Source organism: Rufibacter sediminis, assembly GCF_014269285.1.
Taxonomy (GTDB): Bacteria; Bacteroidota; Bacteroidia; order Cytophagales; family Hymenobacteraceae; genus Nibribacter; species Nibribacter sediminis.
The window spans coordinates 1-57671 of sequence record NZ_JACOAF010000018.1; the positions used below are offsets into that span (position 1 = coordinate 1).

Annotated in this window: 42 protein-coding genes (1 of these 42 running past the window's edge); 14 read left to right on the forward strand and 28 right to left on the reverse strand. The window is 52.4% G+C overall.

The annotated features are described in order from the left end of the window. A partial coding sequence (locus H7U12_RS06215; RefSeq protein WP_206683888.1) for a hypothetical protein occupies positions 1-1232 on the forward strand: 1232 nt, incomplete at its 5' end. 290 nt (positions 1233-1522) lie between these two features. Here H7U12_RS06215 and H7U12_RS06220 read toward each other — a convergent pair. The 12 genes from H7U12_RS06220 to H7U12_RS06275 form a co-directional block, all read right to left on the reverse strand. Further along, positions 1523-2596: a glycosyltransferase gene (locus H7U12_RS06220; RefSeq protein ID WP_186634619.1), complete on the reverse strand. Its 1074-nt coding sequence runs from the start codon at positions 2594-2596 to the stop codon at positions 1523-1525. After that, the gene (locus H7U12_RS06225) at positions 2593-3576 is read right to left on the reverse strand and encodes a glycosyltransferase family 2 protein (RefSeq protein ID WP_241749187.1); all 984 of its coding nucleotides are present in this window, start codon (positions 3574-3576) and stop codon (positions 2593-2595) included. The genes H7U12_RS06220 and H7U12_RS06225 overlap by 4 nt, the downstream gene beginning before the upstream one ends. A gap of 168 nt (positions 3577-3744) precedes the next feature. After that, positions 3745-4908, reverse strand: coding sequence for an acyltransferase family protein (locus H7U12_RS06230; protein WP_255897502.1), 1164 nt, complete (start codon positions 4906-4908; stop codon positions 3745-3747). A gap of 387 nt (positions 4909-5295) precedes the next feature. Next, positions 5296-6300: a glycosyltransferase family 2 protein gene (locus H7U12_RS06235; protein ID WP_186634625.1), complete on the reverse strand. Its 1005-nt coding sequence runs from the start codon at positions 6298-6300 to the stop codon at positions 5296-5298. A 29-nt stretch (positions 6301-6329) separates the two neighbouring features. Next, on the reverse strand, positions 6330-7226 hold the full coding sequence (locus tag H7U12_RS06240; RefSeq protein ID WP_186634628.1) for a glycosyltransferase family 2 protein: 897 nt from the start codon (positions 7224-7226) through the stop codon (positions 6330-6332). A 21-nt stretch (positions 7227-7247) separates the two neighbouring features. Beyond that, on the reverse strand, positions 7248-8249 hold the full coding sequence (locus H7U12_RS06245) for a polysaccharide deacetylase family protein (RefSeq protein WP_186634630.1): 1002 nt from the start codon (positions 8247-8249) through the stop codon (positions 7248-7250). Between the two features lie 4 nt (positions 8250-8253). Continuing rightward, positions 8254-9912, reverse strand: a complete 1659-nt coding sequence (locus H7U12_RS22585; RefSeq protein WP_241749188.1) for a glycosyltransferase — start codon at positions 9910-9912, stop codon at positions 8254-8256. A gap of 22 nt (positions 9913-9934) precedes the next feature. Beyond that, positions 9935-11263, reverse strand: coding sequence for a glycosyltransferase family 2 protein (locus H7U12_RS06255; protein WP_186634633.1), 1329 nt, complete (start codon positions 11261-11263; stop codon positions 9935-9937). 13 nt (positions 11264-11276) lie between these two features. After that, positions 11277-12569: an ABC transporter ATP-binding protein gene (locus H7U12_RS06260; protein WP_186634636.1), complete on the reverse strand. Its 1293-nt coding sequence runs from the start codon at positions 12567-12569 to the stop codon at positions 11277-11279. 1 nt (position 12570) lies between these two features. Further along, on the reverse strand, positions 12571-13434 hold the full coding sequence (locus H7U12_RS06265; RefSeq protein ID WP_194362508.1) for an ABC transporter permease: 864 nt from the start codon (positions 13432-13434) through the stop codon (positions 12571-12573). A 686-nt stretch (positions 13435-14120) separates the two neighbouring features. Further along, positions 14121-14678 carry a response regulator gene (locus H7U12_RS06270; protein WP_186634653.1) on the reverse strand — a complete coding sequence of 186 codons (558 nt, stop codon included), beginning with the start codon at positions 14676-14678 and terminating at the stop codon, positions 14121-14123. A 914-nt stretch (positions 14679-15592) separates the two neighbouring features. Next, on the reverse strand, positions 15593-16102 hold the full coding sequence (locus tag H7U12_RS06275; protein WP_186634656.1) for a DUF2628 domain-containing protein: 510 nt from the start codon (positions 16100-16102) through the stop codon (positions 15593-15595). Between the two features lie 359 nt (positions 16103-16461). Between H7U12_RS06275 and H7U12_RS06280 the strand changes: the two genes are divergently transcribed. The 3 genes from H7U12_RS06280 (at position 16462) to H7U12_RS06290 (ending at position 20149) form a co-directional block, all read left to right on the forward strand. Beyond that, on the forward strand, positions 16462-18102 hold the full coding sequence (locus H7U12_RS06280; protein ID WP_186634659.1) for an AsmA family protein: 1641 nt from the start codon (positions 16462-16464) through the stop codon (positions 18100-18102). 116 nt (positions 18103-18218) lie between these two features. Continuing rightward, complete coding sequence (locus H7U12_RS06285; protein ID WP_186634662.1) at positions 18219-19139, forward strand: serine hydrolase; 921 nt, start codon at positions 18219-18221, stop codon at positions 19137-19139. Between the two features lie 17 nt (positions 19140-19156). Continuing rightward, positions 19157-20149, forward strand: coding sequence for an N-acetylmuramoyl-L-alanine amidase family protein (locus H7U12_RS06290; protein WP_206683889.1), 993 nt, complete (start codon positions 19157-19159; stop codon positions 20147-20149). A gap of 484 nt (positions 20150-20633) precedes the next feature. Here H7U12_RS06290 and H7U12_RS06295 read toward each other — a convergent pair whose 3' ends face one another. Together H7U12_RS06295 and H7U12_RS06300 are read right to left on the reverse strand one after the other, a co-directional pair. Beyond that, on the reverse strand, positions 20634-22730 hold the full coding sequence (locus H7U12_RS06295) for a M3 family metallopeptidase (protein WP_206683890.1): 2097 nt from the start codon (positions 22728-22730) through the stop codon (positions 20634-20636). Positions 22731-23026: 296 nt separating this feature from the next. Beyond that, a complete protein-coding gene (locus tag H7U12_RS06300) occupies positions 23027-23440 on the reverse strand; it encodes a DUF6157 family protein (protein WP_186634668.1) in 414 nt (137 codons plus the stop codon). Positions 23441-23649: 209 nt separating this feature from the next. Here H7U12_RS06300 and H7U12_RS06305 point away from each other — a divergent pair, with 209 nt between their 5' ends. Next, the gene (locus H7U12_RS06305) at positions 23650-23817 is read left to right on the forward strand and encodes a hypothetical protein (RefSeq protein WP_186634671.1); all 168 of its coding nucleotides are present in this window, start codon (positions 23650-23652) and stop codon (positions 23815-23817) included. Positions 23818-23980: 163 nt separating this feature from the next. Here H7U12_RS06305 and H7U12_RS06310 read toward each other — a convergent pair whose 3' ends face one another. The 3 genes from H7U12_RS06310 to H7U12_RS06320 form a co-directional block, all read right to left on the reverse strand. After that, the gene (locus tag H7U12_RS06310) at positions 23981-25300 is read right to left on the reverse strand and encodes an ABC1 kinase family protein (RefSeq protein WP_186634673.1); all 1320 of its coding nucleotides are present in this window, start codon (positions 25298-25300) and stop codon (positions 23981-23983) included. Positions 25301-25306: 6 nt separating this feature from the next. Further along, positions 25307-25972: a TetR/AcrR family transcriptional regulator gene (locus H7U12_RS06315; RefSeq protein WP_186634676.1), complete on the reverse strand. Its 666-nt coding sequence runs from the start codon at positions 25970-25972 to the stop codon at positions 25307-25309. A 137-nt stretch (positions 25973-26109) separates the two neighbouring features. After that, the gene (locus tag H7U12_RS06320; protein ID WP_186634679.1) at positions 26110-26952 is read right to left on the reverse strand and encodes a glutaminyl-peptide cyclotransferase; all 843 of its coding nucleotides are present in this window, start codon (positions 26950-26952) and stop codon (positions 26110-26112) included. A gap of 509 nt (positions 26953-27461) precedes the next feature. Here H7U12_RS06320 and H7U12_RS06325 point away from each other — a divergent pair. Beyond that, a complete protein-coding gene (locus tag H7U12_RS06325; RefSeq protein WP_186634682.1) occupies positions 27462-29018 on the forward strand; it encodes a glycoside hydrolase family 10 protein in 1557 nt (518 codons plus the stop codon). Positions 29019-29175: 157 nt separating this feature from the next. Here H7U12_RS06325 and H7U12_RS06330 read toward each other — a convergent pair whose 3' ends face one another. Together H7U12_RS06330 and H7U12_RS06335 are read right to left on the reverse strand one after the other, a co-directional pair. Beyond that, positions 29176-30744, reverse strand: coding sequence for a serine hydrolase (locus H7U12_RS06330; protein ID WP_186634685.1), 1569 nt, complete (start codon positions 30742-30744; stop codon positions 29176-29178). Positions 30745-30816: 72 nt separating this feature from the next. Beyond that, positions 30817-33147: an nSTAND3 domain-containing NTPase gene (locus tag H7U12_RS06335; protein ID WP_186634688.1), complete on the reverse strand. Its 2331-nt coding sequence runs from the start codon at positions 33145-33147 to the stop codon at positions 30817-30819. 282 nt (positions 33148-33429) lie between these two features. Between H7U12_RS06335 and H7U12_RS06340 the strand changes: the two genes are divergently transcribed. Then, positions 33430-34677 (forward strand): DEAD/DEAH box helicase, encoded by a 1248-nt coding sequence (locus H7U12_RS06340; RefSeq protein WP_186634691.1) that lies wholly within the window; start codon positions 33430-33432, stop codon positions 34675-34677. Positions 34678-35086: 409 nt separating this feature from the next. Here H7U12_RS06340 and H7U12_RS06345 read toward each other — a convergent pair whose 3' ends face one another. Further along, complete coding sequence (locus H7U12_RS06345; protein WP_186634694.1) at positions 35087-35461, reverse strand: endonuclease domain-containing protein; 375 nt, start codon at positions 35459-35461, stop codon at positions 35087-35089. 343 nt (positions 35462-35804) lie between these two features. On the opposite strand from H7U12_RS06345, the gene H7U12_RS22790 reads away from it, so the two are divergent. Continuing rightward, positions 35805-38066 (forward strand): TonB-dependent receptor, encoded by a 2262-nt coding sequence (locus H7U12_RS22790; RefSeq protein ID WP_186634697.1) that lies wholly within the window; start codon positions 35805-35807, stop codon positions 38064-38066. Positions 38067-38555: 489 nt separating this feature from the next. Here the strand turns inward: H7U12_RS22790 and H7U12_RS06355 are convergent, their stop codons facing one another. Next, positions 38556-40199, reverse strand: a complete 1644-nt coding sequence (locus H7U12_RS06355) for an FAD-dependent oxidoreductase (protein ID WP_186634700.1) — start codon at positions 40197-40199, stop codon at positions 38556-38558. 171 nt (positions 40200-40370) lie between these two features. Between H7U12_RS06355 and H7U12_RS06360 the strand changes: the two genes are divergently transcribed. Further along, positions 40371-41153, forward strand: a complete 783-nt coding sequence (locus H7U12_RS06360; RefSeq protein ID WP_186634703.1) for an SDR family NAD(P)-dependent oxidoreductase — start codon at positions 40371-40373, stop codon at positions 41151-41153. Positions 41154-41290: 137 nt separating this feature from the next. Then, positions 41291-41932, forward strand: coding sequence for a DsbA family protein (locus H7U12_RS06365; protein ID WP_186634706.1), 642 nt, complete (start codon positions 41291-41293; stop codon positions 41930-41932). A 384-nt stretch (positions 41933-42316) separates the two neighbouring features. On the opposite strand, the gene H7U12_RS06370 is transcribed toward H7U12_RS06365, so the two are convergent. Continuing rightward, entirely contained in the window at positions 42317-45550 is a 3234-nt protein-coding gene (locus H7U12_RS06370; protein ID WP_186634709.1) for a DUF3098 domain-containing protein, read from the reverse strand. A gap of 129 nt (positions 45551-45679) precedes the next feature. Between H7U12_RS06370 and H7U12_RS06375 the strand changes: the two genes are divergently transcribed. Then, complete coding sequence (locus tag H7U12_RS06375; protein WP_186634712.1) at positions 45680-46960, forward strand: sensor histidine kinase; 1281 nt, start codon at positions 45680-45682, stop codon at positions 46958-46960. Here H7U12_RS06375 and H7U12_RS06380 read toward each other — a convergent pair. After that, positions 46957-47307, reverse strand: coding sequence for a hypothetical protein (locus H7U12_RS06380; protein WP_186634715.1), 351 nt, complete (start codon positions 47305-47307; stop codon positions 46957-46959). The genes H7U12_RS06375 and H7U12_RS06380 overlap by 4 nt on opposite strands. A gap of 375 nt (positions 47308-47682) precedes the next feature. Here H7U12_RS06380 and H7U12_RS06385 point away from each other — a divergent pair, with 375 nt between their 5' ends. From H7U12_RS06385 to H7U12_RS06395, 3 genes are all read left to right on the forward strand, one after another. Next, complete coding sequence (locus H7U12_RS06385) at positions 47683-48882, forward strand: alpha/beta hydrolase family protein (RefSeq protein WP_186634718.1); 1200 nt, start codon at positions 47683-47685, stop codon at positions 48880-48882. A gap of 139 nt (positions 48883-49021) precedes the next feature. Beyond that, the gene (locus H7U12_RS06390) at positions 49022-50128 is read left to right on the forward strand and encodes a DNA alkylation repair protein (RefSeq protein WP_186634721.1); all 1107 of its coding nucleotides are present in this window, start codon (positions 49022-49024) and stop codon (positions 50126-50128) included. A 4-nt stretch (positions 50129-50132) separates the two neighbouring features. After that, a complete protein-coding gene (locus tag H7U12_RS06395; protein WP_186634725.1) occupies positions 50133-50840 on the forward strand; it encodes a response regulator transcription factor in 708 nt (235 codons plus the stop codon). Between the two features lie 115 nt (positions 50841-50955). Here H7U12_RS06395 and H7U12_RS06400 read toward each other — a convergent pair whose 3' ends face one another. The 5 genes from H7U12_RS06400 to H7U12_RS06420 all read right to left on the reverse strand — a co-directional run. After that, positions 50956-53601, reverse strand: a complete 2646-nt coding sequence (locus H7U12_RS06400; RefSeq protein WP_186634728.1) for a SusC/RagA family TonB-linked outer membrane protein — start codon at positions 53599-53601, stop codon at positions 50956-50958. A 120-nt stretch (positions 53602-53721) separates the two neighbouring features. Beyond that, entirely contained in the window at positions 53722-54675 is a 954-nt protein-coding gene (locus tag H7U12_RS06405) for a hypothetical protein (protein WP_186634731.1), read from the reverse strand. Positions 54676-54965: 290 nt separating this feature from the next. Then, a complete protein-coding gene (locus tag H7U12_RS06410; protein WP_186634735.1) occupies positions 54966-55877 on the reverse strand; it encodes a helix-turn-helix domain-containing protein in 912 nt (303 codons plus the stop codon). 445 nt (positions 55878-56322) lie between these two features. Further along, positions 56323-57228 (reverse strand): alpha/beta hydrolase, encoded by a 906-nt coding sequence (locus H7U12_RS06415; protein WP_186634738.1) that lies wholly within the window; start codon positions 57226-57228, stop codon positions 56323-56325. Positions 57229-57509: 281 nt separating this feature from the next. Beyond that, positions 57510-57671: the final stretch of a cupin domain-containing protein gene (locus tag H7U12_RS06420; RefSeq protein WP_186634741.1), read on the reverse strand. 162 nt of this gene lie beyond the right edge of the window; 162 of the gene's 324 nt are visible here — the last part of the coding sequence; its start codon lies beyond the right edge, outside the window — the gene reads right to left on this strand; it ends in the stop codon at positions 57510-57512.

The following is a 57671-nucleotide window of genomic DNA, read 5'->3' on the forward strand; positions in this document are numbered from 1 at the left end:
CCTCGCCGGCGGTCTACCACGCCGTGGAGGCCAAGCAGTACAGCACCGAGCTGCTGGCCTCGGTGCTGGCGCTGCTGCTCTACGTTCGCCTGCCCGCCCGGCCGGGGGCAAGGGCGCTCTTGGGCTGGGGGCTGGCCGGGGCGCTGCTGCTGTGGTTCTCCTACTCGGCGGTGTTCGCGCTGGCCGGCACGGGGCTGGCCGCGGGCCTGGGGGCGCTGCGGCGGGGCGGCTGGCGGCGGTCCCTGCCCTACGCGCTGCCCGCCGCCCTGTGGCTGTGCTCCTTCGCCGCCGTCTACGCCCTGTTCCTGGGACGCTACCAGGACTCCCGGTGGCTGACCGTCTTCTTCGAGAAAGTGTATAGCGCCTATATGCCCTTGCCACCATCATCGGCCGAGGACCTTACCTGGTTTCTGCATAAAGTAAATGCCTTGATAAAGCACCCGCTGGGGCAGAAGATGAGGTTTACCGGATCGCTTTCCTTTCTATTCGTTCAATTCAGGCTTATGTCTTTGTTGCTTCTGGGTACAGGGCTGGTGTTCATGCCCAGGAAAGATTTTCAAAAGTACCTGGTGCTGGTCTTTCCCATCCTGCTGACGCTCCTTGCCTCCGGTCTCCAACTCTATCCTTTCCATGAACGGTTTGTGCTGTTCCTGGCTCCTATGTTTCTTTTGTTGATCGGGTATGGGGCACAGGTGCTGCAGGAGGTTTTCCCGGAGAAGCTGCCGGTCAAGCTGGCGGTGAGTTTGCTGCTGTTGGCCGCTCCCGTTTGGAATGCAATCAGTGAAATCAGGAATACAGATAATTTCTATAAAAAGGAAGCCAACCGGGAAGCGCTCCTGTATATCAATGAGCAATTCAAGGCGGGCGATGTGGTGTACGTCTACTGGAACATGTGGCACGCCTATGAATACTACAAAGAAGCCTATAAATTGAAGTTTACGGCGGTAGAGGGCAAAGACCTGAAAGAAAGCTCCGGTAATCAGCATGAATACCTGCAGAATCTCTCACCGGCTTTCAACCAATTCCAGGGGAAGAAACGGCTCTGGTTTCTGTACCATACCCACGTGCGGAATAACATCGGTGGATTTGTGGGACAACCCGCCTGGTACTTTGACAAAGCCTTTGTCCCGGGACTAACTTTAGAGGCTACTTTTTCAAAAATGGGCGCAAAGCAGCAGGAGCAATTTGAGGAAAAAGAAACGGTGGTGTCCTTGTTTCAGCTGAACCCTTAGAACTGGATGGGTCGCTAACGCGAAATTATTACTCTGTTTAAAGAAAGGCTACTTACCGATGAGACGTCAGAATGACTCTATTGGTAAGTAGCCTTTCTCTTAAAATAGCGGTAGACTCACCTCGTTCCGTACAAAGTAGCTTTGAACTGGTCGCATATTCAAAGAAAGAAGCATCCCTGCGCTAGGTTAAAAAGCTACTCCTACTTCAATTGGCATTGAGCGAACCCCAAGTTGGAGAGGTGGCAAAATGAAAGGCGGTCGGCAGAACCTACGCTCTGCCGATCAGAAGTTTATAGTACCTTGTGGCTTAATTTCTGCGCTGAAAAAAACGAATCCTCCTTGGGGTTCACCTTAGGCACCAGCTTCTCATTCTTGAAATGGAGTAACTGCACAAAGTTCTCCTTCACCTTGAAATACTTTCTGTACCCAAGCAGCCTGGTTTTATAGCCTAAGAAGAGCAACGTATTGATCTTGCCTTCCTCTGAGGAAGGATCTAGCGTGGCTTTCTTCAAGGTGACACGCGAGATTTCCTGCAGGTAATACAAGAATCCCTTTAAAAAGCGGTAGTTGAACGTGAGCACAGACCGGCTGCCCTGGTTGATCAGGATGTTATACGCATCCAGCACCTCAAAGCAGGAAGAGCTTTCCTTTAGGTAGCGAAGGTAGTACTCCCAGGTTTGCCGCTCCTTGACCATATAATGTTGGAACGTAAGCCGCTCATCATACCAGATGTCATACCCCAGCAGCGCCAGGGCATAGCAAATCTCATAATCTCCCCCAGAACTCAACGCCGAAGCCAGTCGGTCAGTTAAAATGGGTTTATACCCCATCCGGAAAAGATGGTCGTACGCTGATTTCCGTAGCACGCAGCCTGCTCCGTAAACAGTATTTTTGGCAACTTTCCCTGAGCCAGGGGCCTGGTGGCCGTTGGCGAAAAGCCGCAGTTGCGTGGCAAAGAAAGGCGGCTCTTCTTCGTAGACCAGATCGCCGTAGCCGCCCAGAACTCCAATGTTGGGGTTCTCTTCCATGACATCGAAAGCCAGATTGACATAGTTGGGGCTAAGCCAATTGTCATCGTCGCAGAGCAAAATGTAATCATACTGCGCATGCGCATACCCCAGCTCGCGGGCGAAGGTGAGCCCGGGTTTAGGTTGGTGCAGTAAGGAGAAACGGACCGGATTTTGGTGCTTCTGCCATTCCTCCTTCACCACACGGGCGGTTGCATCAGTAGAAGCGTTGTCTACCACAATGACCTCCCAGGGTACATCCGCCCGAACCTGTTGCAGGGCGATGTGCCGCAACGTTTCCGGAAGGAGCTTAGCGCCGTTGTAGGTGCAGATGACGATGGAAACTCCGACTTTCATGTGATATTAAGCGCAACTTTAACATAAACTTTAGCAATTCCCCACAGGAGGGGGGCGTCCAGGTGCATTCCCAGGGCATACCTGATCTGCGCCTTGACACCTTCTTTGTGGCGAGCCGAATGCCAGACCTGGTTCGCGACCCTGATGCCGTAATGGGCATAGAATTTCTTTGATTTCTGCAGCACCTCTTTGCGGTGTTCGGGAGGCAATAAGGCCTGAATCATCTCCATGACCTGCAGCATGTCTCCTGAATTCTGGCCCGTTAAGAATTTGCTGCTTGAAATGGAACTGAAGTGCTTGCGGTAATCGGCCAGTAGCTCGGGGGTGTACGCGACGGGGTAATGTTTCGCAATTCGGGCCCACATCTCCCAGTCCTCGCCGTAGGTCAAGCCATAGAAGCCGCCTAGTTTTTCGTAGACTTCCCGCTTCACCACCGTGGCGGCGTATTGCGAAGGGTTCCGGACGGCGGCCCTGAGCAGCCAGTTGTCAAGAACTCCGTCCTGTGGCATTTCAAGGGTTTGATCATACAGCCATCGGCCCGCCTCGTTCACGTACCGGAACCGGCACAGCGCGGCCCCTGCCGTGGGGTACTTCTGGAAGAGGTTCCCCATCTTCTGGTAAAAGCCCGGCAGAACCCGGTCATCGCCGTGGAGCAGGTGTACCAAGGTGCCTGTCGCGCGGTTAAGGCAGGTTTCAAAGTTGCGGAGACTGCCCACGTTCTGCGGCTGGCGGTAGTAGGTGACTCTTCCCTGGCCCATGCGTCGTACCAGATCGGCTATATCAGCATCGGTGCTGGCATCGTCAATGACTTCTATTTGCATCTCCGCCGCAGAAAATCCCTGATTTAAGACGCTCTCCAACGTTTCGGGCAGGTAAGCGGCGCAGTTATATACCGGTATCATGACCGACCACAACGGTCTGGCCACATCCGCGGGAACGGGACGTATGGCTGGCGGCGAAGAGGGAATTCTTGTAAGCATGACTAAAACTTTATTTGAACCGAAGCCGGTTGTCCTTTCTTTGGCGACCTCCCTTTCCTTTGAGGGAGATAGCGCGTTTTTAAGCCATTTTCATGAAAACGAGCTTAAAACCTGTTTCTGGTTCCTTCCTTACAGCACATTTGCAGGTGCCCTACTGTTGGCACCAATCTATTTCCTGGCACTAAACACCGGGAATGTAAACAGCGCAAAAGGCAACCATCTGGGGTTGTCTTTCAGCTTTAAGAAATGTTTTTCAATGCCGTGCCAACTGGCATAGGCTGCTACTACGGTGAAAGCGAATGACACCAGAAATAAACTCCCGGGCGTTAACTGCCCACCGGCAAATAGCATGACCAATTGCTGAATGGGCCACGCGTATAAATAAGTACCGTATGAGAAATCGCCGTAGCGGGTAAAGTTCTGCAGTTGGATATGGGGGAGATAGGCGATGTAGAAAAGCAGATAAGTGAGCGAAAAGGGCGCTACCAAATCAAACCCGCCAAACCAAACCATGGAAGTAATCAGGCTGCTGAGCGCTAGCAAGGCCAGCAGGTGATTGCGCTGTAGTCTCCGTCTGAAGAGATAGACGCAGCATCCGGCAAAGAAATAGGTGAAGAACCTGGGAAAATAAACCGGGTTGCTGATGAGCTTGCCCTGGTACCCTTCCCAAAGGAATAGCTGGGAGGAAGCTTGCAGCACCAGCAGCAGATACGCTGCCGTAAAAACAAGGACCGCCACCCATTTCCGCCGGAAAACCTTGAAAAATGCGATAAATGGCACCGTGAGGTAACAGATGAACTCATACTGAATGGTCCACAAAGACTCATTGAGTTGGTTGGGCAGCGGGGACGGCTGGAAACACAAAACCGCCGAAGGGGCCTGCAAGGTGAACAGGTTCAGCAGGAGCAGCTTTTTTCTGAGGAATTCGAAGTATTGCGCCACGTTTCCCTGCGGATGCGCCTGATCAAAGGTGCCCAAAGGACCCAAGACCAGCATACTGATCAGGAAAGCGACGATAAACCCAGGGTAGATTCTGAGGATTCTTTTCTTGAGAAACTCAAGGGTAGACTTACTGTGCCGGTAACTGGAGACAATTAAAAAGCCACTGATGATAAAAAAGCCATTGACGGCAATACCGCCCAGATCTGTCTGGTTTTGGGAAAAGAGCATGAAAGGCTCTGTGTCTCGTACTGCCCCATAGTAAATAACATAGCAGTGGCTGTAGATAACCGCTACGGCGAGCAGAAATCTAAGCAAATCAAAGTTATTTGCTTTTAGATCAGGGTGTATGAGTAATTTCTGTTCCAACCGTTTTGCCGTGTTTAAAAGCACCAATGAAATTTCCTCTGGTGAGCAGGGGCTTGTCTAACTATCTGTTTTGAGGCCGTTTTTAGCTTTTGGGGCCTAAAACGCCAGGTCGCTGATGCTGGGAGATGATGTAGATCAGTGACTTGGATAAACCCAAAGCGGTCCCTGCGTGGTCAGCGCTTCTCGGGAGCAGGGCTAGAAAGCGTTCAGAATGCGTTCGTTTCTTTGACGCAACAGATAGGCGCTCCCAAGATGAACCTCAGATACTTTTATAAAAAAATTAATATTTAGTCTGTTCTGAAAGGCTAACTCCTTTTCACCGGCAGGCAGTCTTCTCCCGCGAAAGCCCATTTGTTTTGTTAGTTAAATTTACGGCTTTTATTTAATAATACTGATAAAAAATATAATATTTTATACGCGCCTGAGCAGGTGTGAGGTAATCAGATGCGTCAAGAACTTGATCTTCCCCAGTCGGAGTAGAAACAAAATGGCTTTGCCTCTGGGTAAGCGTCTGGCCAGAGTTGAAATAATGAACTTCTTTTTGATGCGGGCCGCTTCCTGCATGTCATGGACATCACGGTTGACGTTCTCTTTGCCAATGATCTGGTGGTTCAGAAAGTCCAGGGCCTGGAGGCATTCTAAGAGGCTGCCAATTTTCTGTTCCTGGAGCAAAAAGGTAAAATCGTGCTGAAAACACGCCAGGTACTTTTCTGGAAGCGTGTAGTGTTCGCCCGCGTAGTAGCGAAAGTTTCTGAGAAGCTGCTCTTTCTGTGCCTGATCGTATTCCTGCTTTTTCAGCACCTGGTGTAAGCTTTGGCCAGTAACCCGGTAATCCAGTAACACCTCAGGCAGGTTATGGATTTTGTGGTTGCGGGCCAGTTGCCAGAACAGTTCAAAGTCTTCTGAATAGGCGGCCGTGTACATTCCTACTTCCTGCACGGCTTGCCGGCGGTACAGCACCGTAGGATGGTAAATCCAGCAGATGAAGTTAAGATTGTAGTAGAGAAAACGGCTTTCAAACCGGTCATGCCGCACGGTCTCGCCCGTTTCGGAGATAACCCGCACTAGCGAGGAGACCATGGCGCAGTCGGGGTGGGCCTGCATGTACTCGAACTGCCGTTGCAGCCGGGTGGGGTAGCAGAGGTCATCCGCATCCATGCGGGCGATGAGGTCGGCCTTGGCCAGGTGGATGCCTTTGTTCAGGGTAGGCGAAATGCCCAGGTTCTGCTCGTTCTGGTAAAAACTGATTCTGGGATCGGTATAGGACTGGATGATCTCCACGCTGCGATCCGTGGAACCGTCATCGATGATCAGAAACTCGAAATCCCGAAAGGTCTGCTGCAGGATGCTGTCCATGGCTTCCCGCAAGAACTTCTCAGAATTATACACGGGCATCAAAACGGTGATCTTTGGCATACGAGGTTCGGCTACTCCATCGCGTAACACTAGAAACTTTTGATTTTACTCAGAACTTTGTTGGAAAGCGAATACAAACGCGGGAACTCATAGCGGAAGAGCGCTTTCTGCATCAGGGAACGCACGGTTTTATCCTGGATATTCTCCTTCTGCAGATATTCCTGAAACCAGAGCAGGAAAAACTTCCGGACGGCATGGTACTTCCCGTCGGCGTGGACACTGGAGACGATGGATTCTGGCCGTTGCCGGTAGCGGTTGTTACAGGCCGAGGAGACGTACACGTTCTCTCTCAGGTACACTTTGCTTAAAAAAGCCTGGTCTTCATACAACCCGAATTCTTTTCGGAAAGAGTCTTCAAAGCCGCCTAATCTTCTGAAGGCAGTTTTCTCCAGAATCAACCCACTGGGTACCGGGGCGGCCCCGGTACCCAGTGGATACAGATGTTTGAGCAAAGCGGGTGGTGAGTAGGCCTGGTCCTGCGGGGCCCCAACCGGTATGATGACATTCTCCTTGTGTAAATTTTCCCAGTTATACCAGTAATCAGACGCCTCCGCGATCATGGTTACCTCCGGGTGCCGTTGAAAAATAGCCATCTGGTGAGACAGTTTACCGGGTAGCCAAACATCATCGGCGTCCAGAATAGCGATGTACTGGCCTCTGGCTTTGGCAAGTCCGTGGTTGCGGCTTGCGCTTAAACCTTTGTTGGCGTGGCCTGCATGCTCCAGGTAGATAACCTTACCCGGGAAGTGGGTGGCGTATTCCTGGGCGATCTGGGTGCTGCGGTCCGTAGAGCCATCGTCTACCAAAAGAAGTTCCCACGACGCGTACTCCTGCTGGAGAACGCTTTCAATGGCCTCCGGCAGAAAGCGTTCCTCGTTCAGAAAAGCAATGATAACGGAAACGAGTGGGAAGGAAACAGTGCTCATCTTGCATCAATTTAAAATTCGTTACCAACGGCTGAGCGCCTGACTGAACTCTTGGGCCGGCAAATTCTTGACCTGAAATCTGCCCAGCCGGTGTGGGTGGGCTTGTGTGTTAATCGTCCGTTCCTCGGTGGTGAAGGCGGCCTTGAACTGGAGGCTGGCCACGGTTGCCAGGGTATCGGTGTTGTAATTGCCATAAGGGTAAGCTACCAGATCAACTCCCTGGCCGGTTGCTTGCCGCAGGAACTCCCGGTTTTCAGCCAGTTCCCTTTTCTGGTAAGGGGCCTCGTGAAACGCGAGAGCCGGATGAGACACCGTGTGGGCCCCAATCTCAAAAAGGTGGTTCCGCCCCAGCTCTTGCAGTTGGGCCAATGACATGCTTTTCAGCTCGGGCAGGGTTTCACCGGAAGGGTTGGCCCACTCGCGGATCAGTTGCATCTTTTCCTGCTGCACGGCATGGGAAAGCGGCTTGAGTTCCTGCCACAGACTGTAATACAACTGCGCCCGGCTTGTGGGAGGTGCTTCGTCACACGCGCGCCAGGAGGTGTGTTTCAACCGCAAGTCCTCGGTGAGGTAGTTCTCATCTTTTAAATCAGCCTGGCTTTGAAACTGACCGAGGCGGAACGTGGCGGGTAATTGCTGAGTGAACAAAATCAGCTGCTCCAGTTCATCCCACCAGAAAGGCGTTTCCTGGCCAATATTACCAGAAGAGATAAAAAACGTGGCGGGCAGTTCGTACTTCTCCAGCAGCGGTTTGGCCTGGAGGTAGTTGTCAACGTATCCATCGTCAAACGTGAGGGCAACGCTGTTTCGCCTGATCTTTTTATTCGCCACGCTATCGGCCATCTCCTGCAAAGAAATGACCTGGTACTTTTTCTTCAGGAAAGCCAGCTGCTGCTCAAAGTTGGCGGGGCTCACCGCAATCTCCCAGATATCGGAGCTCGGGGCAGCGATGCGGTGGTACATGAGTACGGCCGCCCGAGGCTCGAAGAGTTTGGTATAAAGATGGCGCAGCTGGGCTCTCAAGGACTTAGGCTTTTACGGCTTTCACGGTGTTGATCACCTGGTACTGGGGATCATATTTGTCTAGTTCTGCCTGGGAGATCTCAGACCGGCCCATGCCGTACAGAAAAGCGGAGGCGGTGAGCACGTTGCCGTAAGAACCCACTTCCACTTGACCGCCGGGGAAGGATTCTGCCATGATCAGGCGTAAGACTTTGTCCGTAAAGGCCCAGTACCAGGTAGCGCCCCACTCGTCTTTGTCAATGGACGTGATGTAAGGAACCGTGAGCAGCAGGGTGCCGCCGGGTTTCAGGATTCGGTGACAGGTGGCCAGCGCCGCTTTGAAATCATAGATTAGGTGCAGCGTCTGGGTTAGTACAATGCAGTCAAAACTGTTGTCAGGGATCTGCGGGGCATTGCTGATGTCACCGATGATGGTGGCCATGGGGTTGTTTTCGTTCACGTGGAGGATCTCGCTTTTGGTGACCCTTTTGCCACCGAAGGTGAGGGTGTACTCATTGTCACCAATCTCCAGAACTCTTCCGGCAATGGAGGAGGACTCTTTCTTCAGGAAGTCTTCAATATAATAGCGGTCTACCGGGCCACCCCGGTCATAGCCAAATTCCCGGCTGAGGGGGGAAGTCCGCCGGAAGTCGCCTAAACTGACTTTGCCCACCGCCGGTAAATGGTTTTGGTACAGCCCCACTCTGTTCAGCCATCTCAGCCCGAAGGCCGGTGTCGTTTTCTTGATCAATGATTTAAGCATATTCCCTTTTCTTAAATAATACTTTATAAACAGCCAGGGCTGATGTTTCAGGAGCGTGAGCAGATGGTCGGGCGAGGGGGAACCGGTTTCAGTAATAGCTTTCGCGTACAGCAGGCGGCAGTAATACTCTTTCCAGATCTGTTGTCCTCTGGCGAACGCCGCCCGCTCCGCCGCCGATTCCAGGTTCTGGTGTTGCCGTCTCAAGACCAGCAATACAGAATACAACATCCGCGGAATGTTCCCCGACATATTAGAGGTGTGGAGCCGATAGGCCGCGATCTTCTGGGTGTGGTGGGCCACCGGATGCTTTCGGGCAATCCGGAGGTACAAATCATAATCCTCGCAGCTGCGCAGGGCAGGGTCATACCGCACTTCCTCAAACACCCACCGCCGGTACATGACGGTGGCGTGCATGCCAATGTAGTTGCCCTGCAGCAGGTGCTGGTAGTGCGCACAGGGAACTTCCCATATCTCTTCCTGGGTGATTCCTTCCTGTTCAAAGACCTTGTCGTGCGCCCCGGAGACAAACGCCAGTTTTGGGTTCTTTTGCAGAAAAGAGGCGTTAATCGAGAGGGCGTCTGGGAGCAGCCAGTCGTCGGCATCCAGGAAAAGCAGCAGCTCGCCGTTGGAGTGTGCAATGCCGGTGTTTCTGGCCGCCGAGAGTCCCTGGTTCTCCTGGTACACGTACCGGACATCGTCCAGGCTTTCGGCTACTTGCCGGGTGTTGTCTACGGAGCCATCATCTACCACGATGATCTCAACAGCGGGGTACGCCTGGTTCTGGATACTCCTGATCGCCTCCCGCAGGTACTGGCCATGGTTATAACACGGAATCACCACCGAAACCAACGGCATCGCCTGCTGAGACGGCTGTTCGGCGCTCAGGGATGTAGGGGCTTGGGTGGGTACGATTAAAGTCATGGCTATAAGGGTGATTCCGCTTCTAGGGTAATGGGGTGAGCACTTTTTCTGCCTTCGGTTTGCTTTTAGAGGGGCTTATACCATTGGGAGAAACCGAGGAGTTCTGCCAGTTCTTCCGGTAATACCGATAGCCGGAGAGAATTCCCTTCATCTCGGCCCAGAGGGTGCTGGTGCGGTTCCGGTAAAACGGAAAGCCTCGCAGGGCCAGGAATAGGTAGTATTTGGGGAAAACGCGCCCTAAACGCCTTTTGTAATTGGCCCGTGGCTGCTGCTGCTGCTGAAGTAAGGCGGCTGCGGTGAAGCCCCGCATGTAAAAGAAAATCTGCTTCTTCAGGCCGCTGAGTTCCCTCCGGTGCTCATGGTGGACAATGGCTCTGGGGTTGTAGTGAACGGTTAATCCGTGGGCCAAAATCCGGAACCACATCTCAGAGTCACCGTTGCAGCCAGCGGCGCCCACGTCCAGAATCTCGTCAAAGTAGCCTACCTGCTCAAACACCGCTTTCCGGAATGCCATATTGGCCCCAGCCCCAATTTCCCAGACCGGCGGACCCAGGGTCAGGTTGGAGTTGAAAAAGGCGTCGTCATACCATTTGTCCTGATATCCTCGGTTAAAGCTCCAGTGTTGCTCAAATATATATTGCGCCTCCGAGGCCAGTTCTGAGGCAATCACCAATCCGGTCATGGCGGCGGTGCAGGGGTTCTGGAAGGTTTCCCATACCCGGTACACCCACAACGGATGCACCACCACATCATCGTCCACAAACGCCACCAGGGGAGTACTGGCATTTTTTACCCCGGTGTTCCGGGCGAAATCCAGGCCCGGGCGCGGTTCTTTCACGTAGGTGACTTCCTCAAATTTCTGTGCCACCTGTTGGGTGCTGGAATCGGAAGGAGCGTTATCCACCACAATCACTTCCCGGGGAAGACACTTTAAGTCCCGTAACATGGCCAGGCACCGTTCCAGCTGCGGAGCCCGGTTGCGGGTACAGATCACCACCGATACTTTTACTTGGGCCGGAACGGAAGCCGGAAGCTGAGGAGCAATAATTTTCTCTAGCCAGGAAACCCATTGCTGCGGCTCTTCCGGCTTGAATTTGTGTATCCAGTCGGCCGGCGCGCCAATTGAAGTAGCGTAGTGGTCTATGGCTGGTTGGATGGCTTTCAGGACTAAGGCAGGGTACGTTTCCGGGCTTATTTCTGAATTCGGGGCCAGAAACAGGTGGCCTAACGCCAGCTGATCCCACCAGAACACGAGGTAGTTTCCCTGTTCCTGGGTAGTGAGGTGGGGCAGGGTAAACCCTTGGTTCTCCAGAGCGAGGTGCGTGATTTGGTAGGGAGCATGCGCTTTCATGGCCGGTACGGTTTTATTGCTCTATTACCAATTCTTGTTGCGCTATCCGGAACGGGAAAGAAGGGCGCACGGCCCCCATCCACTTGCCAAACCATTTGATGTCGCCCCGGTAATCCTCCACTTCAAACGACAGGCACTCTTCGTAGTAGAAAAGATTCACGGAGGTGTCTTTCACCACAATCAGGGAAATGTAGTAAGAACCATCGTTGAGGAAATCGCCGGGGATGGTGCATTCGCCCTCCACCAGGCCTTTCTGGCACGGGAGGCTGGGAGAAGGCACATCAAAAATGCACTCCCCGCCATAGGAGAATAGGTGCAACCCTACGCTCAGTTCCTGTCCATCTACCAAATTCCAGAACTGGAACTTGACGGTGAGCGGCGTTCTGATATCTAAAGGCGCCTCTGCACTGCTGTACTGCGGCACTAACCGGATGCTCTTGAACCGGATCAGGTCATTTCCCGGGGCTTCCACTAAGTTGTTCCAGGAGTGGTGCAGTTGGAATTTCTTTACTCCCTTAATGTAGTTATTGATGACGGTAGAGGCTTTGCCGGTTTCCATGAGTTTCCCTTTCTGGAGCCACAGGCCGTGGTCACATAAGCTTGCTACCGCCTGCATGCTGTGGCTCACAAAAAGAATGGTGCGTCCTTCGCTTTTGGAAACGTCCCGCACCTTGCCCAGGCATTTTTTCTGGAACTCGGCATCGCCAACGGCCAGTACTTCGTCAATGATGAGAATGTCAGGCTCCAGGTGAGCGGCCACCGCAAAGGCCAACCGGACGTACATGCCCGAGGAGTAGCGCTTCACGGGGGTATCCAGAAACTTCTCTATTCCTGAAAAGTCAACGATCTCGTCAAACTTTGCTTTGATCTCGGGTTTAGACATGCCCAGAATATAGCCGCTCAGGAAAATGTTTTCGCGGCCGGTCAGTTCTTGGTTAAAGCCGGTGCCCACCTCCAGAAGGCTGCTGATCTTTCCTTTGCCGCGCACCACGCCTTTGGTGGGTTTCACAATGCGGGAGATGATTTTCAGCAACGTGGATTTCCCCGCGCCATTGTTCCCGATGATGCCCCAGACTTCGCCTTGCCGGATCTCGAAAGAGAGTTCCCGCAGCGCCCAGAAGGCTTTCTGCCGTCCGTCCGAAGCTTCGGTTTCCTCAGACGAAGTGGGATGGTAAAAGGAGTCTTCCTTTTTAAGCACCGAGGTGGTCCACCAGCGGGAAAGGTCCTGCTTCAAAGACCCCGTCCCGATGGTACCCAACTGGTAGACCTTGGAAAGATTCTCTACTTGAATGACAACTTCTCCCATGTTATACAACGTCTATAAGTTTGTCACCCTGTTTGTTGAAAACCACCACGGAGAGCCCCAGAAGAACTAACGTAACGCCTATGCTATACGCCAGATGCGGCCCTGAAACGACCCCTTCGCCCAGTAAAGACAAGCGGAACAGTTCAAAGTAGGACGTGAGCGGATTAAACTGAACAATCCACCTGATGTTGCTTGGGACGAAATTGACCGGATACAGCACAGGGGTAAGAAACATCAGTAGCCGAACCCCGAACGAGACCAGGTTGATGATGTCGCGATACTTGGCCGTGATCACGGAAAAGGCAATCCCCAGGGCCAGTCCGGTAAGGCCAACCAGCAAGATGGTGAAGGGTAAAGTGAAGATCAGGTACGTGGTAGGGAAGGAGTAGCCCTTGTAGAAGACGTAAAAACCCGTCATGGCCAACAGCATGCAAAACTGGATGCCGAAGCGCAAAATCTGGGTACCCATTTGGGAAAAGGGGATGATCAGCCGGGGGAAATACACTTTGCTGAACAGCTGCGCATTCTCCTTGAAGATAAAGGACGTGCTGAGGAACGTGTCATTGAAGAAATTCCACAGCACAATGCCCGACATATAGAACAGCACGGGCGGCAGCTGGCCCGTGGAGACCCCAATCAACTTATTGAAAACCAGAAGATAGGTAGCCAGTGTAAGTAACGGTTGGAAGAGCAGCCAGAAAGGACCTAACACCGTTTGCTGGTAGTTCAGGAGGAAATCCTTTCTGATCAGGCTATACGACAAATGGCGGTAATGCCATAGCTCCTTGAAAACGATTCCCCAGTAATGAGTACGGGCGGTAATTTCCCACTCCCACTGCTCATTGCCTACTTTGTTTTGAAGCATACTCAAGCGGTAATGTTGTGAAGGCTACAGTTAAACTATACACCTTTACGCGAAATGATATAATATTACTTTATTATTTTTAAATATACATAAACTAATTTGAAATTAATGATTTTATACTATAAATATTATTAATTGTATCTAATTGATGCATGGGAGGGTGGGTTTACGAGGGATAAACCGATAGCAAAGTCTCAGAACCAAGTAAACTGAGGAGATTTTTCTGTTTTGAGCGAACTACCCGAAAGGATTTTGCAATAGAACAGGCTAACAGCTCCTCCAGGTGATTACCGTTTCGTTGCTACAGTACTTTCCTGCATCAGAAAACTTCAGCAAACAGGATGAGAACTGCCTTCTAGGAAAAGGTTGGGGTGTGCCTGATGGTATACAGCAGCAATAAACTGGTTCTCATGGGGATGCTACACTCTTAATTGTTATACCACTGAGTAAAGCTATACCACTCAAAGGCCGAAACGAGGCAATAGCTTAGTGAAGATTAAAACAGAACCTTGTTTTTCTAAGATGTATAGAAACCACTTGCAACCTTTCAGGAAACATGGATAATGTAAAGGCTTTTGATCAAAATCAGCCCTTGGGCAAGAAATGTAACGTACTCGTGTAGGAAAGCCAATACAGCAACACCTGCGTTCTACCCAGACAAAAGACTAGCTGCTTCAGATGACAGATTAGTCGTTCTGGGTGTCTTTGTCTGGTTTTGCAGATTTGGACTTCTGTTGGTTCATTTGTTGGGTGAGTTCAGCTATCTTTTGCTCCAGCCGTTCCTTTTCAGATTTTAACTCCTCCACCAGCTTTCTGTTGGCCTGGCGCTGCTTCAGCTCCTCCACCGCAGACTCCATAACGTTTTTCAGGTTTTCCTTTTCCCATGGTTTCAGGATGTAGCGGTAGATCTTGCCACTGTTGATGGCATCCAGAATGGACGCGGTATCGCTGTGACCCGTCAGGATGATCCTGATCAGATCCCGGTCTTCGGGCAGGTTCTTGAGGAACTGGACACCAGTCATTTTGGACATCCGTTGGTCCGTAATCACCAGAGAAATTGGTTCACTGTTCAGGATCCGTAATCCCTCCTCACCAGACATCGCGGTAAAAACTTTGAAGTACCTCCTGAAAGAAGACTTGAAAACCACCAGATTGTCTTCTTCACTGTCTATGTAAAGGATTCCGGGCTTTTCAGGTGTCTCATCGGTTGGGTTGGTCGTATTTGTTGGAGCGGTAGGATCCATGCCTTTGGTTCGTATGATAATTTTATTTTGTGTCGTGTTCGTAGTCTTCCCTGCGCGGGGGCTGAATGAGCCCAGCTCCTGCCAGGGAAAATGTAGGTTGTGAAGGAGGTCTGGCTGAATTCGTTCCGGTAACCAGAGACCTCCCGCCATTGTGTTGCCGTAAAAGCCTCACCCGGTTATTCATAGGTGGGCCAGCTGAATCTGATTCTGCTTCAGTATCTACCGAAGTTGCGTAGAGGTTCTACCGGTTCTTCTTTCTTTTTCTTTGAACAGCCTTCTCCCTTTTTTCTTTGAAGTGATGCTACAGAAATCATGCGTATCGTTTGTTTTAGAGCAATGATGCAGGCTCTATTGAAAGATAGTAGACAGTTGGGTTTACGTATTATAATATGAAGGTACGGGTAAAAACTTAATCTTTGTTATATATCTGTGCAAATATTTATAAAATATATTCAATTAAAAAGAAGATAGGGAACACAGTTTTGAATATGCCTTACGTTCTTATGTAAAGGATTCATAAAATGTGCCGGTGCTGCTTCCTTCCATTCTGAAGAGGTAGTATCATTATATGTCCTGCTTAGTCGCACCGATGGTATTCTTCTTCGCCGGGTTTCCTCCAACAGGCGTTCCATCCAAGGCAGGGTTATAAAGCCCGTCCCAGTAACGCTACGCTAACTTATTGGTAACAGGCGTTTTCCCTGATTGTTGCCTGTTTTTACCAAAAGAGGCGGAAAACGCCGGTTGGTCTGGGCGCACGGATATAGGGAGCCGGGCGACTCAGGTGGCCTGGATTTGATTGGCGTGGATTCGCATCTCGTCCGGTTATCTGACAGAGCGGTTTTAGACCTGGATTCCGGAAAAGACCATCAATCCAGGGCTGAAATGATATATCGAGGGGAAAATCGAAAGCCGGGTTATTTGTTGAACTGTAACACCAGCATCAGCAACAGGATAAGGGCCGCGATGATAATGTGCGGAATGTAGGTAATGCTTCCTTCTACAGCGAGGCGGTGGCGGATGTCTGATTCGCTTTCTTCCTCTTCCAGCGCCTGGGTAACTTTGGCCTGCGTCTGCCGCAGGTAGAGCCAGTTGCCCAGGAACCCCACGGCGGTACTCCAGAGAACCGTAGAGAGGTTGTTTAGCAGTTTGGCGTTCCCTTCAGAAAGCGCAAAGTGCTCAATGGCCAGCCCCAGCAGGTAAGATTCTAAGGTTAAGGCAATCATCACCAGAATGCCTTGTTTGTACATCCGGCGGTACAGCATCCAGAAAATCCCGAAGAAAAAGGCCCCTATGTTAAAGGTGATCTTGGTGCCTGCCCGGTACTGCTCCAGCTTGCGCAGGTAATAATCGGCGTCCACCCCAAAATAGGCCCGGTAGTACTCTTCGTGTTCGTCTTGCTCTGGCGCCTGGGTGTCTGGTAACATAGATGCGTTGGTTCTGATAAAGGTAATTGCCTGTAAAGGTACACCTCCCGGCGTGATTCTGTAGAATGAACCTTCGGTTTACCGGTATATCTTTTGCCTTTGCGGCCCCACGCGTGAACTGTTTTGGGGCTCTTTTACGAAAACGGACCCTGAAACGGCAAGGTGTGCCCAAGCTTCTCCCGTGCCTTAAAGGTCTGCAGCCAAGCAGCGATTGGGCGCGGAAAAGCAGACGGGTGCAACACTAGACAGTAACAGAAACTATTTTGCTGAATGCTTGCGGTTTGTACGGTTGCTTTTGGGTGGGCTACGTACAAGAGGGCCTAACGAAAACGTTTGCGGTGGAACACGAATCAAAACAGATGGCGAGAGGAAAGAAGTACCTGGTGGCGGGCGGCTCGGTGCTGTTGGTCGTTCTGGTGCTGCTGCTGATCGTGTCGCAGAATCTGGATTCCTGGGCCGAGGAAAAGGTCAAGAAGCAGGTGCATACCCAATCCAAGGGCGTGTATGAGTTGCAGATGGCCGGGCTAGATATTTCGCTTTTAGCCGGATCGGCGACGCTGGACTCGGTGCGGCTTACCCCCAATGCGGCCGTTTGGCAGCAGGTGCAGCGGCAGTCGCCCAGTCAGGCCTCAGCGAGTCTCTCAGAAGTGACATCCTCCCAAGTGCAGGTGCGCGGCATTCCTTTTCTCAAGTTGCTTTTCGGCGGAGCGTTCGGGCTGAGTTCCATTCACCTGGACAACCTAGAATGGGAACTCCGGAAAATGAAGGAAGACACCTCGTCTAAACCACTGCACGAGGAGGTGGGAAAGCAGTTCCGGGAAATGGCCATCCGGGAGATCCGCATCAAAAACGGTACCTTCCGGTACCATGATTCGCCCAACCGCAAAACCCCTGCGTTTTCAGTTGCCGGGGTAGACCTGCAAGCCGAGGGGGTGCAGCTGGACAGTGCTTCCTTCCGAGACCCAGACCGCGCGTATTACAGCAAAAAGATCACGGCATCGGCGGCGCAGGCTTCCTGGGTTCTGCCCGACGGCAATTACCGCCTCAAAAGCGAGAAACTGCAAGCGTCTACCCAGGCCCGCGAAGTGACTCTGGCCCGCCTGCAGCTCCTTCCCCTGCGCAGTGCCGCCGAAATGTCCCGGCGGGAGGGAGTGGCCGTGACCCGGTTCAACGTGCAGGTGCCGGCCGTGACCATGAGCAAGGTGGATTTTGGCACCTTGTTCCGGAATTCCAACGTCTACATCGGGACGCTGGTGGTGCAGAAGCCGCGGGTGCAGGCCTACAAAGACGGGAGAAACTATCCCACCAAAGGCTCGGGGCTCATGCCCCATGACCTGGTGCAGAAACTCACCTTCGGGGTGAACATCCGCACCACTAAGGTGCGCGACCTGTACGTGCGGTACGAGGAACTGGCCGAGAAGGCTTTCAAAACCGGCTACGTGACCGGCAGCAACATTGACCTCACGCTCACCAACCTCACCAATGACAAGAACCTGATCTCCCGGAAGAAACCAGCGGTGTTACGCGGCAGCGGCTGGCTCATGGGCAAGGCGCAGCTACAGGCCACCGTCAGAATGGCTTTGCTGGACCCCAACGGCTACCATTCCATGGAAGGAACCATCGGGAAGGGATACCCGGCCATCCTGAACCCCATGGTGGAGCCCAGCATGTTCGTGCGCGTGAAAAGCGGGATTCTGCAACGAGGTTCGTTTAACATAGAGCTGACCAACACCTCGGCCCAAGGCTCCATTCAGCTGCAGTACGATGATTTCAAAATCGATCTTCTCAACAAGGAAAAGGAGCGGAAGCAGGGGCTGAAGAGCAAACTGAAAACGCTGGTGGCCAATAAACTGGTGCTGAAATCTGAAAGCGAGGACGACGGCAAAGCCCCGCGGCAGGGAAAGATCCAGGTGAATCGGCGCACCGAACGCTCCTTTCTGACGTACTGGAAAGACTGCCTGGCCAACGGGGTGCTCTCCGTGATTGGCGCGCCAATGTAGTTCGCCCAGGCGTGGGGGGAGCCAATTACTCCCGCGGACGTTTTACGCCTCCTTTTTGAAGTCTAAGCGCGAACGGTTACCTTGGGTTTTCAAGCTCATCGGCCTGTTTCCTTCTTATGCGCGCACTTCTTCTGCCTTTCCTTTCCCTTCTTTCCCTGACTCTGTTTTCAGAGGCTTTTGCCCAAAACAGCCCCAAAGAGCAACTCCGGCAGAAAACCGAAAAGCAGCTCCGCGACCTGCTGGAGAAATCACCCGCTCTGACCGGCCTAGCCGTGGTGGATTTAACTTCTGGCGAGACCTTCGGGGTGAACCAGGAGATGGTGTTTCCGCAGGCCAGTGCCATCAAGGTACCCATTCTGCTGGAAGTCTACCGGCAGGCGCAGAGCGGGAAATTCGCCCTCACTGATTTACAGAGCATCGCGCCCGCCAACGTGGTGGGTGGTACCGGCATCATCAAAGATTTGGTAGACAGCACCGCCTTCAGCATCCGGAACCTGGCCGTACTCATGATTGCGCTCAGTGACAATACCGCCACCAACGCCTTGATTGAGCTGGTGGGCATGGCCAACATCAATGCCTCTTTGCAGAAAATGGGCCTGAAACAGACGCGCGTGCAGCGCAAGATGATTCAGGCCGCCGCATCTGGCCGGGGCGAGGAGAACATTTCCACCCCAGCCGAGGCCGCCAGGATTCTGCAGATGCTCTACAAAGGTGAGTTCCTGAACAAAGCTACCTCCGCCGAGATTGTCTCCATTCTGCAAAAGACCAACCGCGAAACCAGCCGCCTGGCTTCCGGCATTCCCGCCAACGTGCCGCTGGCGTTCAAGCCCGGTATTCTGAACGGTGTCTCCACGGAGTGGGCGCTGGTGCTCCTGCCCGAGCGTCCGTACGCCGTGGCCATGATGGAGAACTACAAGGTGCCCGGTCAGGCCGAACGGGTGATGGAAGAGGCGTCTGGCGTGCTGTACCAGTATTTCTGGCGGTTGGGCAACGCTACCCGCTACGGCACCTACGTAGACCCGAAACTGATTAAATAACCTTCATTTTCTTTTCTATGCGTAGCACCTCAGCGGTTGTTCTGGGTTTTGTTCTGATGTTTTTCTCGATGGCCGCCATCGCGCAGAAAAAAGGAACGCTGGCGGGCAAAGTCATCTGCCTGGATGCCGGGCACGGCGGCACCGCCCAAACCGACCAGTACCGCATCGGCCCCACCGGCGAGCGCGAAGAATGGATTAACCTGCGCGTGGCGCTCCTGTTGCAGAAACTGCTGGAAGAGAAAGGCGCCACCGTGCTCATGACCCGCACCGCTGATGAGAACATCCCCTTCGATGACCGGGTAAGGCTGGCCGTGCAGCACAAGGCGGAGGTGTTCCTGTCCATCCACCACAACGCCACGGCAGACCGAACCGCCAATTTCCCCGTCATTTACTACCACGGCTACGCCTCAGAGAACGTCGCCAGCGTGGACCTGGCCCGCAAGATTGCCCAGGCGCTGCGCCAAAAGCACTACCAGACCAACGTGCCGGTCAGCATCGCCTCAGACCACACCATCTTCCCCACGGCTGGGGCCAAAGTCCTGCGCGACACCTACGGCATCCCCGCCGTCATCGCCGAGGCTTCCTTCTTCACAAACCCTCCCGAAGAACTCCGCCTGAAAACCCCGGACTACAACCGGCAGGAAGCCTTGGCCTATGTAGCCGCTTTGGAGGCCTTTTTCGGAAAACAGCCCCAAAACATTCTGCCCAAGAACTCCCTCCACACCTTGCCGCCGTTCAAAGCCGCCGTAGAGGCCGAGCGCATGGGCGAAACCGCCAAACGCTGGCTCCAGGATTACCAGGAAGGGCTGGCCCTGATGAAAAGCAAAGATTCCGCTGCCCAACAGCAGGCCTATGACCTGTTTACCCGCTCGGTCCGTTCTTTCCCGGACTCCTACGTGGCTGCCGCCTGCCATCAGCACCGCGCGGCTCTGTTAAAGAAATTAGGCAAACCCGAGGAGGCAAAGCAGGAAGCCCTGCGGGCGAAGGAGTTTTATGTGAAGTTGAAGTAGAGAGTTGGGGGAGGAGCAAAGTTGCGTATTTCAATTTTAGGGCTGTTTTGTTGAAAACAGGTTTAAAACGCCGTCTGAACTTGGTGATAAAGCAGGAGCCTTTTCCTGACGTTCTCTTGGAAGAACGTTTCGGCTATGTCACATATAAATCAGCCGGTGGTTCCCGGCGAGTCTGGAGACTCGCAGCATCCCATGTCACGAGTCTGGAGACTCGCGCCAGTCGGGTAAAGTGGTTTTAAACCTGTGAGGTCTTGGAGACCTCACAGGTTTTCGCGTTTTCCGCAATACCGCCTGCTCCAAAGACCTCGTAGTGTGCGCAGCTCCTACGAGTGTCTCTGCCCGTACCGTTTACCGCCAGTTTTTCATAAAGCAGCTCCAAAACGCCACGGCAATAAGGCACCAGATTTTCTCTGTAAAGCAAACGGCCCCTCCCAGTTTAAACTGAAAGGGGCCGTTTCATTTACGCAATCAGACATTCTGATTTTTACAAGCTCACCGGCGTCAAGCCGCGCTTCTTGAGCAGGGGTTGGATGCTGGGTTCGGCGCCTCTGAACTTCTTGTAGAGTTCCATGGGGTCGGCGGTGCCGCCTTTCTCCAGGATGTTTTTCCGGAAGGACTGGGCTTTTTCTTTGTTGAACAGGCCGTTCTCCTTGAAGACCTGAAACGCATCGGTGTCCAGCACACCCGACCAGATGTAGCTGTAGTAGCCCGCCGAGTAGCCGCCGGAGAAGATGTGGCTGAAGTACGTGCTTCGGTAGCGCGGAATAATCTGCTCCATCAGACCAACCTTCGTCATCGCCGTTTTCTCGAACTGGTTGATGTCGCCTTCCAGGTTCTGGGTTTGGGTGTGATAGGCCAAATCCAGCAAAGAAGCGGCCAGGTACTCGGTGGTCTCGAAGCCTTGGTTGAAGGTGCCGGCTTTCTTCATTTTCTGAATCAGCTCGTCTGAAATCAGTTTACCGGTTTTGTAGTGCGTGCCGTACATTTTCAGGACATCGGGCTCAGCGGCCCAGTTCTCCATGATTTGCGAGGGCAGTTCCACGAAGTCGCGCGGTACCGAGGTGCCCGCCATACTTTCATAGGTCACGTTAGACAGCAAGCCGTGCAGGGCGTGACCGAACTCGTGGAAGTAGGTGGTCACCTCATCAAAGGTTAATAAGGCCGGAGTGTCGCCGGTTGGTTTGGTGAAGTTGCAGACAATGGACACCACCGGGGCCAGACGTTTGCCGTTCTCCATCTTCTGGGCGCGGTAAGAGGTCATCCAGGCACCACTTCTCTTGGAGGCGCGCGGGAAGAAGTCCATGTAAATGATGCCCACCAGTCTGCCATCGGCTTCGGTCACTTCATAGGCGGTCACGTCCTGGTGGTACTTGGGCAGGTTGGGCAGCGGCTTGAATTTAAGGCCGTAGAGTTTCTCCGTGACGGTGAATACGCCTTTTCTGATGTTGTCCAGGCTGAAGTAGGGTTGCAGTTCCTGCTCGTCCAGGTCAAAGCGCTCTTTCCTGATTTTCTCGGTATAATAGCGCCAGTCGTACGGGGCTACTTTGAACTTGGCCCCCGAGGCGTCTATCATTTTCTGGATGTCCTGCTCTTCCTGCTTGGCCACAGCCAGCGCCGGAGCCCAGAGTTGGTCCAGGAGTTTGTTCACGTTCTCGGGGTTCTTGGCCATGGTTTCTTCCAGGGCGTAGTGGGCGTGCGATTTGTAGCCCAGCAACTGCGCTTTCTCGCGGCGCAGGTTCACAATCTTGCGCAGCACCTCTTTGTTGTCGTGGTCGTTGTTATTGTTGCCGCGCAGCGAGTACGCTTCCCAGATTTGCTTGCGCAGCTCGCGGTTGTCGGCGTATTGCAGGAAGGGCATTACGCTGGGGTTGTGCAGGGTGAAGACCCATTTGCCTTCTTTGCCGGCCTGTTTAGCGGCATCGGCGGCAGCCGCTACTACGCCCGCGGGCAAGCCAGCCAGGTCTTTCTGGTTGTCAAGGACCAGTTGGTAGGCGTTGGTTTCAGCCAGGATGTTCTGCCCGTACTGAAGGCTCAGGAGCGACAACTCGCCGTTCATCTTCTTCAGCTTCTCTTTGTCAGCATCGTTCAGGTTGGCGCCGCTGCGTACGAAGGATTTGTAGGTTTCCTCCAGCAACTTTTGCTGCTCAGGCGTCAGTTTCAGGTTGTTTTTGTTATTCCAGACCGTTTTCACGCGGTCGAACAGTTTTTTGTTCAGGATGATGTTGTCGCTGTGCGCGGATAAAGCCGGGGCAATCTCGCGGGCGATTTTCTGAATCTGCTCGTTCGTGTTGGCCGAGTTCAGGTTGTAGAACACCGTAGACACGCGGCCCAGCAACTGCCCGGCGTTTTCCATGGCCAGGATGGTGTTATCAAAGGTGGCCGGTTTGGCGTTGTTCACGATGGCGTCAATCTCCAGCTGGTTCACCCGGATTCCTTCCAGCAAGGCGGGCTTGAAATGCTCGTCCTTGATGAGGTGAAACGGCGGAACCTGGTGCGGGGTGTTGTACTTCTGTAAAAGAGGGTTGTTTTTGTCTGTGGCTTGGCCGGCCGCTTGTTCACTAGCCAGTAGTCCTATTGCCATGGTTGCGAGTACGCAAAGGGTTTTGGTAATCATGTTACTTGTTTAAACTAAGAAATCTCCGTGCGTGCTGACGGGGAAAGAAAACGTTAAATTAGTTATTAAACGCTGGGCGACTGGTATTCTGTATACACCATTCTGCTGTTCGCCTACCTGACAACAGCCTGACTTCAACACTTTGCATTTTAAGCCTGTTTTGGTAAAAAGGTCCCTAAAACGCCAACCTTGGGGCTAGCCCACGAAAATTGAATCTGTAAACGGGTTCGCGCTTGTGTTTTGTGATTGACTATTCACCTTGTTCACTTACTTGATTTCATGGCTTTAAGAACCTTGAGGGAAGGGTCAGCGACCAGTTTTTGGTATTCGGGTGTTTCGCAGCCATATAAGGCGATTTTCCCGTTCTGGTCGCTGTGCACGCCCCAACCGTATCGTTTTGTCAGGGGAGAGGCTCTGAAGCAGGGCTGTCCTTTGGAGAAAAATTTCTCTCGTGCTTCCTGGTAGTCGGTGTTGGTGAGGTTATTTCGGTTGGCGTGCACCTGAAAAAACACCTCGTCAGAAGTATATTGGTAAGGATTTTGGCTCATTAAGTCAAATTGCATACCCGCGACGGTTTTAGCGTCTCCTTTCGTGGGCGGAATTTCCCCGCTGGTGGTCGGGCAATCGGGCGCTACTTCAATAAACGTGTTGGTGTAGTTGGTGCTATGGGTTTTCATTTCAGTAGAGGGGTTGAAGGGTGAGTCTGACCTTGCTGGTTACAATACGAAAGGAGCATAAGCTTACAAAAGAAAGCGTTGACTTTGGCGTTTCTGTCAACATAAATCTTCTGGTGCAGCCGGGCAAGCCGCCTGATGTGGTGCCATTCGCCTTTCTGCGTTTCTGTGCTCTTTTCAGGAAAGCAAGCCAAAACTGCCGCGCCGTTTACATGGGAATCAAGCGATTGTCTTTCCAGGCAGCTCCGCCGGCGCACGGTTATCCGGAACGGAAGGCGTACAAGGAGGAAGTCAGCCGCTTTCCGCTTTGGGCCTTCTTTCTGAAAAACGGGCGTAAAACAGGAAGTATCTTCCCGCTCGTTCCCGCCGCCGAAGCCTGAACCAATCGACTGCAAAAAAAACAGCACGCTTCGGGTTGCCTATGAAAGTGGCCGCCCGAAGCGTGCTGTTTTAAGGCTCTTTTCGCAAAATCAGGCATAAACCAGAAGCGATTCCTGTTCTGAAAGGCCCAGCCGATACTGCTTGTAAAGATGCGCTAGCTGGTTATTGCAGCCAGTCTGGTTTGGTGGTGCTGATGTTCGCTTTGAGCTGGTTCAACAGACTGTACAGGCCAAAGTAGGTTCTATTGATAAACAGACCATGCCGCGAGCCCCGCGCTTGTCTGGAGTTGCGGAACATCTTGTCTCGGGCTACTCTATCGCCCAGCGCATAAATCTGGTTGAAGTAGGCATCATCGGCGAAGTCAAACGCTTCTGCGTGAAACGGTTTGCCCAGCAAGGAGATCATTTCCTTGAAAACACCCTTGAAATAGGCTTGCTCCTCAGCAGAATCCAGGTCACTGATGAAGTCCAGGTCAAAGAAAATCTGGTTCAGTTGGGCTTCGTTCAGCAGGGAATCTTTTTTGATGAGGGAGAAATAGCCGCGGTAGAAATCCTCCGGAATGACTTTGACGCACCCAAAATCAATCACGCCCAAGGTCACGTTTTCCTGCACAATGAAGTTGCCCGGGTGCGGGTCGGCGTGGACTTTCTTCAGGTTGTGCACCTGGTGGTGGTAGAAATCCCAGAGCGCCTGCCCAATCTGGTTTCTAGCTTCCTGCGCCGGGTTGGTCTGGAGCCATTCTTTCAGGTGGTCACCCTCCAGCCAGTCCATGGTGATGATGCGCTCGCTGCTGAGCTCGGGGTAATACACCGGGAAATTCAGGTGCGGGAGGTGGCGACAAGCCCGGGAGATTTCGGTGGACCGTTTTACTTCCAGTTGGTAGTCCGTTTCCTCCAGCAGTTTCTCTTCCACCTCTTCCATGTAGTGGCTTATTTCCTTTTCGTTCATGTTCAATAAACGATGGGCAAACGGCTTTACCATGCGCAGGTCTGAGGTCACGCTATCGGCTACGCCGGGGTACTGCACCTTTACCGCGTAGGTTTTGCCGTTCTTGGTGGCCTTGTGCACCTGCCCAATGGAAGCGGCATTCACCGCCGAGGTGGTAAAGGTCTCAAACTTCGCTTCGGGGGAAACCCCAAAGGCTTTCTGGAAGGTTCTCACCACCAAGGGGTAGGAGAGCGGCGGCGCGCTGTACTGCGCCATGGTAAACTTGTCCTGGTAGGCCCGCGGCAGGAGGTTTTTGTCCATGGACATCATCTGGGCCACCTTGAGGGCGCTGCCTTTGAGTTCGCTCAGCGAAGCGTAGATGTCCTGGGCGTTATTGGCGTGTAGTTCCTCTTTGCTCAAAGATGGGTTCACCATCTTCTTGGCGTAGTGCTTGATGTAGTTTCCGCCTACTTTGGCCCCGGTGCCTATGAACTTGGAGGCCCGCTGTACTTTGGAAGTGGGAATATGGTCTTGTTCTGGTTGGCTACTGCTCATGGGGGGTTATTTAGACTGGTACAGGAATTTGGCCAAATCCACGAAAGAGTCCACGGCGGTTCTGCCAATCAGGTCGAAGGCCAGGCGCACGGATTTTTCAATGGCCACATCGGTTTTCTCAAAGGAAACGGAGGTGTCTCTGAGCCAGAACTGGAAGATGAAAAGCGTCTCCAGCCACAGGGCTTCGTCGTACTTGTCAGAGATGTATTTGCGGTCCACAATCTCGCCTTCGGTTTTGCCTTCCAGGATGATGCCTTTGGCGAACGTCTTGAAGTTTTCTCTAAAGCTTCTTACTTCCTGCGGCGTAATTTTCTTGAAGTCAGCGTGGCCTTCATACAGGGCCAGCAGGTAGCTGCGGTGCTTCTTCAGGACTTCTATCCAGGTGTAGTAAAAGGAGAGGAGTTTTTCTTTAGCCGAGTAGGCCTGATACACTTCCTGGGCGCGCATGGTGGCGTAGGTCTCGTCAAAGATGCGGTCCCACACGGCACCTTTCACGCCCTGAAACGAGGTGAAATAGTGGTAGAACTCTTCCTCCGTAATGCCTAGGTTCTTGGCAAACTTGTACACCGACACAGGTTGTTTTCCGGTCTCCAACACGTGCTCTATAAAGGCATCAATGATTCTGTTTCTGGTCTCAGCTAGCTGATTGGTATTGATATCTAGGTTTTCCATCTTCTTCAGGTTGTCTATTCATCAAACAAACAGAAGAGGGCAGAGGTTTAGTATAGCAGGAATATTTTCACAAGTTTCTGAAAATACAAGCACGTTTGGGCGTACTTCTAACCGCTTTGTTCTGAGAGGAGGATTTCTTAAAAGCCGAATTTAATCTCGTAGATGTTGGGCCACAGTTTGCCGGTCACGAAGACTTTGCCCGTTTCAGGGTCATAGGCGATGCCGTTGAGCTCCAGGGCATCGGGTTTCTTGGACTTGGCATCCCGGTCCAGCGAGGTGAGGTCCAGTTTCCCGACTACTTTCCCGGAACTAGGGTCAATCTTCACGATGAGGTTGGAGGTGTAGAGGTTGGCGTACAAGAAGCCTTTGATGTGCTCCAACTCGTTGAGATTTTCTACCCGGCCGTTGTGGTCTGTTACGTCAAGCACTTTTTCTGCTTGGAAGGTAGTAGGGTTGAGGTACGTGAGGCGACTGGTACCGTCGCTCATGATCAGGTGCGTGCCATCTGTGGTCATGCCCCAGCCTTCTTTGCTGGGAAAGGTGAATTCACCCAGTTTCTCAAACGTGTTCGCGTCGTACACAAACCCGATTTTGCTCACATAAGTAAGCTGGTAGAGTTTGTCGTTCAGAATCACGATGCCCTCGCCAAAGTACTTGTTCCGGTCCAGTTCTACTTTCACGTCCAACTTACCCGTGGTGAGGTCTACCACGCCAATCACCGATTTGGTCTGGGCCAGGTCAGCCGGGGAGCCGGTGCTTTCGTAGAGTTTGCCCTGGTGCACCAGAAACCCCTCGGTAAATGCGGTGGTGTCATGCGGGTAAGCTTTCACCACGCCGTAGTTGATGTCCGATGGGGCGGTGGCGCTTTTCATTTGGTTCGTGTCATGGGCGGTGGTGCTTTTGGGGTCATTGCCGCAGCCGGCTAGAACCGCCGGAAACAGCAGGGCAGTGAGGAGCTGAAGTTTAAGTGAAAGAGTCAAAATACAGTTGTTTCAGAGGTGAGGCTTCCATGGCGGATAACGCGCGGGCAGCAACCTGGGTTTATTCTTTCAGACGATGTGTTTTTATCCCGGCCCGCAACGGAACAGCTCCATTGCACACAGGGATTTCACTGGTGCAGGACCGAAGCTCCAAAACCGGGTAGCTGTTAAAGATATGAAATAAACGGATGCAAGGCATAGGTGCCCCAGGAAGCGGACCAGGTTTTGCCGCAGTTGCTTTGGCGCGACCGCTACGCCACCTTCTGGCTTTACCAGTACTTATCACCCCATTACTACCGATGCAAACAAACGGAATAACAGAAAATACCGTCTTCCGCCGAACGGGTGCCGGAAGCGGTGTCTGTACTTTAGGGCCCTTTTCTGGATTATAGCCCTAAAACGCTGAATGAATAGAAGAAAGGTTGCTTGCCACGAGGTTTGCTGTCTAATTTAGCCGCCGTTCCGGCAGGCATGCTGCGGAACAAGCTCTCACCAAACCAAAACTCCCCATGCACAGAAACTTTCTGTTCTCCCTCGTGAGCCTCTGTTGCCTTGCGTTCCTGCAAGCCTGCTCCACCTCCAAGCCCGTCGCTCCGCAGGAGCCAGTCGCGATACAGCCAACTCCCCCGGCCCCCGGTTCCAAAGCCGAGTCTGAATTCAGGGCCGCCTGGGTTGCCACCGTGGCCAACATCAACTGGCCCAGCAAACCGGGCCTCAGCACCCAGGAGCAGCAGCGCGAAGCCATTGAACTGCTCGATTTCCTGCAACAGCACCACTACAATGCGGTCATTTTCCAGGTTCGCCCCCAGGCCGATGCGCTGTATAAAAGTGACCTGGAACCCTGGTCTTACTACCTCACCGGTGAGCAAGGCAAAGCCCCGGCCCCGTACTATGACCCGCTGGAGTTCTGGACCGAAGCCGCCCATGACCGCGGCCTGGAGCTGCACGTGTGGCTGAACCCGTACCGCGCCCACCACGTGGCCGGCGGCCCCATCAGTGAGCAGTCCATCGTGAAGAAGCGCCCCGAGCTGGTGGTGCAGCTGAAAGAAGGCTACTACTGGTTAGACCCCGCCCAACAGGGAACCCAGGACCACTCCTACAACGTGGTGATGGACCTGGTAAAACGCTATGATATTGACGGCGTGCACTTTGATGATTACTTCTACCCGTACCCGTCTTACAACGGCGACCAGGACTTCCCGGATGATGTGAGCTGGGCGGCGTACCAGAAAAACGGCGGTACCTTGTCTAGGGGAGATTGGCGGAGGCAGGCCGTGAACCAGTTCATTGAGCGCCTCTACAAAGGAATCAAAGCCGAAAAAGCGCACGTGAAATTCGGGTTGAGCCCCTTCGGGATTTGGCGGCCTGGTTACCCGGCCTCGGTGCAGGGCTTTGACCAGCACAACGTCCTCTACGCCGATGCCCGCCTGTGGCTGAACAAAGGCTGGATTGACTATTTCTCGCCGCAGCTGTACTGGAAGATCAACCAGATGAACCAGAGTTTCCCGGTGTTGCTGGGCTGGTGGTCTCAGGAAAATACCATGAAACGCCACCTGTGGCCCGGCATCAGTGTGGGCCGCGACAGCAGCGCGCTCAACGTGCAGGAGATCATGAGCCAGATCATGATCACGCGCGGCATGCTGCCCAACAGCAAAGGCGTGATCCACTGGAGCCTTTCCTCGGTGACCAAAAACCCGCCCATGGCCAAAGCCCTGCTGGCCGGGCCCTATAAAAATGACGCGCTGGTGCCCACCAGCCCCTGGCTGGACTACCAGGCCCCGGCAACTCCCTCGGTGAGCACCGAGCTGCAGGGCGACAGCGTGCGCGTGGTGTGGGTGCCCAAAGAGGCCAAAGATGCGTTCAGGACGGTGGTGTACTACCAGTACGGCAACGCCTGGAACTACAAAGTCCTGAACCGCCATGACCGCTCCTTCACGCTGCTGCGCTCCTTCACCGATAAAGCCGGACAAGCGCTTCCGCTGAAGAAAGTGGCTGTGACCTCGGTAGACCGCATGGGCAACGAAAGCGACCGCCAGGAAGCCGCCGTGCCCGAAGCGGGTATGTAGCCTCGGGAGTTGCTTCAATAGCGCTACAAAACAGCTCGGCCTGCTTTCTCTGATGGGAAGCAGGCCGACTTGTTTTTATGAAAGAACGAACGGGGGTAGAGCGCTTGCGCTGGTTTTGGGCTTCTTTTCAAAAAAGAGCCCCTAAACGCAAGATGCTTTACAGGTTTGCTTTAGGCTCCGGCACCCGGGTGAAATTCAGGTCCTGAAAATCATAGCTGAAATCAGTGAGCGGGGAAATGGGCTGCATGGTTATGCCCTGGGCGCGGCCTTCAAAGTCCAGCGAGAAATTCACGAAGGCATCGGCGTCCATGCTGCGCTCGGTCCATTTTACCACGTAGGTAGTGCCTTTGTAGGGAAATAGTGCGCCAGAAAGTTTAGGCGACTTTTTAGCCGCAAACCAGAGTTGGCCGTTCTTCTGGGAAATCAAGACCTCGCCCAGCCACGGGTCACGGTAGGTGCCTAGAAAGGCGCTGTAGTTAGGGTTCTTTTTCTGCTGCTTCTGGGCGGTGGCTACTTGTTTCCAGATGGCATCGGTCACGTTGCCGGCGCTGGCCAGCGACTCCTGCCGGGCTTTGGCGTACTGGGTTACGCGGTCGGTGCCGGAGAGGCCCAGGTAGCTGTCTTTGATTTGGTCTGCGATGGCCCTGAACGCGCCGCCTTCCTGCTGGTTGGTGAAGACAATAATGCCCAGGTTCAGTTCGGGAATCATGGTAATTTGGGTGACCATGCCTTCCAGGCCGCCGGTGTGGTTGAGCTGTTTGTAGCCTTTCACGTCTGAGAGGTTGAAGCCCAGCCCGTACGCGGCAAAGTGGGTGTTGTACGGCCCCGGGTTATTTACCGGGATAAGCGTTTGCGGGGTCTGGAGTTCTTTGCTCACGGCTTCAGAGAACAGGCGCTGGCCGTTTCCGTACCGGCCGTGGTTCAGGTGCACCAACACCCATTTGCTTAAATCTGCCACGCTGCTGTAAATGCTGGCGGCGGCGTGGTCTACGGCAGAGCGGTGGCGTTGAATCACGCGCACATTGCCGTCTACTACCGCGTGGCCGTCAATCACGTTGGTTTGGTCTTTCAGGCGCTCATAGCTGGCGGCGGTTTCGGTCATGCCCAGGGGCTGCAGCAGGCGCTCCTCCACAAATTGGTCCCAGCTTTTGCCGCTCACGCGGGCCACCACCTCGCCGGCCACCAGGTAGAGGTTGTTGTCATAGTCATACTTGCTCCGGAAACTGGAGGTAGGCTTGAGGTGGCGCAGGTTGTAGATAATGTCTTGCAGCGTGAAGCTGTTGGAGTCTGGCCAGAGCATCAAATCTCCCGCGCCCAGCCCCAGGCCGCTGCGGTGGGTGAGCAGGTCCCGGATGGTGAATTCCTCGGTCACGTAGGGGTTGTACAGCTTGAATTCCGGAATATAGTCCTGCACCTTGGCATCCCAGATCAGTTTTTTCTCGTCTACCAGCAGCCCCAGCGCCGCGGCGGTGAACGCCTTGGTGTTAGAGGCTATCCCGAAGCGCGTGTGCGCATCGGTTTTCTCGCGGCTGTTCAAACTCCGCACCCCGTAGCCTGCCGCGTGCACCACTTTCCCGTCTTTCACCACGCCCACCGCAATGCCCGGCACGTTGAACGCCTGCATGGTGCGCTGCGCCAATTCGTCTATCTGCGCGCCGGTGAGCCCTTGGCTAAAGCCGAAGGGAATGGTAGTGAGGAGGAAGAGGGTGAGGAGGAGGGGTTTCATTGACCTAGTTTAATTATAAATTATTGGTTTAATGGATTTTATATCATTACCTATTTGCAATTTCTATTAGAATTATTCAGTTTTTGCAAATAAATCGTCAACCGCATTGTCTTCATTTATTAATTTAAAGCGGGAATCTTCATAATATTCTCTATCATAATCACCATCATAATCTCTTGCCTCTCTAATAAGATTTCTCTCAATTATGTCTTCCCAATATTTATGGTCTATTCCAATTCCAAAATCGTAATCAAAAGTACTGGTTGGGAATAATTCGCTTTTTAATTCACTCTCAATTTCATAAATTTCATCATATATATCCGAAACATCGTCTATGTTTTTAATTTCATCTTTTTTATCACTTTTGTAATTGTCTTCTGCACTTTGAAGTACACATTCTACCACATTAATTAAATTTTTCAGGCCATCATCTGATTCTGTATATTGGTCATAGTCTTGGTTGTATTTTTCAAATATAACAGGTATAAGCTTAGCGCTATCTATGTCAAAAATAGATTCCATTATTTTTTCAATTATTAATATAAAATTTTCTTGTATATAATTGAATGTTTGAGGAGCATCATTTAAATTCAAAATAACGTATTCCAATTTTTGAGAAATAGTAAACCAGTTCTCGCTATAATTAATTTGTTTAAAATATTCTAAAATTAAAGAATCAATATTGACTTGGTAACAATATTTACATAAAGCTTCCATTAGAGTGGAAAATTTCTCGTTCTCTGTGATATGCTTATTGGTTGTTTCTAAAATTTTAATTTTAGATTTAGAAATCCTGTCACGAATTAGTGTTTGTAAATCTTTTTCTAATGGGATTAAAGGTTTTGTTGGGTTAAACCTATTTAACTGTTCAATAAATGTTATGCTTGAAACAATACTTTTTCTTTCAGGATAAGATTCAGAAACAAGGCCAATCAAAAAATCCGTTAATGAAGGATTTATAAAGGCATATTCTCTTTCTGGTATATTTGTGTCATATAGGTTTGCTCTTATAAAGCCATTTAGTAAGATTTTAATAGATTGGTAAAATTGGCCTGAACTAATAATTTGGTTGTGTTCATTTTTTTCAAATTCTAATCTGCTATCAAAAGCATGAATTAAGGCATTTTCTGATGTACTATTTCCAAATGTAAATAAGGTTAGCAACAGACATTGGTCCAAGTAATTGATTTGGTTAATAAATGAAAATCTCCAAATTTCTCTTGGATTGTTTAAGTTGTTTAATATATATTGAACATAGTTTTGAGGTGAAAAATTTTCAATTTTTGAATTATCGGTTATAAATTCAATTATGCGTGGTGTGTAATTTTTATGTTGGATTATAGTCTTATAAAACTTTTCATTAATAATTACTTCTATGAAATCTTTTCTTAATCCTTTAAAATAAATGTGATTATATAAAATTAATGCTTTTTCGTATTTACTATAATCAGTAAGTTTTATTTCGAATTGTTGAGTTGCTAATCTAGAATGGCTGATTTTTTCATATTTCTCAATTGCATGATTTAATATTACAGTTCTAGTTGTTAAAATTAAAAATTTGTTGGGTGTGTTTTTTACTCTATCAACAAATGCTGTAAGTTGAGTTTCTGTTTTATTAGCATTTATTATTTCAAAATAGTTTGCTCCCAAGAAATCATCAAAGTAGAATATTTGCTTTTCATCGTCATTCGGTGAAATTATATCTTCTGCTTCTGTGATATTATTTACCTTGTAAATTTTATAGTTGCTTCTGGCTCTTTCAATTAGGATTACTTCTGCTAGGGTGGTCTTTCCAATGCCTGGTTGTCCTGTAATTAGAAGAAGCTTTTCTTTTTGTAATATCTTATTCGCATCATCAAGCTTTTTTGTGACTACATATAATTGGATATTTTTGCTTATTTTTTCTAATAGATGTCTGCTTCTACCTTCAATTGCATTGTTAATAATTGAATTGTAAACATTAATGCTTGAAAACCAAAGCTTAAAGTATTTTTTTTCAATATCTGGGTTTTCCGACAAATACCCGTTTAAGTCTTCTTGTCCTATTACGTCATTTGAGCTAAGAATATATGGGGCTAAAATTGCTTTTATTTCATCCTTTTGAGGAGCAGAAAGAGGAAGTGATGTAACAACTATGTATCTATCAGGGTTTAATTGTTTAATTTTATCAAGTTCTTTGTTTAAGAGTGTGTGTTTTAGTTGGGCGAAAGCTGAGCCTATATAGTGCTTTGCTTGAACAATAATTGAGTTGTTATTGTATTTAGTTGAGAACCTTAAATCAGTTCCTTTATCTTTACCGACTCTAAAATTTTGCAATTCAAGATTAAATTTGGCATTCAGCAAGTCTTTTGCTATTTGCTCAAATTCTTTGTCATTTAGAGTAGAAAAATTGTAATTGTTCATTTTTTTCTTTATGATACAAGGAGAAAAAGATTTGGAAATTTATTAACTGCTTTTTTAACAGAGTAAGTTTTTTAATTTTCGAATATAGTAAAAACCTATATTTCGTAAGCTTCAATATTCTTCTTTTTCAATTATTTTTTTAGACCAGCACTAAAACACCAATTCACCACCTCCCCCTGCAAAAACCAGAAAGAAATCGCACCTTTGTAGAAGTTTCGGCGGGGGAACCGTAAAAGGGGAGAACCGCCACCACCTCGGCCGCTGGCCGGAACCATTGCGCCCATGAAATTCGAGGATTACCATATCAACCCCGCCATCAAGAAAGCTCTGGACAAACTGGGCTTCAAGAAACCCACCGATATCCAGTTTAAGGCCATTCCGCCCATCTTGAAGGGCGAAGACGTGCTGGCCATCGCGCAGACGGGTACCGGCAAAACCGCGGCCTTTGCCATTCCGGTGCTACACCTGCTGCATGAGCGCAAGCAGTACGGCCGCCAAGATGGCATAAAATGCCTGGTGATGGTGCCCACGCGCGAGCTGGCTATCCAGATTACCGAGGTCTTCCACACCCTGGGCAAGCACACCCGCGTAGAGACCATGACCGTGTTTGGCGGCGTGGAGCAGGCTCCGCAGATTTCAAAACTGGAAGACGGCATAGATGTGCTGGTGGCCACGCCCGGCCGCATGTTTGACCTCGTGAGCCAGGGCCACATCCGGCTGGAGCGCGTGGAAATGCTCATCCTGGACGAGGCCGACCACATGCTGGACTTGGGCTTCATCAAAGACATTAGAGACGTGCTGCGCCACCTGCCCCGCAAGCGGCAGACGCTGTTTTTCTCGGCCACCATCAATGAGCACATCAAAGACCTGGCGTACTCGCTCGTGACCAAGCCCATTAGAATCCAGATTTCGCCCAAAGACCCCGTGTCTAAGAACGTGGACCATAGCGTGGCCTACGTGGGCATGGATGACAAACGCTTCTTTCTGGAGCGCGTGGTGAAAGAGAACGAAGGCAGCAAGATACTGGTGTTCGTGCGCACCAAAGTACGGGCCGAACGCGTGCACAACGCCATGGAGCGCGTGGGCATCACTACCGAAACCCTGCACGGCGACAAAGACCAGAAAGACCGCCTCAACTCGCTCAACCGCTTCAAGCGCGGCGACGTGAAAGTGCTCATCGCCACCGACGTCAGCTCCCGCGGCATTGACATACCCAGCGTAGAGTACGTCGTGAATTATGACCTGCCCGATGTGCCCGAAAACTACGTGCACCGCGTAGGCCGCACCGGCCGAGGCACACAGAAAGGAAAATCCGTGTCGTTCTGCAGTCCCGAGGAAAAACCCATCCTGGACCAGATTGAAGAATACCTGGGCAAACCCATCAAAGTCCTGGAAATCCAGAAAGACGACTACACCGCCACCATTGACTTCTCCGCCGAGGTAAAACCCGATTTGAAATCTCTGCTGCGCGAGGTAGAGGAGTTTGAGAACCAGAAGAAAACGAAGAAGAAGCCGAAGGGGAAGAAGTAGAGGCGAAGTACATTTGCAAAAGCCGTTTAGGGGCTGTTTTTCCAAAAACAGCCCCTAAACGGCTTTTGGGTTTTAGAGCAGTAGACGAGATACCCCTATTGAGAAAACTTTTTCGATAGGAGGTGAAGGTAAGCGATCTCTCTCTAAGCGCAGATTCTCCCCTTGAGGGGAGATAAAGAGGGGTGTTTACACAGGAGAGCACGCATTGTTAAACATTCTTTCTTTTATGACCCAGCAGTATTTTCCGCGCCAAAGTTGGGAACGCCATGACCGGCAGGTGTAAACACCCCTCTTCGCTCCCCTCAAGGGGAGAATCTGCGCTTGCAAGGGGTGAATCTGTGCTTGTAAGGGGAGGTTTATGCTTGGCAGATTATTTTGCTGAGGTGCTGATAGTGTTTAAACAGGAGAGTCACTTCTGCTGATTTTGATGCTCCTCTATCCAGTGGTAAATCTCCTCCACCACAAATCTGATATTCCGCTTCACATCAATGTCTTCAAACCGAAGGAACTTCACTCCAGACGCTTTCAATTCTTGCTCCCTCTGTTGGTCATACGCTACTTTTTCATCATGGCTGTTCCCGTCTACTTCAATGGCTAGTTGCAGCTCATGGCTGTAAAAGTCCACAATGTAGTTGAGCATCGGCACCTGCCGGTGGAATTGGGCCCCTAACTTTCTGTCTTTGATTTCCTCCCATAAAAGCACCTCCGCCAGCGTGCTGTTCTTGCGGAGATATTTTGCCTTTTCTCTAAGGTCTGGGCGGTATGGAATGATTCTGTTGGGCATTAAGAATAGTACGAAATGCGTGACCAGCAGGTGTAAACACCCCTCTTTAGAGCTGCGCCCGCTGCTTCAAACTTCCGTTTAGACAATCCTCAAGGGGAAAATCTGCATGAACTAATGTAGTTGTGAACTTCAACCGAAATACAAATTCATTCATTTCTAGTCACATTACACCTGCCCAAAAGCCTCACCAGTTCTCAAAACCTGTGAAGTCTACGCAAACCACCTCTCCAGGTACCGGCCTCAAGGATAGATTGATAAAATGTCTCTAAACATTATTATAAGTATTTCGTATTTTATTTTTAGGTTTGTCTAAAAATATGTTTTAGTCCATTTAATGCTGAGCATGCGAAAACAACTACTTCTGCTATTTGGGCTTTTGCTCCCCCTTACCGCCGCGGCCCAACAGGTCACCATCACTGGAAGCGTGCGCGACGCGCAGACGCGGGAGCCGCTGGGGTTCTGCAACATTAGTGTAGTGAATAGCACCCTCGGCACCATGGCCGATGAGAAAGGGAAGTTCACCCTGAAGCTTCCGCAAACTCAGCTGAACAGCCAACTGGTAGTTTCCTTTCTGGGCTACCAGAACGATACCCTTCGGCTGCAGGTGGGGAAAACCAGCTATCAGGTGAACCTTCGGCCCACGGCCGGGAAACTGAACGAGGTGGTGGTGACGGGCACCATGAAAGAGATGAGTCGGTTGGAGAGTCCGGTGCCGGTGGAGGTGTACACGCCTGCATACTTCAAGAAGAACCCCACGCCCAGTTTGTTTGAGGCTGTGGGCATGATCAACGGGGTGCAGCCGCAGCTTAACTGCAACGTCTGCAACACCGGTGACATCCACATCAACGGCATGGAAGGCCCGTATACGCTCATCTTGATTGACGGCATGCCCATTGTGAGCAGCCTCTCCACGGTCTACGGCCTCAACGGAATCCCCAACAGTCTGGTGGAGCGGCTGGAGGTGGTGAAAGGTCCGGCGGCCTCGCTGTACGGCTCTGAGGCGATGGGCGGTATTATCAACGTGATTACCAAAAGTCCGCTGAAAGCGCCGCGGGTGAGTGCCGAGGTGTTCGGGACCACCTGGGGCGAGGTGAGTTCAGACCTAGGCGTGAAGTTTAAAGCCGGTCAGGCGCACGGGTTGGTGGGCATCAACTACTTTAACTACCAGAACCCCCTGGATAAAAACCAGGACGGCTTCACCGATGTCACCTTGCAGCAGCGCGTCTCCGTGTTCAACAAGTGGGATTTTGCACGAAACCAGAACCGAGTGGCCAGCGTGGCGGCCCGCTACGTGTACGAAGACCGCTGGGGCGGACAGATGGACTGGACCAAAGAACACCGCGGCTCAGACCAGCTCTACGGCGAAAGCATCTACACCAAGCGCTGGGAACTCATTGGTCAGTACCAACTGCCGGTGTCAGAGAAAATCATGGCCCAGCTGTCGGTGAACCGGCACCAGCAGAACTCCTTCTACGGCACCACGCCCTTCCACGCCGACCAGACCGTGGCCTTCGGGCAGCTGTATTGGGACAAGCCGCTCACGCCCCGCCACAACCTGCTGCTGGGCACCTCGTTCCGCTACACTTACTATGATGACAACACCCCCGCCACGGCCTCCAGTGATGCCGCCAACCCTCAAAATACGCCTGTGACTACGCCCTTGCCCGGTGTGTTTGTGCAGGACGAATGGACCCTCACGGAGAAGCACAAACTGCTGCTGGGCTACCGCTATGACTATGACAAACGTCACGGGCACATTCAGTCGCCCAGGGTGGCGTACAAGTGGTCGCCGGGGCCGCAGCATACAGTGCGCGCCAGCTTCGGGACGGGCTACCGGGTGGTGAGCCTCTTCACCGAGGACCACGCTGCGCTCACCGGGGCCCGCGAGGTGGAAATCACCGAGGAACTGAAACCGGAGCAATCCATCAACAGCAACCTCAATTACATTTGGCAGGCTCCGTTGGACGCGTTTCTGGTGACCGTAGACGTGACCGGTTTCTACTCCCGGTTCAGCAATAAGATCATTGGTGACTTTGACTCTGATCCGCAGAAAATCATCTACTCCAACCTGCGCGGGCACGCGGTTTCCAAAGGCGTGACCGTGAACACCGAGTTCTCGTTCTACAACCCCCTGAAACTTTCGGCGGGCGTCACCTACATGCAAGTGTACCAGAAAGAAGCCGAAGGCGAGGGGCCGCTGGTGAAGCGGGTGCAACTGCACGCCCCGGAGTGGTCCGGGAATTTCCTGGCGGGGTACACGTTTGCGGGCAGCTTTACGGTAGACCTCACCGGCACCTTCTACGGCCCCATGCGACTGCCCATCCTCCCCAATGATTACCGCCCCGAGTACTCGCCGTGGTTCAGTCTGGTGAACGTGCAGCTCACTAAGAAATGGAAGAACGGGCTGGAGGTGTTCGGGGGCGTGAAAAACCTGTTCAACTTCGTGCCGAAAGACCCCATTATGCGCCCCTTCGATCCTTTTGACCGCACGGCAGATGACCCCATCTCCAACCCCCACGGCTATACCTTTGATCCCAGCTACAACTACGCTTCCTTGCAGGGCATGCGCGGATTTCTGGGCGTGCGGTATAATCTGTTTCAATAGGAAATGGGATTCTGCGTTTAGGGGCTGTTTTTCCAAAAAGAGCCCCTAAACGCAGCACATCAATTTATTGAAAAAGGCTGCTGTGGCTGCCTGTCTCTCTAGGGAGGGAATAGATCGTTACATTCTTTTAATCTTCCATCTTCCAATCCCCTTCTTCGGGCTTCCGGATTTGTAATCCGGAAGCCCGAAGAAGGGGATTTATAATCCCCGGCTGCCCTCATCTGAATGAGCTTCAAAGGAGCGGATGTCAGTACCACCACAGGTGAGGTCAGTACGGTGGTAAACTTCCAACTACAGGTGTGGTGATCAGAAAAGTTGGCTGCCGTTCCTTTCTCACCTTCTTGCTTTAGGTCTGTCAGTGGACAGGCCGATGGTCCATCACTACCGATGGAACTGGGCTTGTGTATAAAAAAAAATAAGGTTGCATTTAGGGGCCGTTTTTCCCAAAACAGCCCCTAAACGCAACCTCGGTACTGCGCCAGAGAAAATCTAAAAGCGTTTGCGCATTCTCTTGAATTTGGACGTGTCTGTGCCTTTCCAAGCTTTCCGGAGAAAATAAACTCCGGCCAGGGCAGAGGCGGCAAAAAACGCGACAGAAGTCATTTTCTTGAAGCGGTTAGAAGAACTGGGCTTGTCTTCCATTTTGGATAAGTCCAGGTAGGCGGGGCCTTCCAGCACGTGGCCGTCTACGTCAAAGCGGCTGCCGTGGCAGGGGCAGTCCCAGCTTTTCTCGGCTTTATTGAAATGCACCAGGCAGGCCATGTGCGTACACACCGCCGAGACCACGTGCAGCTTGCCGGTGTCATCGCGGTACGCGCCGTAGTTCTTGCCATCCATCTCAATGTTCTTGCCTTCCCCTATGCGTACATCGGCGAGTTCTTCTACCTGGCTGCGGTAGGGTAGGTCTTTGAGGTATTGGGCCATCACGTCTACGTTCTCCTTGATGAATTTAGGAGCCGCTTTCATGGGCTGGTGCCGGGTAGGGGAGTACATCTCGGCCCATTGGTTTTCATTGCCCAAAATCAGGTCACTCAGAATCATGGCCGATAGGGTGCCGAAGGTCAGTCCATCGGCCTCAAAGCCGGTAGCCACGTAGATGTTGGAGCCGCTGTGCTTGCGCCCGATGTAGGGCAAATGGTCGGCGGGTTTATATTGCTGGGCGGCCCAGCGGTATTCCACTTCTTTTACGTCGAAGCGTTCGCGTACGTACCGCTCCAGTTTCTGGAAAGCTTCTTCGTTGTCTTCTTTGTGCCCCACTTTATGCGGTTCGCCCAGAATTAACAGGTACGGGTCGCCTTGGTCATTGGCGTAGGTGCGCATGGAGTGGTGGTGCATGCCGTGGTAATCCCAGAACGTGCCTTCGGGGTAAGCCGAGTTCAGAGACACCGCCAAGGCGTATTCGCGGTAAGGGCCCAGCAGCGTGTGCAGAAACCAGATGCCTTTGGGCGTGTGGGTGGCGTGGATAACCTGTTGCGCGCGTACTTTGCCGTGCTCGGTGTGCACCACATTGGGTGAGCCGTCTTCTACGTACAGAACTTTGGTGTGCTCAAAAATATGGCAGTTGGGCCCTGCGGTATGGGCGGCCAACTCTTTCACGTACGCCATGGGGTTGAACTGCGCCTGGTTTTCCAGGCGCATGGCAGCGCTGACCGGGAACGGCAGCGGGGTTCTGGCTTCGTCCAGATAGGCGGGGAGGCCTGCCTTCTGGGCGGTTTCCACTTCGGCTTGGATAAAGGCGTTTTCGGCCTCATATTCGGTAAGCAGGTAAAAAGGAATCCGCTTGAAGTGGCAATTGATAGAATAACGCTGCACCAGGCTTTCAATAAGGTCAATGGCCGCGCTTCGGGAAGAGGTGAGCGCCCGTACCGTTTCCTGGTCGTACTTCTTTTCCATCACACTCAGGTAAGAGCCTACGGTGGCGTACAGGTTGCCGGTAGAATAACCGGTGGTGCTTTCGGCCACTTTCAGGGCTTCCAGTACCACCACTCGTTTTCCAGCCGCCGCCAGGAGATGCGCCGTGGTGATGCCCGTGATGCCGCCCCCAATCACCACCACATCGGTGGTCAGGTCGCCTTGTAATCTGGGATAATTGCTTGCCTGGGCATCTTGCCGCCAAATAGAAGTGGTTTTCATAAAGAAAGTCTTGCCGTTAGAATAGAAACATTCCATTTTTAACGCGAGGGAGCAAAAAAGGTAGCGTTATTGCCGGGACCTAGGTAAATTTGGGAGTGCGAAGGCCGCGCGTGCCTATCATCCGTAAATAATCCGGGCTTTTCATCATCCGCAGCTTTACCCCCAGAGAACATGCAGAATTACTATTCCTCCAAAGTCGTCCTGATTACCGGTGGGGCGCAGGGTATCGGCCGCGGTCTGGCCCAGGCGTTCGCGCTGGAAAAGGCGCAGGTGGTGATCACGGACCTTGACTGGGACGCCGGCGCTGACGCGATGCAGTGGCTGAGCAAGCAGCACCTTTCGGTGGAGTTCATTCCCTGCGATGTGAGCAAAGAACAGCAGGTGCAGCAGCTCATGAACAAGGTTCGGCAGCAGCACGGCCGTCTGGATGTGCTCATCAACAATGCCGGCATCGCCTCGCCCGCCCGCAAGCCGCTGGCGCAACTATCCGTGGACGAGTTTGACACTGTGCTGTCGGTGAACCTGCGCGGGCCGTTCCTGTGCGCCAAGTACGCCCTTCCGCTCCTGGAGAAAGGCACCAACCCCACCATTCTCAACATCACCTCTACCCGCGCTTTTATGTCTGAGCCGAACACCTTCGGCTATACCGCCGCCAAAGGCGGATTGGAGGCCCTCACGCACTCCATGGCCGTGAGCCTGGCGGCGCAGCACATCCGGGTGAACGCCATCAGCCCCGGCTGGATTGAAACCGGCAACTGGCAGAAAGAAGGCCAGAAAATTGCGCCCCAGCACAGCCCCGAAGACAAGGAGCAGCACCCGGCGGGGCGCGTGGGCACCCCCGAGGACATTGCCGAAGCCGCGCTTTTCCTCTGCTCAGACAAAGCCGGTTTCATCACGGGCCAAAGCCTCACCATTGACGGTGGTATGACCGTAAAAATGATTTACCACGAATAGCCGTTTTCAGGCTGTTTTCAGGAAAACGGGCCGAGAATGCCGCCTGACCTCCACCAGTGCAGGCATTGTTTTCCCGGAAAGAACAAACCTTTGGGCCCTGGTTCTCGCTACAAAGAAGAGACCATCCGAACTCGCTTATGCAAAAGCCACCCGAAAATCCGCGCTTGTTGTACGTCACCGATCCCATGTGTGCCTGGTGTTACGGGTTTACGCCCGTCATCCGGCGGCTGAAAGCACTCTGGTTCGGACGGTTGTCGGTGCAGGTGCTGGTGGGAGGGCTTCATCCGTACGCGCAGGAGCCGCTGGATTCTGCCGAGAAGGACCGCTTGGCCGTGAACTGGCACCGGGCCCAGGGGAAATCGCACCTGCCGTTTGATTACAGCTTCTTTTTGCAAAAAGAGTCCATTTACGACACTGAGCCGGCCTGCCGCGCGCTGCTCACCGTGCGCCACCTTCGGCCGGGCCTTTCCCTGGAAGTCCTGCGGGCGCTCCACTCGGCTTTCTTCGCCGACGGTCTGGACATCTCCCAGACCCGGGTGCTGGTAGAGGTGCTGCGCCCCTTCGGGATTCCCGAGAACTTGTTTCTGGCCGTTTTCGAGACCGAGGAAATCCACCGCCAGACCCAGGAGGAGTTTCAGTTGGTGGAGAAAATAGGAGTCAGTACCCTGCCCAGTGTCTACCTGGACCATCCGCAGGGCCCCCGCCTCATCGCCCGCGGCTTCAGCGAACTCCCCGAGCTGGAAGAACACCTGCTCCAGGCGCTGCAGATTCCTTTTTGATGAAGGGAAGGGTGTTTGATTTGGAGATGTGTAGATGAGAGAATGTGGAGATTAGGAAGTGGGGAAATTTGAGCTAACTATAGTAAAACGCTGGCGCGAGTCTCTGACTCGTGCCAAAGGATAAGGGCTAGTCTCTGACTATCCTCGCGGCAAGGCTGCGAAACCACGTATTGCCGCGTTCACCACCCCGCCCTCCGGGCACCCCTCCTAAACTAGGAGGGGAGTTTTTCTGCTCATCCCCCAATTTCGCCTGCTCTAAAGATCACCCGATTAATTTCTGCTATACCGTAGAAAGGCACGGAAGTAACTTCCGCGCCATAAGGCAGGACTTAACCATTCCCCCATCTTCAGATCTCCACATCTCCACATCTCCACATCTTCAAATCACCTAATCCCTTGATAATGCAGCAAGAATAGTTCTTCCAGCTGCTTTGCGTTGGGGAAGTGGGCTGCGTGTGCGGCTTGCGCCAGGATTTGTAAGCCATAGAGGTTCACTTGTCGTTCCCGCTCAAAATGGGCGGGTTGGGTGGCGTAGTACCGGAGTTGGGCGTCAAAGCGGTGGGAGAGCAGGTGCGTGAGTTCTTTTGCTTCTCTTGTGAGACCGGCTTGGGCGAGGGGTAAGACCAGATCGGCGCTCTCGAAGTTGTGCGGCGCTCCGGCATCCGGCATCAGGGTGAGGCAGGCTTTCAGGACTTTCTGGGCCTGCGCAGTATCTCCGGCTTTCAGGTGGGCCAGCGCCAGCTCCCCGAAGTTCCGGCGGTAGATCGGCACAATCTGCGACATAAAGTTCTCTTCATACGGTTGGTCTGGGTTCGTGAGGCCGGTGTACTGGAAGTGCTGCAGGAGGTTTTTATGGGTCCGGAGCCGGTCTACGTACGCGTCTGAATGCGGATCTGGGTTGCGGGCAGGAACTAGGCGCAGGGCTTGCCCCTCCAGTTGCAGGAATGGCTGCAGACCCAGTTCAGCAGACTCAGAGCCGGTGCTGGAGAAGTAGATGGGGCGTTGCCATTGGTTGGAGGCCATCAGGTCCAGAATGAACAGGTGCTTTTTCTCCAGCGCGCTGGCTTTCAGTTCCCAGCTCATTTCTTCTGCTACGTGACGGGCGCGCTCCGGCGAGACGGTGCCGTTTTGCAGGACTTGATCTTTGTTGACCGCTAAGCGGAGGCGTTTGGTAGGCAGGGCGTTCAAAGTGCGGCCATCCTGCGTTTGGAGCTGCAGGGCCGGGTGGTTCTGCTTGAGTAGCTGCAGGTATTGGTTCAGGTCCATGCCGCTGTCCTGCACCGAGGGGTTGGGCACGTACGGCAGGTAGTTGTTCTCGCTGTATAAGTAGCTCGCCAGGGGCAAGGTGCCGGGCAGCGGGGCCGAGGCGTTCACCTGCCGGCGGGCCTGTTCAATGTACCAGTCGGTGTTGAGGTAGGTCATGACCAGCACGCGCACATCGGTCCGGAAACCTTCCACTTCCTGGGCGTACCAGAGCGGGAACGTGTCATTGTCGCCGTTGGTGAACAGAATGGCGTTAGAGGCCACGGAGCTGAGCAGGTTCTTCGCGGAGTCCAACGCGTGGTGCCGGTCTGAGCGGTTGTGGTCATCGTACCCTTCGGCCAGCAGCAGAACGGGAACGGATAGCGCCAGCAAAGTTGCCACGGTTGCGGCCAGTACTTGAGACGAAAACAAACGCCGGAGGAAGTTGCCCACCGCCAGCACGCCCAGGCCAATCCAGAGGCTGAAGGCGTAATAAGAACCGGCAAAAGTGTAGTCGCGCTCGCGCGGTTCTACGGGCGGCTGGTTCAGGTACAGCACAATGGCGATGCCAGTAAAGAAGAACAGCAGCAGCACCACCCAGGCATCACTGGATTTGCGCCTGAATTGGAAAAACAGCCCCAAAACGCCCAGCAGCAGCGGCAACAGGAAGAACTGGTTCCGGGCTTTGCTTTCGCGGATTGGCGAGGGCACATCGGTTTTCTGCTCCCAGGGCCACAGCACGCCGGCGCCTTGCACCTCGCTCTGCCGCCCGATGAAGTTCCACCCGAAGTAGCGCCAGTACATGTGGTTCAGCTGGTAGTTCCACAGGAAACGCAGGTTCTCCCCGAAACCCGGTTTTTGCCCTTCCTGCACGTTTACCCAGTATTGGTAAGCCCGCAGGTGCACCGGCTGGTCTGAGTACAAACGTGGCAGCAGGGTTTTGTCCTGATCATTATAGAGCGCCGAGTAGGAATAATCCACCACCGCGTATTTGCCGTTCTGGGGCGAATAGATGGGAGCGCCTTTCTCAAAGCTCTGCGCCTGCGCGTTGAACTGCGGACCATACAATAGCGGACGGCTGCCGTACTGTTCCCGCTTGAGGTAACTCACGAAGGAAAGCAGGTTCTCGGGGTTGTTCTCGTCGATGGGCGGGTTGTAGCTTGAGCGGATGGGCACCATCAGGTAAGAAGAATAGCCCAGCAGCACCAGGATGAGCGCCACCAGCGCATTATGCCACAGCGCTTTCTGATTCGTTTTGGCCCAACGCAAGCCGTACACGATTGCGGCGGTTAAACCCAGTAAAAACAGAACCACTCCTCCGCCGTACGGTAAGCCTATCGTGTTCACGAAAAACACTTCCACCGAGCCCGCCACGGAGGGCAGCCCCGTAATCACGCCTTCCATGATGGCCAGCACCAGAATGCCGCCAATGCTGAGGGCCAGCAGAATGCCGCCACGGGTAGGTTTGTACTTCCGGAAGTAGACCAGCAGCGCAATGGCCGGCAAAGCGACCAGATTGAGCAGGTGCACGCCAATGGAAAGCCCCACCAGGTACGCCAGACCCAAAAGCCAGCGGTCCGCCTCCGGCGCATCGGCCTCAGCTTGCCACTTCAGGGCGGCCCAGACCACCACGGCGGTAAAGAACGAGGACAGCGCGTAAACCTCGGCCTCCACGGCGCTGAACCAGAAAGAATCGGTGAAGGCGAAGGCTAGGGCTCCCACCGCGCCGCTTCCCAGCCACAGGATTTGCTGACTTGCGCCGGGGCCTTCTTGGGAAGCCGGCAGCAGCCGCTGCGACAACAGCGTGATGCTCCAGAACAGGAACAGCACCGTGCCCGCGCTGCTCAACGCCGAGAAGAAGTTCATCCACCAGGCCACTTTGGTCACCTCCCCGAAACTCAGCAAGGTGAACAGCCGCCCGATGAGCAGGAACAGCGGAGCGCCCGGCGGATGCGGCACCTGCAGTTTGTAGGCGGCGGCAATGAACTCCCCGGTGTCCCAGAAACTGGTGGTGGGTTCTAGCGTCAGGACATACACGGTTAGGGAGATCAGCCCGACAACCCAGCCGAGGCCCATATTCCAGCGCCTGAACCTTTGCCAAGCAGGGGGCAGGGTCGTTTCCGTTTTAAGGCTGTTTTTCTGGAAGATGCCAAAAAACGGCAGCATGAACCCCAGGACTACCAGCAGAGGTCCCAGCGTGAGTCCCTGAAAACCGTAGCCCTGCGGCGTGGAATCGGTAGCCATCAGGAGGAAACCCAGCCCAACGGCAGCCATGCCCAGAAACATCGGCAGGAACTGCTTGCGCGTGAAAAGGAGGGGAGCCGAGGGCATGATGACTGGTTTGGGCGACTGGGTGCGGCTAATGTGGAGGGTCATAGTTGGCAGAAATAGGTCCGGTACAAACTTACCGGCTCCAACAACGCACCCTGGTTAACGGTTTGTAAAACTTTGTTAATGACATGTTAATGGTCCATACCAGACGCATAAATTCTGTACTTTAGCCCCATGAGCCGTCAAAAGATTCAAATCATTCTGGTGCTGGCGTGCGTGTCACTGGTGGCGCTGCTGAGTGTGCAGCTATTGTGGCTGAACAAGGCCTACAATGCCCAGGAACGCGCCTTCAACCACAGTGTGCAGGTGGCGCTGACCAGCGTAGCCGACCAGTTGCTGACCAAGTCCGGGAAGGGAAACCTTACTTCGGTGGAGCCGGTACAGCAGGTAGCCTCCAATTTCTTCGTGGCGGAACTGAAGGCCAACGTAGACCCTGGGCTGGCGCGTCAGTTGCTGCAGCAGGAACTGGCCAAGCGGCAGCTGCACGAGCGCTACGAGTTCGGGCTCTACAACAGTTTTGATGACACGCTCATGTTTGGGCAGTACATCGCGGCTCCGCAGCGGCAACTCACCACGGGCAAAGTCCCGGTGATTCGGCATGAAAAAGCGGGAGCGGTGCCGATGTATAATCTGGCGGTGGTATTTCCGGGTAAGACGTCGTTTATTCTGAAGGAGATGGAGTTCTGGTGGTATTCTACCGGTGCGCTGCTGCTGGTGGTGCTGTTCTTCGCCTATACTTTCTTCCAGATTCTGCGCGAGAAACGCCTTTCTGAGCTCAAAACCGATTTCATCAACAACCTCACCCATGAGCTGCAAACCCCCATCACCAACATCGGGCTGGCCAGCGAGGTGCTCCGCAAACGCTCCGAAACGCTTTCCCCGGACCGGTTGACCCGCTACCATGACCTTATCCATTCCGAGAACGAGCGGCTGCGGGCGCAGGTGGAGCGGGTGCTGCAGATGGCCACTCTGGAACGCCAGGAGCTGGCTTTGAAGAAAGAAACCATTGACCTGCACGCGCTCCTGGAGGAGACCGGCCAGAACCTGTCGCCCCGGTTGCAGCAACGCGCCGGCCACCTGCGGTTAGACCTGCAAGCCACCAACCCCCTCGTCCACGCCGATGGCCTGCACGTGGCCAATGCCCTCTACAGTTTGCTGGACAACGCCGAGAAGTACTCTGCCGAGGCTCCCGAGATTGAGGTGAGCACCCAAAACACCGAGCAGGGCATTTTGATCAGCATCCGGGACCGGGGCATCGGGATAAAGCAGGAGTTCCAGAAGTTTCTGTTCGATAAGTTTTACCGCGTGCCGCAGGGCAACGTGCACAATGTAAAAGGCTTCGGGCTGGGGTTGAGTTACGTGAAGGCCATCATGGAGGCGCACCACGGGCAGGTGACCGTAGAGAGCACCGAGCAGCAGGGCACCTGTTTCACGTTGGTGCTGCCAATGAACTAAGAGCGGTGTTTTACGGCCCTTTTCTGAAAAGCAGGCTTTTTACGCAGTACCTCCAGGATGATGTCAGAGACTTTGGCGATTTCCTGGGAGGTATACTCCGGGAAGTAGTCAATGGCGCTGATGGATTTCTGCAGGTCCAGGCGTCGGGCGTAATGAAGCACGAGCACGTGGTTTTGGTCGGTGATGTAGAACTCCAGGGGCAAATTGAGGGAGGAAGCGCCCAGCCGCTCCAACCGCTCGCAGTGGATGGTCTGTTCTTCCGTCAGATAACCACCGGCTATCACCTTGACCTTCAGCATCAGGGGCTCAAGATCCGTTAACAATGTATTCAGCTGAACTACCTTCATGACGCATCTTTTAGAAAGGTAAGTTACTTTCTTCCAGCCGCTTGATGATGACCGAATTGTTACCATTTGCCCGCTGATGTTACGGAATTGTTACCAAGTGGCAGGCTGTTGATTCTGATGTCGCCCCAGCGTTCAGAAGCACCCCAGGGGGTAGGCTACCAACCTGCAAAACAGGCAAGGCAATTCCTCGCTACCGCTTCCCCTGAACGCTGCTTTTGGCATCTTTTCCAAAAAAAACTCCCAAAGCGCCCTACTCTGTTTTTGGTATTTAACAGAAGCGAGAATTTATTGTGTTTTAATTGATTTATTAATTTAATACCTTGACTATCAGAGGAGAGTGAAAATACGGTGTGGATGCGTTTAAAAGACCGAGGCATGAAAAAGAATTTACTTACCCTGCGTTGGCTAGTGCTGGCGCTCGTCATCTTCAGTGGGTGTACTTCTTCAGATGAAGATCCGCAACCGGACAATAAGCAGTACTTCGTTTCCGCCTCCTCGGTGGCCAAGGTGCCCAAGCTGGTGTTGCAGACCTACGCGGTGACGGCGGGGTTCGGGAATTTTGTCTCGTACATTGACTATGACATTGAGGTGTATCGGTTTGTGTACAACACCACGTACAAGGGCAGCCCGGTGCAGGCCTCGGGCTTGCTGTGCCTGCCGCAGAATACCCCCTCGGCGCCGGCGCTGGTGAGCGCCCAGCACGGCACCATTTTCGCCGACAGCGATGCGCCCTCCAATTTCCCGGGCGGGTTCTCGGGGTTTGAGCTGTTCGCGGCGGTAGGCTACATCACCGTCATTCCGGATTTCATTGGCTATGGCACCTCCAAAGACATTGTACATCCTTACTATGACGAGGAACACTCGGCGGCCACCGTGGTGGACATGCTCAAAGCCGCCAAGTATTACCTGGGCCAGGAGAACATCCAGACCAATGACAACCTGTTCCTGATTGGCTATTCAGAGGGCGGCTACGTGACGCTGGCGGCCCAGAAGGAGATTGAGTCTGACCAGAGCCATGACCTGGACCTCACGGCGGTGGCGGCCGGGGCTGGCGGGTATGACCTGAACGGCATGCTCTCCACCATCTCCACTACCGCCACTTACGCAGAGCCTTCCTTCCTGCCCCTCATCCTGAACAGCTACAACATCACCTACAACTGGAACCGCCCCTTCACTGATTTCTTCCGGCAGCCGTACGCCGACCGCATGCCCGGCTTGCTGGACGGCTCCAAAGACCGCGAGGAAATCAACAGCCAGCTCACCACTTCCATCCCAGATCTTTTCGCCCCCACGTTTTACGCCAACCTGAGCAACCCCGCCGGAGAAACGGTGCTGAAACAGGCGCTCACCAACAACAGCCTCCTGGACTGGAAACCCGCCAGCCCTACCCGGCTCTACCACGGCACCCAGGACGAAGCGGTTTTCTTCCAGACCTCCGTCACCACCTACAACCAGTTCCGGGCGGCGGGCGCTACCAACGTGGAGTTTTTCCCCCTTGAAGGCGGCATGCACCGCACCAGCGTAGAACCCATGATGCTGGACGTCTTGCCCTGGTTTGAGTCTCTAGACAACTAGAAACGCTGCCCGCAGGATGCCCGCCGTTATCCAGATGAAATTCTAAGGAAACACCAGCCGGACAGGAGCGAGCAGAAGTTTGTAGCGTTTCTCGGCGGTTTTCCAGAAATTGGGCCCGAAACGCACCAAACCCCTTTGCATGAGTACGCTGCTGAAAGATGTTTATTCGCCTGAGTTTTTCCATCGGTTCGCGGAAGTAGTGCAGAAGGTGGTGCCCACGTTTGAGAAAGCCGAGTTCCTGAACCAGATTTTTGCCGATGGCTGGGAAACCAAAGAACTGAAGGCGCGCATGCGGCATACGGCCCAGGTGCTGCATCATTTTTTGCCCGGTCAGTACCCAGCCGCCGTTTCCCTCTTGTTGCAGATCATCCGGCAGTTGCAGGACGAGCAGTTTCCGGTGCAGCATGTGGAGTTCATGTTCTTCCCTGATTATGTAGAGCTCTACGGCCTGGAGGATCTGGAAACGTCGGTGCCGGCCATGGAGCAGATCACGCAGTTCATCAGCTGTGAATTCGCGGTTCGGCCTTTTATTCTAGCTTATCCCGCCCAGATGATGACCCAGATGCTGCTCTGGTCCACGCATGAACATGCCTGGGTCAGGCGCTTCGCCAGCGAGGGAGCCCGTCCCCGGTTGCCTTGGGCCATGGCGTTGCCGTTCCTGAAACGCGATCCGGCCCCGCTGCTGCCCATCCTGGAGAACCTGAAAGCCGATTCGTCGGAGTTCGTGCGCCGCAGCGTGGCCAACAACCTCAACGACATCTCCAAAGACAACCCCGATCTGGTGCTGCACCTGCTGGCGAAATGGAAAGGCCACAGCAAAGAAACGGATTGGGTGGTGAAGCACGGCTCCCGCACGCTGCTCAAGCAAGGGCACCCCGAGGTGCTGCGCTATTTTGGTTACGAAGACGATGCCCCGCTGGAGGTAAAGAACTTTCAGGTTCTCACCCCAGCGGTGGCGCTGGGAAAGGATCTCCAGTTTTCGTTTCAGCTGAAGAACACCGCCCAGGTGCCTCAGAAAGTGCGGTTAGAATACGGCGTGTATTACCAGAAGGCCAATCAATCGCTGGCGCGAAAAGTGTTCAAGATCAGCGAGCGGGTGTTTGCGCCCGCGGAGGAATGCACCATTTCCCGGCGGCAGAGCTTCAGGCCCATTACCACGCGCCGGTACTATCCGGGAGCGCACCGCGTTTCCCTGATCGTGAACGGGCAGGAAAAAGACATCGCAGACTTTATAGTGGTACCTTAGCGGCATGGCACATATCTTACTGGTGGAAGACGACCCCAACCTGGGATTTCTGTTGCAGGACAGCCTGGAGACGGCGGGCTACACCGTTACGCTCTGCCCCGATGGGGAAGCCGGGTTAGCCGCCTTCGCGCAGCAAACCTTCGATCTCTGCGTGCTGGACGTGATGCTGCCCCACCGCGACGGGTTTTCGGTGGCCGAGGAAATGCGGAAACGCGAAATCTCGGTTCCCTTCATGTTCCTGACCGCCAAAGCCCTCAAAGCCGATCGGTTGCAGGGCTTTGAGCTGGGCTGCGACGATTACCTGACCAAACCCTTCGGGCTGGAGGAACTGGTGTACCGCGTCAAAGCCATTCTGCGCCGCACGGTCCGCGTTTCAGAGCCAGTTTCCGAAAAACCGCCCCAAAACGCCCCCGAAGTTCTTACCTTCGGCGCGTCTACCCTGGAAGTCAAAAACCTGCTGTTGCACGTAGGCGGCCACACCCATACCCTCACCGACCGCGAGGCCGAACTGCTCCGGCTCTTTGTGCAGCACCCGCACCAACTGCTGCGCCGCGAGGAAATCCTGCAACGCCTCTGGCAGGACGATGGCTACTTTGTGGGCCGCAGCCTGGACGTGTTCATCTCCCGACTCCGCAAATACCTGCAACCAGATTCCTCCGTGAAGATCACCACTGTGCACGGCCGCGGCTACAAGCTGGAAGTAGCGGAGTAAAGGCGTTTTGGGATAGTTTTCAGAAAACAGGCCCAAAACGGAAGCGCCCCGGAAGCCGCATGGTAGTGCTTCCGGGGCGCTTCTGGTTACATGTGCTGCTCATGATGGAGTTGCTCTAAAAACCAAGGTTCAGGTTGAGCGAGAACGTGCGCGGTCTGGGATACTGGGCAACGTCAACGCCATAGGCAACTTCGGGGTCCTGGCCGGTATACCCCGTGAGGACAAACGCATTCTGAACGGTGGCGCTCAGCTTAAGCGTCAGTTTGTTCTGAAGCAGCTGCCCGGCATCATACCCCAGGCTGATGTACTCCATCCGGAGGAAAGAGGCGTTCTGGACGTAGTAGCTGGAGTTGAACTGCTGTGCCGTAAAGTTGGTGTTCAGCAAATCAGTAGACCGATTTAGAGGCACGCGATTATAGACGTAGATACTATAAAAACCGTATTGGGCCGCTTCGCGGTTGTAGTTGAAAGCGCCTAACTCGGCTCTGGCCAGCCATCCCAGACTCCATTTCTGGTACCTCAGCTGTGAACTGAACCCAATCAGACTTTTGGGGCGGGCGCTGTGAAACGGCTTCATGTCTCCACGATCAATGCGGCCGTCTTTGTTGAGATCTTCGTACTGGCCTTCCTGCGGTAAATCATTGGTGTACTTCTGCTGATACACATAATAGGAATGGATGGCGCTGCCAGTAATATTGGTGTACTGTGACAAGAACCCAGGGGCCAGCCAGTTTGCGGGGGCGTTGGTAGAAACGGATGTAAGCTCGTTGGTGGAGTAGGAAGCGTTCAGGCCAAGGAGCCATTCCACTTTCTCGGTTGCCAACGCTTGGTATTGTAGCGCTAGCTCCGCACCTCTGGTTTGCAATTCCCCTCCGTTCGTGATCACGTAGCTAAGTCCGTTGCTGGGCAGGAGATGCCTTGCGAACAGGTCCTTCGTGGAGCGTTGGAAAAAATCCAGGCTTCCGGTCAAACGGTTGCTCAACAAGCCAAAATCAACGCCCAGATTGAAGGAGGGTGTTTTTTCCCAGGTGAGGGTTGGGTCTAGGGAAGCTGAACCGCCGAAGTTTAGACTAATCTGTTGGAAGGGTGGCGTGTTGCCTTGTACTCCGTAGCTGGCCCTGATTTTCAGGTCAGAGAAGATTTTCTGATTCTGCATAAATGACTCCTCTGAAAGTCGCCAGCTGAGCCCCACGGCCTTGGAGGTGAAACGACGGTTCTCTTTGGCAAAAATCGGGCTTTCGTCTCTGCGGGCGGAAAAGGAGAGAAAATAGCGGTCTTTGATCCCGTATTGGATGCGGCCGAAGAAGGCTCTGAGCTTATATCCTTGCCTGTACCAGCCACCGTTCTGTCGTTCTCCCTGAGGAACTGTCATGGTATTAGAGTAAGCTTCTTCTTCGGTTTTTTGGGTAAAATAGCCGGCCGTGAGGTCTAGCTGGCTCTGTAGACGTTCCAACTTGTCTGAGTAGGTAAGGTAATATTCCTGCTGCCTGCTTTTTCTGGTTTGGCCAGACTGTTCTATCGTTTCGGGCACCTGTGGAAGTCTGACGGTATAAGATGGGTTTCCATTTCGGTCGCTCTGGAAACGGTCATAGCCCCAATTGAAATGCGCCGTAAGGGCAGGCAGAAAGTGGAACTGATAGGCGATGTGCGTATTCCCGAAACCTCTTTCGGCCTCCTCTTTATCTAATGGTCTGTTCAGTAAACCCACGGGGTTGAGCGGCGCTGACGTTATGGGTGCTCCGTTTGGGTCCCGCCACTCAAAGTACGAGCCATCTGGCGCATAAACGGGCTGGGTGGGATCAAAATGGACGGCTGCGTTGATAAGGTTGGGGTTGGCCGATTGGGTCTCGCCTACGTTTCCCTTCAGACTTACCTGAATCTGCAGGTGATCATCGAAGAGAGAAGGGTTCAGGAGAATAGCCGCCGATTTGCGGGTGAAATTGGTGTTGGTGAGAATGCCGTTCTGTTTCAGGTGCCCCAGGGAAATCCGGTAAGGCAGAAAACCCACGGTACCGCCCAAGCTCAGGTTCTGATTGTAACTCACGGCTTTTTCATAAATCTCGTCCTGCCAGTCTGTATTGGCCTGGCCCAGCAGGTTTTTCTCCTCCTGTCTACCCCGTTGGTTGATGAACTGCCGGAATTCATCGGCTGACAAGACACTTACTTTTTTGGGTAAAGTGGAAAGCGCGAACTGGGTCTGGAAATCTACCTGTAGCTTTCTGTCTGATGCGCCTCTTTTGGTGTTGATGAGCAAAACGCCATTCAAACCTTGGGCTCCGTAAATGCCGGTAGCCGCTGCGTCTTTCAGGAAGGTGATTGAGGCAATGTCATAAGGATTGAGCAAACCCAACGGCGAATAAACCGAAGGGTCACTTCCCGGCTCCAAGAGTACGCCGTCCAGCACAACCAGGGGCGCAGTGTCACCCGCCATGGAAGCAGCTCGCTGGAGCTGAATCAGAGAGTTGGCGCCGGGTGCTCCGCTCAGGGCCGTGACCTGAACCCCGGTCAGTTGGCCAGTAAAGAGTTGTTCCGGAGTGACGATCAGGCCCTGGTTAAACTGGCTGGCGGTTACAGTTTGCACGGCTCCGGTCACCTGTTTCCGTTTCTGGCTTCCGTAACCAATCTGCACGGTGTCAGAAGGAGTGGGGTAAGCAGATTGCCGCGCCTGGGTGAGGGCCGGAAAAGCGAGGGTAGTGAACGTGAGTATAGCGGTAGAAAGGCACGCTCTTCTGAGAAGACCGTGAAGTAGGTGCTGGGGCATAAGTTTTTGCGTTCCGGAAATGGAGAGCAAAATACTCATTTTCCTCTAGCGCCAGAATGCTTTTTCCTGTTTTAGGCCTGTTTTTTGGGAAATAAGCCCAAACTAAAATCAATTTTGTACTTATTCTGCTTTCTCCTTTTTTCTAGCTTCCTTTTTCTCCTGCTTCTCCGCTTTCCGCTCGGCTTTCTCGGTGGCTTTGGCCTTCTTCAGTTGCTGCACCACGTTGATCTTGCCCGTCTTCACCATGTCCATGTGAATGGTGCCCACCACGTCGCTTTTGGGTTCCAGCACCATGGAGGCGTTCATGCGGTAATTCCAGACATGGTCGCCAGTGAGGGTTTTAAAGGTGGTCTTGAGCGGTTTCTTCACATCGGAGACCGTTTGTAACTGAACGGGCGTCAGGCTTTGGGCTTTCACCAGGTAATCTTTGCCGGAGCCGCCCACAGAGTGCATCTTGTCGGGGAAGTTAAGCGTCATCTTCATGTCCCGGATGTAGAAGTCGAACTCGTTGGGATTGTCCATTTGCATGGTCATGACCATCTCCATCTCGTCCAGCCCGAAATCGGTGATGTTGACGTTGGTGATCTTGGCGCCGGGCAAGGCCGGAATCACCATGTCCAGGTCCTCGTTGATCGTGAACATGCGGCGGCCCAGCAGCGGAACATCACTGTAGGCCTTGATATAGGCTTGCACCTTTTCCCCTTCCTTCACCTGCCGCCGCACCAGCTCGCGGGTTTGGTTGTGGTTCATGGTCATGGGGAACTTGATGGTCTGCTTTTTCTGGTTCGCGTCCCGCTCAAAGCCTTTGTGGCCCTGCGCCACGGTTTTGTTGTAGAGTTTGAACTTGTACTCAATGCTGTCCACGAAGGTGGAGAGGAAGGAGGGCGTCACGTCCATGAGCACGTGCATGGTGGCGGTTTCCTCATCCACGCGGGTATCGGTGACCCGGATGTTGTCAATTTTAGGCGCCGCCAGAGAAATCAGTTTTTTCATGGGCGTAGTGGCGACCACTACCCCGGCTACCACCACCAACATCAGCAGTACCAGTGAGAAGATCTTGAGCGCTTTTTTCATCTTGTTCTGCCTAGCTTTAATGACAGTGGGAGCTGAAGCCCGGCTTTAGAGCTAACGCTTTCAAAGCAAACGAGTTAGAGGCGGTTTAGAAAAATAGGTATTTATTCAAGGTGAAAGGTTTTACAGCAGACCATCTTGATTCATGTTTTCGTTCTGGGGCTTTGCGTTCGTGTGGGCATTCATAGAACTTCAACCCTGGTTGAAGATATCCAGCCTAATTGAAAAACAGTTGTTTAGCCTATGGTTTTCAGCTCATTTGATGCAAAGCCATTATTGGCGGTAGTACTTTTTCATATGAATGATTGTCTAAACTCCAGAGGCGACATTTCTGTTTTATTTTTGAAAAGCTTGTTGAATGATTGAGGACGTTCGAAACCTAAATTGTAGGCAATTTCAGCAACTGTTAAATTACTTGTGGTTAAATATTCTTTTGCTTTTGCTACAAGTTTTTCGTGGATGTGTTGTTGTGCACTTTGTCCGGTAAGTGAACGGAGTGCATCGCTCAAATAATTAGACGATAAGTTGAGTTGGCTCGCTAAATATTCTACCGTAAGAAGACCTTTTTGCAAACCCTCGTCAGAATTGAAATACGCGTTGATAAAGTTTTCAGTTTGGGTGAGTAAATCATTTTTTGAGGTTTGTCGGGTAATGAATTGTCTTTCGTAAAAGCGTATACTGTAATTCAATAATAAATCGATTTGCGACAAAATAATACTTTGCGTTTGCTGGTCTATATGCTGGTATTCTTCTTCGATCTTTTTGAAAATAGCAATAACATTGCTCTCTTCTTTCTCGGATAGATGTAATGCTTCGTTTACTGAATAGGAAAAGAAACTATAAGCTTTGATGTTGTTAGCTAAGGGATGTTTTCCTAAAAAATCTGGGTGAAACATTAGTACATAGCCTGTTCCCATTGTTCCATTGAAGGAGTTTGATGTTTCCACTTCAACTGATTGAACTTGGTTTGGTGCCGTAAAAGTCATCGTGCCGTTTTCGAAGTCATAATAATTCTGTCCGTATTTTATTTTGGATTGAATGTTGTATTTCAACGAAATGGTATAAAAAGTTGCGGTAAATCTTTTCCATATATCAGATTGGATTGCGTGGAGTTCTGAAACGTGCACCACACTTACCAAAGGATGCAATGGCGCGCCAACGGATAAAAATCTGTGAAACTCGGATAAGGATTGGATTGCCTTCATAGTGAATGATGTAACAGAGGTTAGTTATTTTGCTTCCAATACAAAAAACCGAACAACAGTAGCGCAACAAATTCTATAAGAAGCCACCATAGTTGTTTGGTGAAAAATCCGTCCAAAACAAAACCTGTCAATCTCGCTAGTATGACACCCAATGTTAATGTCGTGAGAAATCCCGCTGTGATGAATCCCCACGATGTCCAATGTCTCTGAAATAATAAGAATATACCCAGTCCAATGAACATTCCCCACTTTACTCTTTTCTCTATCATTTGATAAGCATCAACAGGCGTTGAAAAATTGCCAAATAAATTAGGCTTTAGCACAAGAACGAAACCTGTAATAAGTAAAATAGTGCCCGATATGTTTAGGGGTAAATTCACTGAATGATTAACAATAAAAAATCGCAGTTGGATTTATATCTCATGTTTACTTGAAGCGGCCTTGTTTAAAGGTGTTCGTTGAAGAAAGGCACGATATGCTCTAATGCTTCTCTGGTGGCTTCAGGACGGTCGTACAAATCATAGTGACTTGCGCCTTTTACGACGTGGATTTTTTTGTCTGTTGAGGCAGCTTTATTGTACAAATCGAAACCGTCTCTGTACGAACCAAATCCCCCCACTTTGTCGCCAACAATTACCAAAAGCGGTTGGGTAAGGAAATATTCCGCCAAATGAAAAGCATCAAACATAATTAGGTTGCTCATGCTGGTGAAAAGCAGTTTGTTGCACGAATTAGGATGTTGCCCCCGAGGTGTTCTGTAATAATCGATAGCTTCCAATAAATCCATTTCTTCTAAGCCACCTTGTTTGGCTTCATCAGCAGAATCAGGTATCCAGTTATTGATAAGACTTTCATTGCCGTTGGCTTCTGCTGTACGCTGTTGGGCAACCGCTTTGAGTACTTCCATAGGATTAGCTTCTCTGAAAGCTCTGCTTGGATTGCTTCCCACAACTGTTGCAATAGCTTTAATTCTTTTCTCCGAAATGGAAGCATTGGCAGCATAACCACCACCTGCACAAACGCCCAATGCACCAATGCGGTCGTGGTCAATAAAGGTCAATGTTGTCAAAAAATCAATAGCACAACGAATGTCTTCAACCCGTGTTGCAGGGTCTTCCAAAAATCTAGGTTCGCCACCGCTTTCACCCTGAAAGGAAGCGTCAAAGGTCAAAGCGATAAAACCATTTTTAGCGAGTTGATTGGCATATAAACCAGCGGTTTGCTCTTTTACACTGCTTCCGGGATGTACACAGACAATAGCAGGATATTTTTGTGCATCATCAAAATTTTCGGGAAGGTGTAAGTGCCCGGCTACATTCCAGTTTCTGTTTTTGAATTCTACTTTTTGCATTACTTTTTGTTTAAAGTTGGTTAGGCAAAATTCAGGAGGTATAGAATAAGACGTGTTTCCGTATTATTGTTTGTTGTGTCCTAATTGGTGGGATAGCGTGGGTTTCGTATTCCCGCCAACAGGCAAGTAAAGCACATAGAAAAGCCCGGCCCCGGAAAGAGGTCAGGCTTACTTGGAAAGGCTGAAAGGAGTGAAGGCGCTTCGCGGCCGAGTCCCCCGATTCAGTTAAAAAGCACGCTTCACCCTTCCAGTGATCGGGGCAGGAGCGCTGGGGGAGCAGCTTACTTGATCAGCACCATCTTGAACGGACTCAGGGCTTTCAGGGCGTGGGGCACCTGAGCCGGTATCCGGATGATTTGCCCGGCCTGCAAGGTTTGGGATTTTTCCTCCTCCGGAAACAGAAAGTAACACGAGCCTTCCAGTACCAGCAACAGCGCATCTTT

Excerpts from the sequence above, each read along its gene's own strand:
- H7U12_RS06365 (WP_186634706.1), top strand. The coding sequence starts at position 41,291 with ATGCAAAAGCCACCCGAAAATCCGCGCTTGTTGTACGTCACCGATCCC.
- H7U12_RS06370 (WP_186634709.1), bottom strand. The coding sequence starts at position 45,550 with ATGACCCTCCACATTAGCCGCACCCAGTCGCCCAAACCAGTCATCATG.
- H7U12_RS06415 (WP_186634738.1), bottom strand. The coding sequence starts at position 57,228 with ATGCAAAAAGTAGAATTCAAAAACAGAAACTGGAATGTAGCCGGGCAC.
- H7U12_RS06265 (WP_194362508.1), bottom strand. The coding sequence starts at position 13,434 with ATGCTTCAAAACAAAGTAGGCAATGAGCAGTGGGAGTGGGAAATTACC.
- H7U12_RS06335 (WP_186634688.1), bottom strand. The coding sequence starts at position 33,147 with ATGAACAATTACAATTTTTCTACTCTAAATGACAAAGAATTTGAGCAA.
- H7U12_RS06225 (WP_241749187.1), bottom strand. The coding sequence starts at position 3,576 with ATGCTTACAAGAATTCCCTCTTCGCCGCCAGCCATACGTCCCGTTCCC.
- H7U12_RS06390 (WP_186634721.1), top strand. The coding sequence starts at position 49,022 with ATGAGTACGCTGCTGAAAGATGTTTATTCGCCTGAGTTTTTCCATCGG.
- H7U12_RS06355 (WP_186634700.1), bottom strand. The coding sequence starts at position 40,199 with ATGAAAACCACTTCTATTTGGCGGCAAGATGCCCAGGCAAGCAATTAT.
- H7U12_RS06330 (WP_186634685.1), bottom strand. The coding sequence starts at position 30,744 with ATGAAACCCCTCCTCCTCACCCTCTTCCTCCTCACTACCATTCCCTTC.
- H7U12_RS06315 (WP_186634676.1), bottom strand. The coding sequence starts at position 25,972 with ATGGAAAACCTAGATATCAATACCAATCAGCTAGCTGAGACCAGAAAC.
- H7U12_RS06360 (WP_186634703.1), top strand. The coding sequence starts at position 40,371 with ATGCAGAATTACTATTCCTCCAAAGTCGTCCTGATTACCGGTGGGGCG.
- H7U12_RS06345 (WP_186634694.1), bottom strand. The coding sequence starts at position 35,461 with ATGCCCAACAGAATCATTCCATACCGCCCAGACCTTAGAGAAAAGGCA.
- H7U12_RS06235 (WP_186634625.1), bottom strand. The coding sequence starts at position 6,300 with ATGCCAAAGATCACCGTTTTGATGCCCGTGTATAATTCTGAGAAGTTC.
- H7U12_RS06410 (WP_186634735.1), bottom strand. The coding sequence starts at position 55,877 with ATGAAGGCAATCCAATCCTTATCCGAGTTTCACAGATTTTTATCCGTT.
- H7U12_RS06385 (WP_186634718.1), top strand. The coding sequence starts at position 47,683 with ATGAAAAAGAATTTACTTACCCTGCGTTGGCTAGTGCTGGCGCTCGTC.
- H7U12_RS06295 (WP_206683890.1), bottom strand. The coding sequence starts at position 22,730 with ATGGCAATAGGACTACTGGCTAGTGAACAAGCGGCCGGCCAAGCCACA.
- H7U12_RS06310 (WP_186634673.1), bottom strand. The coding sequence starts at position 25,300 with ATGAGCAGTAGCCAACCAGAACAAGACCATATTCCCACTTCCAAAGTA.
- H7U12_RS06285 (WP_186634662.1), top strand. The coding sequence starts at position 18,219 with ATGCGCGCACTTCTTCTGCCTTTCCTTTCCCTTCTTTCCCTGACTCTG.
- H7U12_RS06405 (WP_186634731.1), bottom strand. The coding sequence starts at position 54,675 with ATGAAAAAAGCGCTCAAGATCTTCTCACTGGTACTGCTGATGTTGGTG.
- H7U12_RS06260 (WP_186634636.1), bottom strand. The coding sequence starts at position 12,569 with ATGGGAGAAGTTGTCATTCAAGTAGAGAATCTTTCCAAGGTCTACCAG.
- H7U12_RS06290 (WP_206683889.1), top strand. The coding sequence starts at position 19,157 with ATGCGTAGCACCTCAGCGGTTGTTCTGGGTTTTGTTCTGATGTTTTTC.
- H7U12_RS22585 (WP_241749188.1), bottom strand. The coding sequence starts at position 9,912 with ATGACTTTAATCGTACCCACCCAAGCCCCTACATCCCTGAGCGCCGAA.
- H7U12_RS06270 (WP_186634653.1), bottom strand. The coding sequence starts at position 14,678 with ATGGATCCTACCGCTCCAACAAATACGACCAACCCAACCGATGAGACA.
- H7U12_RS06305 (WP_186634671.1), top strand. The coding sequence starts at position 23,650 with ATGGGAATCAAGCGATTGTCTTTCCAGGCAGCTCCGCCGGCGCACGGT.
- H7U12_RS06220 (WP_186634619.1), bottom strand. The coding sequence starts at position 2,596 with ATGAAAGTCGGAGTTTCCATCGTCATCTGCACCTACAACGGCGCTAAG.
- H7U12_RS06380 (WP_186634715.1), bottom strand. The coding sequence starts at position 47,307 with ATGAAGGTAGTTCAGCTGAATACATTGTTAACGGATCTTGAGCCCCTG.
- H7U12_RS06240 (WP_186634628.1), bottom strand. The coding sequence starts at position 7,226 with ATGAGCACTGTTTCCTTCCCACTCGTTTCCGTTATCATTGCTTTTCTG.
- H7U12_RS06340 (WP_186634691.1), top strand. The coding sequence starts at position 33,430 with ATGAAATTCGAGGATTACCATATCAACCCCGCCATCAAGAAAGCTCTG.
- H7U12_RS06395 (WP_186634725.1), top strand. The coding sequence starts at position 50,133 with ATGGCACATATCTTACTGGTGGAAGACGACCCCAACCTGGGATTTCTG.
- H7U12_RS22790 (WP_186634697.1), top strand. The coding sequence starts at position 35,805 with ATGCGAAAACAACTACTTCTGCTATTTGGGCTTTTGCTCCCCCTTACC.
- H7U12_RS06300 (WP_186634668.1), bottom strand. The coding sequence starts at position 23,440 with ATGAAAACCCATAGCACCAACTACACCAACACGTTTATTGAAGTAGCG.
- H7U12_RS06275 (WP_186634656.1), bottom strand. The coding sequence starts at position 16,102 with ATGTTACCAGACACCCAGGCGCCAGAGCAAGACGAACACGAAGAGTAC.
- H7U12_RS06255 (WP_186634633.1), bottom strand. The coding sequence starts at position 11,263 with ATGAAAGCGCATGCTCCCTACCAAATCACGCACCTCGCTCTGGAGAAC.
- H7U12_RS06325 (WP_186634682.1), top strand. The coding sequence starts at position 27,462 with ATGCACAGAAACTTTCTGTTCTCCCTCGTGAGCCTCTGTTGCCTTGCG.
- H7U12_RS06400 (WP_186634728.1), bottom strand. The coding sequence starts at position 53,601 with ATGCCCCAGCACCTACTTCACGGTCTTCTCAGAAGAGCGTGCCTTTCT.
- H7U12_RS06280 (WP_186634659.1), top strand. The coding sequence starts at position 16,462 with ATGGCGAGAGGAAAGAAGTACCTGGTGGCGGGCGGCTCGGTGCTGTTG.
- H7U12_RS06375 (WP_186634712.1), top strand. The coding sequence starts at position 45,680 with ATGAGCCGTCAAAAGATTCAAATCATTCTGGTGCTGGCGTGCGTGTCA.